This is a genomic window from Kitasatospora sp. NPDC002543, assembly GCF_053594915.1.
Genome location: NZ_JBSFWR010000024.1, coordinates 1 through 57,671 on the forward strand (window position 1 = coordinate 1; position 57,671 = coordinate 57,671).

Sequence of the window (57,671 nt, forward strand, 5' to 3'; positions counted from 1 at the left end):
CCGGAGAGGTCGGTGCGCAGGACGAGGGTGTTGACGAAGAAGCCGACCAGGTCGTCGAGGGCTTCGTCGGTGCGTCCGGCGATGGCGGTGCCGAGCGGGATGTCGGTGCCGGCGCCGAGCCGGGACAGCAGAGCGGCGACCGCGGCGTGCAGCACCATGAACAGGGTGGTGCCGCTCTCCCGGGCCAGCGCGGCCAGCCCGGCGTTCAGCTCCGGGTCGACCACCGCCGTCACCACCTCGCCGCGGTGCGAGGCGACGGCGGGCCGCGGCCGGTCCAGCGGGAGGGCCAGCTCCTCGGGGAGGCCGCGCAGCAGCTCCGACCAGTGGGCGAGCTGTCGGGCGGCCGGGCTGTCGGCACCGTCGAGGCCGTCGGCACCCTCGGAGCCGTTGGCGCCCTTGGGGTCGGCCGGGTGGTGTTCGTCGCCGAGCAGGTCGCGCTGCCAGAGGGTGTAGTCGGCGTACTGGACGGGCAGTGGTGCCCAGGTGGGGGCGGTGCCCTGGGCGCGGGCGGCGTAGGCGGTGGAGAGGTCGCGGGCGAGCGGGGCCATGGACCAGCCGTCGCCGGCGATGTGGTGCAGCACCAGGACGAGGACGTGGTCGTCCTCCGTGAGCTCCAGCAGCTCGGCGCGGAACGGGATGTCGGTGGCGAGGTCGAAGGCGTGGGCGGCCGCGCGGGCGACCCGCTCCGCCAGTTCCTCCGCCGATACGACGGCCGTGAGCAGCGGGATCGAGGCGTCCGGCACGATCTCCTGGTACGGCTCGCCGTTCACCGCCGGGTACCGCGTCCGCAGGGCCTCGTGACGGTGAGTCACGTCGTCCAGGGCTGCCTGGAGGGCCTGTCGGTCGATCGGCCCGCGCAGTCGCAGGGCCAGCGGGATGTTGTACGTCGCCCCGCCCTGCTCCCACTCCCGCAGGAACCAGAGGCGCTGCTGGGCGTACGACAACGGCAGCGGCTCGGGCCGGACGGCCGTCGCGGTGAGCGCCGGGCGTCGCTCGCCGCCGTCCCGCAGCACTGCGGCGACGCCGGCCACGGTCGGGTCGCGGAAGAGGACCGCGAACGGGACCTCGGCGCCCAGGGCGGCCCGGATCCGGCTGACCAGCTTCATGCCGAGCAGTGAACTGCCGCCCAGGTCGAAGAAGTTCTGGTCGATGCCGACCTGCTCCCGGCCGAGCAGCTGTGCGAACAGTGCGCACAGCACCTCCTCCTCCGCCGTGCGCGGGCCGCGCAGACCGTCGGTCGGCTCGGCGACCGGGGCGGGCAGGGCGGCGCGGTCGACCTTGCCGTTGGAGTTGAGCGGCAGCTCGTCGAGGACCACGAAGGCGGACGGGACCATGTACTCGGGCAGCAGCGCGGCGGCGTGCGCGCGCAGTGCGGCGGTGTCGAGCTCGGAGCCGTCGCCGGGGACGACGTAGCCGACCAGCCGCTTGTCGCCGGGCCGGTCCTCCCGGACGACCACGGTGTGCAGGCCGACGCCGGGGAACGCGGCCAGTGCGGCGGAGATCTCGCCGAGCTCGATCCGGAAGCCGCGGATCTTCACCTGGTGGTCGGCCCGGCCGACGAAGTCCAGAGTCCCGTCGGGCAGTCGGCGCACCAGGTCACCGGTGCGGTAGAGCCGGGCACCGGGCTCGAAGGGGCTGGCCACGAAGCGCTCGGCGGTCAGGCCGGGCCGCTGGACGTAGCCGCGGGCGAGGCCCTCACCGCCCAGGTACAGCTCGCCGGTGACGGCGACCGGGACGGGGCGCAGCGCGTCGTCCAGGACGTGGGCGTGCACGTTGTCCATCGGCCGGCCGATCGGCACCGTGGCGCCGACCCGGTGCGGGGCGCGCAGCGGGAGGGCGGTGGCGAAGGTGGTGGTCTCGGTCGGGCCGTAGACGTGGACGAACTCGGTGTCCGGGCACAGGTCGAGGACCCGCTGGATGGCCTCGGGCGAGCAGGCCTCGCCGCCGCTCCACACCTGGCGCAGGGTGCGGAAGACGGTCGGGTCCTCCTCGGCGATCAGGTTGAACAGCGCGGTGGTGAGGAAGGTGCTGCTGATGTCGTGCTCCTCGGCCAGCCGGCGCAGCAGCGGGGCGTCCAGCTGCCCGGCCGGGGCGAGCACGGCCTGGCGGCCGGAGAGCAGCGGCACCCAGATCTCGTAGGTCGCGGCGTCGAAGGCGTGTGAGGAGTGCACCAGCACGCGGTCCTGGGCCGTGCCGTCCCAGGAGCGGTCGGCGGTGAGCGCGAGGATGTCGCGGTGGCTGACGGCCACGCCCTTGGGGGCGCCGGTGGAGCCGGAGGTGAACATCACGTAGGCGAGCCGGTCCCCCTGGACGGACGGCGTCCGGGGCGCGCTGTCGGGGCAGTCCGCGAGCTCCGGGTCGGCGTCGACGGTGAGGGTGCGGACCAGGCCGGCGAAGGCCTCGCCCGGGGTGGTGGCGAGGTCGGTGAGCAGCACGGGGGCGCCGGTCTGCTCGATGACCGAGCGCATCCGGGCCTCGGGGTAGGTGGCGTGCAGCGGGACGTACGCGCCGCCGGCCTTGAGCACGGCCAGCAGGGCGACGATCAGCTCGGCGGAGCGTTCCATCAGCACCGCGACGGCGGTCTCGGGGCCGACGCCGAGGCCGGTCAGGCGGTGGGCCAACCGGTTGGCGCGGCGGTCGAGTTCGGCGTAGGAGAGCGGGCCGTCCGCGGTGCGCAGTGCCACCGCGTCGGGTGCGCGGTGCACCTGGGCGGCGAAGGCCGCGACGACGTTCTCCGGGTAGCCGTCGGTCGGGGCGGCGGTGTCGTTCCACCCGGTCAGGGCGGCGTGCCGGGAGCGCTCGTCCAGGAGGTCCAGCTCCTCGGCGGTGCGGTGGTCGCCGCCGGGGCGTCCGGCGGACTCCAGCAGGGCCAGCAACGAGCCGTGCAGCACGGCGAGTTCGGCGGCCCCGACGCGGCCGGGGCCGGACCGCAGGGTGAGCAGGCCGGTGGCCGGGTCCAGGGCGATCACCAGGCCCTCGTGGCCGCCGTGGCCGGCTGGCGCGCCGAGCAGCACCAGCGGGCCGGCCGCCCCGTAGCCGTCGCGGCGGGCGGCCGGCAGTGCGGCGGCCAACTCCTCGGCGGGGACGCCGCGGTGGGCGACGGCCTCGGCCGTGGCGGCCGCCGCCCGGCGGGCCAGCTCCGGCAGGGTGGCGCCCGGGGCCGGGTCGAGCCGGACGGGCAGCGCGCGGTGGCCGGGCGCCGGGACGGCGACGAGCGGGTCGGCTCCGGGGCGGATCCGGCCCAGGAAGGCGGCGGTGAGCGCGACCAGCACGGCCTCCGGGCCGGTGCCGGCCAGCTCGGCCAGCTCGTGCAGGCCGGCCACCGCGGTGTCCGTCAACTGCCCGGACACCGGGGCGGGTTCGCCGTCCTCCGGGGTGACGGGCAGCAGCGGCCCGGTCTGTCCGGTGAGTCCGGCGAGCCGCTCCTGCCACCACTGCTGCTCGTCACGATCGGCCGACATCTCGCTCACTCCGCCTTCTCTGCTGCTGTCTCTCGGTACGGTGATGTGTTCGCCCGGCCCCGGGCGTTTTCCCGGACCGGTGTTCCGGGGCCGGTGTTCCCGTTCGGTGTTCCGCGTTCGGTGTTCGGTGTTCCGTGGACGAATCGTTGGACCGAAACACCGGGCCGAAACACCGGCTCGAACCTCGGCCCGGGAATTCCGGGATCAGGCCGAGTGGACGCCGGGGACCTTCGGGTAGGCACTGGCCTGCCAGACGTATTCGACGCCGGTGATGTACCGGGTCAGCCGCTCGAATCCGATGCCGAAGCCGGCGCTGCCCGGAATTCCCTCCCGGACCATGTCCAGGTACCAGCCGTACTTCGCCGGGTTCTCGCCGGTCTCCCGCATGCGGGTCACGATGCGGGCGTACTCGAACTCGCGCTCGCTGCCGCTGGCCAGCTCGCCGTAGCCCTCGGGGGCGAGCAGGTCGAAGTTGCGCAGCAGGCCGGGCTGTTCGCGGTTCTCGCGGTCGTAGAAGCCGCGGGAGCCCTTGGGGTAGTCGACGACGAAAAACGGGCGGGAGGCCTCGCGGGAGATCTCGGCCTCGGCGGCCCAGTCGATCTCGGCGTGCGGGTCGCCGCCGGTCCGGTCGATCGCCGCGGTGTGGGTGATCACGTCGAAGGGGTTCTCCAGCAGGTCGGCGAAGGCCGCCGGGTCGCGGTCGAGCTTCTTCAGCTCGTCCGGCATGGTGGTGACGATCTCGCGGACCGCGGCCACCACGATGTCCCGGGCGACGCCCATGATCTGCTCGCGGGTGTAGCCCGCCACCTCGACGTCGATCTGGTGGAACTCCGCGAGGTGCCGGCTGGTGTTGGCCGTCTCCGGCGGCTCCAGGCGGACGTTGGGGGCGATGCAGAAGATCTTGTCGAACGCGTTCAGCGCGGCCTGCTTGTAGAGGATGGCGCTGGTCATCAGCTTGTAGGGGCGGCCGTAGTAGTCGATGTCCACCTGCTTGGCGCCCCGGCAGCCCGGGTCGGTCACCGGGCCGATCACGGGGGCGTGCAGCTCGGTGAATCCGTTCTCGTCGAGATGACGGCGGATCGCCATCAGCATGCGGTGCTGAATTCGCAGGACGGTGCGGGTGGTATCGGAGGAGAGGTGTTCGCGGGGGGTCCCGGGAAGCGGGCGCTCCACCGTCGCGATCGGTGATTCCTGCTGCTCGTGCTCGGACATGCCGGGGCCCTCGCTTCTTTGTGGGCGTCTTCGTGGAATTCCTGCAGGGGTGAATCTAGGCGGTGGAATTCCGGCCGGGCGGCAGTTCCGGGCGGCAGCTTCCCGTCACCCTTCAGCGGCAGATTTCCGGCCGGTGGGGGAGGGTTCACCCCTGGTCGAGCCGGCGCTCCAGGAACGCGACACCGCGGTCGACGGTGACCAGTCGCCAGTTCTGCTTGGCCATGTCGTTGAGCGCCTCGGCCCAGTCGCCGTCGCCGGAGTCGACGGACAGCGATTCGAGCAGCATCGTGGCGTACTCGAACTCGATCTCCCTGGGCGAGAGCCGGAGCTCCACGTAGTCGGACCGGTCGATGTCGGGGCACGGAATCGCGGCGCGCTCGAAGGCGTCGCGCCGGTCGGCCTCGAGCCGCAGGGCGTCGGCGAGCATCCGGACGGTGTCGCGGCGGGGCCGTTCGGCCCGGCCGCGCTCCAGATCGCGGATGGCGCGGACGCTCATCGCGGAGAAGTCGGCGAGCTGTTGCTGGGTCATGCCCTCCTCGGCGCGGAAGAGCTGGAGAAGGGATCCGAAGCGATTCACCTTGTGAGACGTCTGCACTGCTTCTCCACTGGGGTGGCTGGTACGAGGTGAGGGTGGTGTCGGGTGGTCGGCCCGTGCGGCCCGTGCGGGCATGGGGGCGGGGCGGCGCGGGCCGCGGCGGCGTTCGGTCGACGGGCGCGTGCGGGCAGGCGAGTGCTGCCCTCCGGGGCCGGGGTGTGCTCGGCGGCCCGTCCCGGCTGTCCCGAGGCAGGGGTCAGGCCGGGGCGCCGTCGGTCGTCGGTGGGGGCCCTCGACCCTGGCCGGTTGCGGCCTCGGCGGTCCGAGCGGTCCGGGCGGCTCGGCGTGACGAGCAGCGCGACGGCGCGGGCACGCGGGCACGCGGACGGAGGGCCGGGGTGAGCGGCGTGAACGAGGCGGATGAGGTGATCGAGGTGGATCGAGGTGAACGGACCGGACGGGGACGTCACCGACCGGTGCGCGGCGTGACGGCCCTCCGGTCCGGCGGGCGCGCGGTGCGACGGCGGTCCGGCGCGACGGAGCCGCGCCCCGGGCGGGAGCGATCGCTGTGACTGCTGTGACTGGTGTGACTCATGGGGCCTGTGGGGTGGCTGGGATCACCGTCGCTCGTCGGGGCACGGCGTTCGCGTCGGCGGATGGCCGGTTCACGCCTTCAGTCGCCGACGGTGATGTGGTACGGGACATTCCGGTTCCGGGTGGTGCCGGGACGCTCCGGATTCTGGCCGGAAAGGGCCGGTGGCGGCCGGAAGGGGTCGGCGGGGCCCTTTCCGGCCAGGGGCGCCCGGGCGGCAGGGCCCGGGCGGGGGCCCGCGGTCAGTCCCAGCCGGTGGTCTTGGTGGCGGTGCTGCTGGGGGTGGGTGTGGCGACGGCCGGCGCCGGGGCCTGCCGCTGGGGGGTCGTCGTGTCCGTCTCGGTGGACGAGGCCGAGGTCCGGGCGCCGGTGTGGGAGCCGGTGGCCGCGGACGTGGTGGCGGCGAGGCAGAGGATCGGGGCGGCGACGAGGGTGATCACGGCGGCGGACTTGACGGACGACAGACGGCTGAACACGACGGGCGTCTCCTCGTTTCGTTGGGGGTGCGTGTCGGTGGATCGGGGGCACGTGCGGTGGTGCTCGCGGCGGCCGGGCCCGGTCGGGACCGGGTGGTTCCGGCCCAGCCCGGCCCGGGTTCCGCGGTTCGCGGAGGTCGCTCCCCGGCCGGTGACATCAGGTTCCCGTGCCGGGGCGTTCCACGCTAGCTCTGATCGCTGTCCTGAAGCGGCAGTCGCATAGTCCGTCCATCACGACCGGGGAGTTCGAGCAGGCGGTCGTAGTACTCGGTCACCAGGGCGCCCGAGCAGGTGAGCAGGACGGACCCCCGCAGGATCGCCTCGCGTTCCAGGGCGCGTTCGGTGACGGTGCGCGCGACGCGTTCGGCGGTGATCAATGACCGTGTCGCGACGTAGAAGCTGATGGTCACCTCTCCTGGGTCCAGGAGGTGGACACAGAGGTGTTCGACTTCCGTCTGGGGTGTGGCGTGGCGGAGGAAGGCCTCCGTCAACGGCTCGGGCTCGGCGGGCGCTGTGGCGAGTCGGACTCGCGCCTGGACAAGATGCACCATTCGAGCTTGGGCACGGGGCCCCGGCGGGGGCAAGGCGGGTCGGCGTCCGCTGTATGCAGGGTCATAAACCGGCCAGTGTGGACGGCGGTCGCGTCGATACGCCCCGGTTCAAGAAGGATGGCACCAATCGACTTTATGTTCGGCGTGTTTTGATGCGACCCTCGTGGCAATTGCGTGACTCAAGGGGGGGTGAGTTTCGTGCTGGACGCGCTGGGCCTGGACGGCACCTGCACGAATGTCTATCGGGCACTGCTCGCGAATCCGGATGCCGGGGTGGGGGAGCTCTGCGCCATCCTCGGAATGGCCGAGAGTGACCTGAGGGCGGCTCTCGACAAGCTCGGCACGCTGGCGTTGATCCGCCCGTGTCAGGACGAGCGGCGGGTCTACCGCGCGGTCGACCCGGAGCTGGGTCTCCAGGCGCTGATCGTCCAGCAACAGGAGCGGCTGGCGGCCGAGCAGCAGCGGGTCGAGCAACTCCGGCTGGCCGCCGTGCAGTTGGCGGCCGACCTGGCGGTGCACCGGCCGCGGCACAGCGTGCCGGACATCGAGCGGCTGAACGGCATCGCCGAGATCCGGGACCGGATCCGGGTGCTGGTGCGAGAGGTGCGGAGCGAGGTGATGACGCTCGCTCCCGGTGGCGCCCAGAGCGCGGCCAGCATGGAAGCGGCCAAGCCGCAGGACGAGGAGCTGCTGGGCCGCGGGGTCCGGATGCGGACCCTCTACCTCGACAGCGTGCGCAACAGCCCCGCCACGGTGGCGTACGCGAAGTGGCTGTCGGCGCTGGGCGGTGAGGTCCGTACGGCGCCCTCGCTGCCGATCCGACTGATGATCATGGACCGGAGCGTGGCGATCGTGCCCACCGACGGGGAGAACAGCGCTGCCGGCGCGCTGGTGGTGACCGGCAACGGCACGCTCACCGCGCTCTGCGCGCTGTTCGACTCGGTCTGGGACCAGGGCGTCCCGCTCGGCTCGGCCGCCCGCGACCGCGACGGGCGCGGCCTGACCGCCCAGGAGTCCGAGGCGCTGAGGATGCTGGGCCAGGGCCTGACCGACGAGGCGGTGGCCAAGCGGCTGGGTGTCTCGCCGCGCACCGCCCGTCGGATCGCCGCCGACCTGATGGAGCTGCTCGGTGCCCGCAGCCGCTTCCAGGCCGGCACCCGGGCGGTGACGCGGGGGTGGCTGACGGGCGAGGAGTGAGCCGGCGCGGGGACGGCTGACCGGCGGGGAACACGTCGGCGCGGGGCACGTCGGCAGGAGTGCTTCGGCAGAGGCGCTTCGGCAACGGGGAGCCCCGGCGGAGCCGGCACCGGCAGGGCCCAACTGCCGCCGCCAACTGCCGTCCCCCGGCACCGGACCTTCCTAGAGTGGCGGCCGGCCGAGGACAGGGCGCTACTCCTGTTGCCTGCGCCCGAAGTCCGGTCGTTCGACCCCACTCGACCCGCTCGACTCAGGAGAGGCTCCATGAAGCACACCCGAATCACCGCCACCGGCGCGGCCGCGCTGATCGCCGCCGGTCTCGCCGTCGCCGGCGCCGCCCCGGCGAGCGCCGCCCCCGTCAAGGCCGAGCGCATCACCTCGGCGCAGCAGCTGCACGAGAGCCTGCGGCAGGCGGTCGCGCTCGAGCAGACCCGGATCGGCGAGCCGAGCGCCGGCCCGGTGGCCGGCGGTGCCCCCGTGCTGAGCCAGAACAGCGTCGGGCGGGTCGCCCAGGCGAGCATCGGCGCCGGTTCCGAGATCCCCACCCCCTGCTGACCCGGAGGTGAGCACCGTGGGAACCGACGAGTCCACCCGGTCCTGGTGTCCGAGCGGCGACGCGCACGCCCCGGAGGCGGTCGTCCTCGGGGTGCGCTCCGGCGCGGACGGCCAGGTGACCTACCTGGCCGACCCGGTGCCGGCGGCCGACGTGCTGGGAGCCGTCCCGGAGGGGATCTCCCCGACCCGGGTGCTGCGGTTCGCGTCGCACTGCGTCTCGAACTGCATCAACCGCGAGGGCGACAGCTGCACCCTGGTCGACCGGGTGCTGACCGTGCCGTCCACGGCCGAGGCCCGTGCGGTTCCCCGGTGCCACCTGCGGGCCCAGTGCCAGTGGTGGCGCCAGCGTGGCGTGGACGCCTGCCACCGCTGCCCGGCGGTCTCCACCTCCCACTACCAGGACGACGAACTGTCCGAGCTGGTGGCCGATCCGGCCACCACGCCCGAGCAACTGGCGGCCTGGATCGCGGAGACCGGCTGACCGCCCGAGACCGCCCTGCCACCCGGGGCCCGGCCCACCACGGACCGGGCCCCGGGCCTTCGCGTGCCCGCGGTCAGGCGAATCACGGGCGCGGCCTGACGATCGCGGTGCCCGCGGGACCAAGTCCCCTCCACGTATGCCGCGTAGCCGGCGTAGTGTTCACCGTGTGCAGCGCGGTCGAGGAGGAACTGAGGTGGCTGCTCGAAAAGTAGGCCGTCCCGTCCGAGCATTCCTGCGCCAGCGGGGCTACCGGGAGGCTCGTTCCCGAGTTGCGTCCGGCGCTGAGGAGGGGGCGGCGCTCCTGGGGTGTTTGGCGCAGGTGCACCTGGACTTCCACCTCCCGCCTTCGCTGCACACCGACCCGTGTGAGGCGGTCGGTCTCGACCTGGATCAGTCGTGGCGGCCGTGCTCTACTTCGATCTGTCCTACCTGCTGTCCGGTTACCAGTTCCCGCAGTTTGGCGCGCGTTTCCGGGTCCGTCGAGTACACGACTGTGCCGATCATTCCGCGGGTGAGCAGCACCTTGTAGGTGTTGCGGATCAGGCGGTCGATGTCGGCATCGCTGGTGGACTTGCGGAACACGGGGTCCTTGGACGCCATCCGGTCGGTGACCCACCGGTCGGTCCGCCAGACGAGGTCCGGCCCGAGGATGACACCGCTCCAGTCGTACTCGAAGCCCTGAGCGGTGTACACGCAGCCGACCTGGCCGAAGCCGGCCGGGTCGGTGGCCCACAGTGCGGCCGGCGGGGCGCCGGCGATCGAGCGGTCACCGTACACGTTCCAGGGGCGGGCCCAGTCGCCGATGTGCACGTCGAGGGGGAGCGGGTCCCCGGCGGCGACCTTCGTGGTCCACTTCCAGCAGTACCCGGCCGACATTCGGGCGCCATAGCCCTCCGCGCGACGGGCGTCGAGGAAGGCCTCCAGCTCCTGGGGGCTGTCCACGACTTCCAGGGCGACTTTGCCGTCGGGCTCCCAACCGGCGGGGCCACCGGCCTCGAGGTTCAGCAGTCGCACCACCCAGTTCAGGTAGGCGTCACTGCCGCCGCAGCGGAACTGGCTGTCCAGCTCCACCACCTGGCACTTCAGGCCTTTCACCGCGGCGGCGGCCCGGATCTGGGCCACAGTGCCCATCTCGCCCGGCCGGACGACTTGGTGCTCGTCCAGCAGGAACACGGGCACCCGGGCGGCGTCGATCAGCTCCTCGATCTGGGCCTTCCCCGTGCGCTGGGCAGCCCGTGTGTAGCGGTTGGCCGAGGTTTCCCGGATCCGGTGCGCCTCGTCGCAGATCAGCACGTCCAGACCATTGCGCTCGGCGGTCATGAAGCTGTTGAAGTACTTGAACAAGTCCTGCACGTCACGCTTCCGTGCCCCGGCGATCCGACGCATGGTGGTGGTGAACGAACTCGATCCGGTCGCGTGCAGAGCGGTGACCCCGCGCCGGTACAGATCACCCAGGAGGGACAGGGCGATGACGCTCTTCCCGGTACCCGGGCCGCCCGTGACGACGACGACCTCCTTGTGATCGGACTGCTGCGCCTGGCGGACCGCGCGCAGCACCAGCTCGTAGGCGACCCGTTGCTCGTCGAGAAGGACGAACTGCTCCCGCTCGCGGACCTCGTCGGCGGCGACCGCCATCAGCTGCTTGGACGGGGCCACCTTGCCCGCGAGCAACTCGTCCGCTGCCTCGGCGCCGGAGACCGGCTTCAGCTTCGATCGGAGGTACCGGACGAACTCCCCGCGGCGCTCGGCGGTGAAGAGCCGGCCGCGCTCGTCCTGCGGTACCTCGTAGAGGCCCTGGACGCCGAACTCCGTCGCGTTGTGGAGGAAGGCCACGCCGGAGAGCCGCTCGGGGTGGGCGGCGAGCGCCCCGTTGAAGGAGATGAGGTAGTCGCAGTAGCTGCGGACCTGCTCGATCGGGTTCAGCACCGGGCGGGTGTATGCGTCGACCCGGCAGAGCAGGGGCTCGCCGTCCTCCGGGAGCGCGCTGCTCCACTGCTTGAGCTCGACCACCACGTACGACGGTTCGCCCGTGCTCGGGTGGACGCCGGCGAGTACGACGTCGGCGCGCTTGCTGTTGAGGGGCAGCGAGTACTCGAGGAGGACCTCGACCATGCCGAGTCCGGCGTCCAGGAGCGCGTTGGTCAGGACGGGGATGCTGCGTTCCCAGGAGCGCACCTCGGACGGGCTGGGCTGGTGGCCGTGCTTGTGGATGAACTGGTCGATGAGGCGCACGAACAGTGATCCGGCCAGGCTCTCGGCGGCGACCGCGGACGCGGAGTCGCGGAACAGCAAGACATGCTCCCAGGCAGCACGAAGTGACTCGTGCGGGTGGGGGCATGTCCCGGAAGGGAAGCCCGGCGGGCCGCGCTGATGACTGGGCCAACCTATAACGGAGTGCCTGAGCGGGGGTCCGAGTACTTGTGCATCCAGTGTCGCGTGACGGATCCCGGTGTCTTGTCCGTCCAGTGACTGGATCTACTCCCGCGGGGTGAGGCCGCCACGTAGGCGGGCAGCGGGAAGACGACGGACCAGTCGGAGTTAGCGGGCGATGAATTCCCGTGACCGCTTGGTCAGGTGGAGACGGACGTTGTCGCGGACCAGCACGATCGGGCTGGCGAGCGCTGGAACCGGGTGCAAACGAGCAGGTCACGGGGGATCCGGGCGGGCCCTGGGCGCCCAGGCGGCCCCTTCTGCCGGACTCCGGTCTCTTCGAGCCGGCGGCGCCACCGCTGGATGACAAGCAGACCGCCTGCCCGGGAGGTCTTGCACGGCTGGATCTTCGCCCGGGTCGATCTCTTGACTGGAGTGCCGTGGATGTTCATTGTGTACTGACGGCCGCTTCTGCAACTAGGATCTGCAGTACTGTTTGCGGCCCGACAGGCTTCCCGCCAGGACATGCCCCCACCCGCACGAATCACACGTCTGGTCTGGGGGAGTCCCTTCGTGCCCATGCTCCTGCTGAAGTTGTCGGCGCAGGATCTGCTCACTCTGAACTCGCGTCGCCGGATGGTGCCGCATCTCGCCGAACGGTGGCGAAAGTTCCGGGAGCACGAGGCTTCGGAGACGGAGCGGCTCGCGTGGGCAGAGAGTCTGATCTGTCTGGCGAACGATTTGGTCGCCGCTGATCGCGGCAATGTGCAGATGGTCGTCGAGTGCGCCGCGACTGCCGACGAGGACATCAAGGGGAGCAGCCCCAGGCTCGTGGACGTCGTCCTGGTGGGCCGCCATCCACGAGAGGGTCGGCCGTCCGTCCAGTTGGTGGAGCTGAAACGCTGGTCGACGGTGACCAGGGTCGAGCGGGCCTTTGCGGATCGGGTCTACGTGGCAGGCATGGCGAAGCCCAAGAAGCACCCTGCGCTGCAACTGCGCGAGTACTACTTCGCGTTCACCGGCAGTCGGGGCCCCTTCGGCACGGCCGACATCGAGTGCGGTGGCTTCGCCTACCTGCACAACGCCACCGAGGTCTCGGTCCGTCCGCTGCTCGACGTTGACGCACCGACGGGTGCCTATGCGCAGGTGTACACCGGTGATCGTCGTCGCCAGTTTCTGACCGACTTGCGGGAACACTTTGCCGCCGACGGCGGCGGCGCCGAGGCCGAGCTGCTACTGCGGGGCCTCGGTGTGCGCAACGCACCGCTGCTCGACGCGATGATGTGCTCCCGGGGCACGGACACGGTCTTCACCTTGCGCGGGCGGCAGAAGTACGTGGCTGATCAGATCCTGGAGAGAGCTGCCAAGGTACTTCCCTCCTCGAAGCAGCCCGCGCTGGTTCCGGACGAGCGACGAGTGGTCTTCCTGGTGACCGGCGGCGCAGGCACCGGTAAGAGCGCTATCGGCCTGCAGATCAAGGCGGCGCTGGAGGCCGATAGCCGGAACGTCAACTACGCCAGCGGCAGCAGGGCCTTCAACGCGGCGATGAAGGAGCACGTCGGTGTCGGTGACCGGGAGTTCAAGGAGACCTTCACCTACTTCTTCGATTACGTCACGACGCCCGACCCGCCGCTCGATGTTCTGATCTGCGATGAGGCACACCGACTCCGTGACCGCTCCGAGAACCGGTTCTGGCCGCCGGAGAAGCAGGGATCTCGGCCGCAGGTGGACGAACTCCTCGATGCGTCCCGGCTGACGGTCTTCTTCCTCGACGAAGGCCAGGTCGTTCGTCCGAAGGAGGTCGGTACGGTCGACCTGATCCAGCAGGCGGCTGATCGGCGCGGAGCCGAGGTGGTGCGGTATGACCTCCGCGAGCAGTTCCGATGCGGTGGCAGTGACGCGTACGTCCGCTGGGTGCACGCGCTGCTCGGTCTGTCGGATGACGAACCTGAGCACTGGACGCCGGACGGCTTGATGCATGTCGAGGTGGTGGACACACCGGACGCGCTCAAGGACATCATCCTCGGCGAGGAGAGCGCCGGGGCATCCGCGCGTATGGTTGCCGGCTACTGCTGGCCTTGGACCGAGCCTCTGGGTCGGGAAAAACGGCTGGAGCGGGATGTCAGGATCGGTGACTGGCATGAGCCGTGGAACGCGAAGAGCGACAGCTTCTGCGCGGACGGCGCCCCGCCCGGTGTCAGGTGGGCGATGCACGAGAACGGCATCGGCCAGATCGGCTGCGTGTACACCGCACAGGGCCTCGAGTGGGACTGGTGCGGAGTGATCATGGGCGATGACATGGTGCGCCGGGATGGCCGGTGGGTGTTCCGCCGAGGCAAGGAGACGGAAAAGTCGGCGCAAGGCGTGAGACGGGTGAGAGTCCCGGGATCGCTTGATCCGAAGGTCAGTGCGAGCAGCGTCGGTGACGAGGAGTTCGCCCGCCTGATTCGGCACGCCTACCACGTGCTGATGACTCGGGCGAGCCGGGCGACGCTGCTCTATTCCACGGACGAGGAAACCCGGGCCTACCTCAAGGGCCTTGTCGGGGAGACCGAGATCCACGGATTGCGGCCGACTCGGGAGAGCTTGCCATGGCATTACGCGCGTCCGAAGCGGGGACGGAAGAAGCCCAAGAACGACCTTCGGCTGTTCTGACAAAAGGTGTGGAAAGGTGGAAGTGGCGGGCTCGCCGGGCCCGCCACTGACCTGCGTCAGAAGAGCAGGTGCGCCATCGAGGTCAGCGCCGCCACCAGTATGTTGGAGGCGACTCCGACGACGATGTCGGTGAGGATCTTGCGGATCCATCCACGACGCGCAGGCTTGTACTCGATCGAGGTCATGCGGCCATCCCCAGGTAGTGATATCGGAAATGGCAGGGGGCACCCTACCGGGTAACCACGCTCACGTCAGATGTTGACCACCTGACGGGCACAACCATTCGTCAATCTCCGCCTGTTGAGGGCGCACGGAACCTAGGCCTCGTACCCTCCGGGAAGGTGCGCAGCGCAGTGATTCTACCGCCTGGGCAGATCGGTGGCGGGGGTCGGGGAGCGGAGCTTCTCCCGGGTCGCGCGAAGCCATGGCTTGATCCGGCTCTGGGGACGCCATCGGCCCCAGAGCCCGTCCCACTCGAAGGCACCGTCACAGCACGCTTCCAGTAGATCGAACGCCCCCGATTCGTGCTGTGGCCGACCTCGGGGGCTGACGGTCCGCTGGTCGGCACGGTGGGTCAAGGCGCGTAGGGGGATCGCTCGCGCCCGAGTTGCGTGCGGCGCTGAGGAAGGAGCCGGCGCTCCTGGGGCGTCTGGTGCGGGTGCTTGTGGACTTCCACTTCCCGTCGTCGCTGCAGACCGACCTGTGCGAGGCGGTTGGTCTCGACCTGGATCCGGTCGAGACCGAGGGGGTGGCGGGGAGCCCGGGTCGGCCGGCCGGTTGGTCGTCGGTCCGCAGGCGGGGGTTCCGTCGGTCGCGGGACGGCACCGGCGGTGGCATGCCGAGCAGGTCTTCCGGGGTGAGCCCCGGGAACCCCTGACCGCGGCGCGTGCCGGCTGACGGAGGCTGCCCGGGCGCCGCATGCGGAAGTGCCTTCCGGGCCGGGACGGTGTGGCTCGTCCGTACCGGCGGGAAGGCACTTTCCGCGTGGGTGCTACCCGGTCGCGTTCTACGGGTGGTGGCTCGGTCGGGCCCAGGTGTGGTCCGTGCCGTGGTCCTCCTGCGGCGCGTACGGCTGGGGGTAGGGGTAGGGGGAGGGGTAGCCGTCCTGGTGGGGCGGCGTGGGCCACTGGGGCGCGGGCGGTGTGTCCGTGTGCTGCTGGGGGGTGGGCCGGGGGGTGGTGCGTCCGGGGCGCAGGGGCCACCACAGGCTGCGGCCGAGGACCGCGGCCAGGGCGGGCACCAGCACGATGGACAGCAGGAACGCGGAGAGCAGGATGCCGAGTGCGGTGGCGAAGCCGATCTGCTGGGTGGAGGGTTGCGGGGTGACCGCGAGGCTGGCGAAGGAGCCGGCCAGGACGAGGCCCGCCGTCGCGATGGCCGGGGCGGTGTGCCGCAGGGCGCGAGCGACCGCTGCCCGGGGCGGTCCGGGGTGTTCCATCTCCTCCCGGATCCGGTCGCTGATCAGGATGTTGTAGTCGGTGCCGAGCGCGACCACGAACAGGAACAGGACCAGGGGCAGCATGAAGTTGACGCCCGGCTTGTCCATCGCGTGCTGGAACGTCAGGGCGGCCGCGCCGAGGGTGGCCGCGAAGCCGAGGCCGACGGAGAGCATCAGGACGACCGGCGCCAGCAGGCTGCGCAGCAGCAGGAGGAGGATCACCGCGATCAGTGCCGCCGCGACCGGGAAGACCAGCCGGAGGTCGCGCCCGGCGGCGGTGGAGACGTCGGCGAAGATGGCCGGGGTGCCGCCGACGTGCGCGTTCAGTTCGGCGGGCGTGTTCTGGGCGACGGCGGCGCGGATCGGGCCGGAGACCAGGTCGCGGGCCTTCTGGGACTGCGAGTCCTCGGTGAGGAAGAGGTCGATCCGCGCGGCCTGTCGGCTGTCGTTCAGGACCGGCGCGGCCACCTGGCCGACGCCGGCGACCCGGGTGAGGTGCTGGGTCAGGCCGTCGAGTGCGCCCGGGGAGAGGGGGGCGGCGTTCTTGGTCTCGACGTAGACGCTGGTCGGGTCCGCCACACCGGCGGGCAGCGCGCGGGCGATTTCGAGGGCGGTGGTCTGGGACGCGGTGCGCGGGCCGCCGCCGCCGACGCCGTAGTCCATCTTGATCCCGGCCAGCCCGCCGGCCAGGGCGCCCAGGAGGGCGAGCGAGGCGACGACCATGGTCAGCGGCCGGCGGGTCACCAGGTCGGCGAACCGGGCCGCGGCGCCGGCGCGGGGTTCGGCGTCGAGGGAGCGGGAGGGCCAGAAGAGCTTGCGTCCGCAGGCGGCGAGCAGGGCGGGCATCAGGGTGAGGCTGGCCAGCAGCATGACCAGGACCGAGATCGCGACGGCCGGGCCGAGTATCCGGAACTGACCGAAGCCGGCGACGCCGAGGGTGGCGAAGGCGGCGACGATGGTCAGCGCGGCCGAGGTGATCGCGGTGCCGACCTTCTGGCTGACCTCGGCGGCGGTGGCGCGGTGGTGGCGGTCGGGCCGGGCCCGCAACTGCTCGCGGAAGCGGAACATCAGGAACAGGAAGTAGTCGACGCCGATGCCGAGGAGCACCACGCTGATGAGGCTCGGGACGGAGGCGTCGAGCTTGATGCCGGTGAGCAGCGCGGCGCCCACGACCGCGCCGGCGGCCACGCCGCCGATGAGGGTCACCGCGATCAGCGGCAGCAGGGCGGCCAGGACGCTGCGGAACACGAGGACGTGGAGCAGCACGATCAGCGCGAAGGAGCCGACGGAGGCGATGATCTTGAGGGTCTTCCCGTCGTCGGCGGCGTCGATCTGGTCGGGGAGCATGCCGGTGAATCCGGTGCGCAGGCCCTGGGCGGCGAACTCCGCCCTGGCGTTGTCCCGGAACGCCCGGAAGGTGTTCTCCAGGCCCGGGTCGGCGGGGTTGCCGGTGAGGTTGACGGAGAGCAGCTGGAAGGTTCCGTCGGGTGCCGCCATGGCCGGACCGACCTCGGGGACCTGCGAGTAGTCCCGCTGGAGGGGAGCCGCGTCCTTGGTCTTGGGCATGGTGACCTTGAGGCGGCTCAGCCGCTTCGCCCCGGCGTCGATCTGCTCGCGGTCCGCGGGGGTCAGGGCCCGGCCGTCGGTCCGCGCGACCAGGACGGTCACCGGGTTGGCGTCGGGCTTCGTCCCGAAGCGGTCGTGGGCGATCTGCATGGCGGCGGCCGAGTCGTAGCTCTTCGGCAGGAAGTCGGCCGTCTGCGTTGCGGTCACCCGGTAGATCAAGGTTTGGCTCAGGACGGTCAGGAGCATTCCCAGGACCGCCCATACGGCGATCACCTTCCACGGATTCCTGGTGGAGAATCCGGTCAGGGCGCGGATCACGATGTCCTCCGGCTTCGGTGCTTCAGCCGGGGAGTTCCGGCACGTCTCCAGACCATCACGGCGTACCGGGCGTTCTCGTCCGAGCGGGGGAGGAGAAGGCGGTCGGGACCGGGGCCCGGTACGCGGCCCCGACCAGGACCAGGGGCCTGGTCGGGGATCGGTCCGGGGTACGGGCCCGGGTCCGGGCGCCGCTGCGAGAATGGGCCGCGAAGGCTTTCCCCCGGGGGGCCTCGGACCGTCGCGGGACCGGCACCCGGCACCCGGCACCCGGGATCCGGCTCACCTCACGGCTCAGGGCTCAGCGCTCAGGGCTCAGTGCTCACGGCACACGGCTCAGCGCACACGGCTCAGGGCACAGGGAACGCCGCACAGGGAACGCGGCTCACGCAGGACGGACGACGGTCACGGTGAACGGGCGGAGGCCGGCGCCGACCGGCCACAGAAAGGACCAGCACCAGCATGTCGACGCACCACGAGCCCCCGCCGCCGGCGCCGAGAACCGACGGCCTGCCCTGGACGGCCGGTGACGCGCTGCTGGCCGTCGGCGCGGCCGTCCTGGACCTCCTCGGCTACACGGTCGGCGGTCCGGACGGAAGCCGGCCGGTCGCCCTGACCGCGCTGGTCCTGCTCGTACTGGCGGCCATGCCGCTGCTCACCAGGCGCCGCTACCCGCTGGCGTCACTGGCGGTCGTGCTGGTGCTCGGTCTGGCACTGAACCTGAGCGGGCCGGTGCCGCACCACTTCAACTGCACGCTGTGCGTCGCGCTGTTCGCGGTGGCCCGCTCCCGCGGCCTCGCGGTGGCGGCGCCGGCCGGCCTGGCGGCGGTCGCCGTGCCCCTGGTGGGCCCGGGGCACCCGCTGCCCCCTCCGGTGGGGGACGTGGCGGCCAACGTGCTCGCCGCGGCGCTGGTCATCCTCGCCGCCGAGGTGCTGAAGCGCTGGCAGCAGGAGGTGGAGGTCAGGCGCAGGCTGCTGGCCGACCGCGCGGTGGCGCAGGAACGGCGCCGCATCGCACGGGAGCTGCACGACATCGTGGCCCACCACATCACCACCATGCAGCTGATGGCCGGCGGTGCCCGGGCGAACCTCGGGCGTGACACCGAGGTGGTGCGCGACGCTCTGGTCACGCTGGAGGGCTCCGGGCGGATGGCGCTGCGCGAGATGCGCCAGCTGCTCGACGTGCTCCGGGCCGGCGACGCGCTGGAGGAGGCGGACGGTGTTCCGGCCGCGCCGCAGCCAGGTGTCGGGCACCTCGAAGGGCTCGTCGAGGAGTCCCGCAGGGCCGGTCTGCCCACGGAGTTCGCCGTCCGGGGGGAGGAGCGTCCGCTGCCGCCGAGCACCGGCCTGGCGGTGTTCCGGATCGTCCAGGAGTCCCTCACCAACACCCGCAAGCACGCCGGCCCGGCCCAGGCACGGGTCCTGCTGACGTACCACCCGGACCGGGTCACCGTCGAGGTGTCCGACAACGGCGCCGCCGTGCCGGCCGACGCCCTGGTGGGAGCCCTGGCGGGGGCGGGTGGTGCGGCCGCACCGGGGGCGGGCCGCTCCGGGTACGGTCTGATCGGCATGCGTGAACGCGTCGCGCTGCAGGGCGGCAGCTTGGTGGCCGGCGGGGTCGACGGAGGTGGCTTCCGGGTGGTGGCCAGCCTGCCGGTGGCGCCGGCCGGCGGAGAGGAACGACTCGGATGACGGGAACCCCGGAGCGGATCAGGGTGCTGATCGCGGACGACCAGCCGCTGGTGCGGCGGGGCCTGGCCCTGATCCTGGGGCCGGACCCGGCGTTCGAGGTGGTGGCCGAGGCGGACGACGGGCAGCGAGCGGTCGACCTCGCGCACCTGCACCGGCCGCACGTTGTGGTGATGGACATCCGGATGCCGGTTCTCGACGGCGTCCAGGCGACCGAGCGGATCGCGCGGGAGCTGCCCGAGTGCCGGGTCCTGGCGCTGAGCACCTTCGACATGGACGAGTACGTGGTGGCCGCGCTGCGGGCCGGCGCCTCCGGGTTCCTGCCCAAGGACGTCTCGCCGGAGGAGCTCTCGGCGGCCGTGCGCACCGTGCACACCGGGGAGGCGGCGGTGGCGCCGCGCCTGCTCACCCGGCTGATCTCCACCTACGTCACCACGCCCCGCCTGCCGCGGACGCCGTCGCCGGTGCCGGTGTCCCACTTCGGTGAGCTGACGCCGCGTGAGGTCGAGGTGTGGCACCTGCTGGCCACCGGGCTCGACAACGCCGAGATCGCGTCGGCGATGGGCATCAGCGTCTCCACGGTCAAGAACTACATCACCAGCATCTTCGCCAAGCTGAATGTCCGCGACCGCGCCCAGGCGGTGATCGCGGCCTACGAGTCGGGCCTGGTGGAGGCCCGGGGCGCGAACCCGGCGGGCTGAAGCGGGCCGGACGGGGTTCGGGCCGGACGGGGTTCGGACCTGACCGGACCGGGTCGGGTCGGGTCGGGTCGGACCGGGTCGGGTCGGCGCTCGGCCGGCAGGTCGCGCAGAGGGCGGGGGGAGAGCGGGCAAAGGCCCCGGCGGTCACGGAGTCGTCCGACGTTCCGTGACTGCCGGGGCATGGCCGTGCGCCCCACCCGAGGGGTGGGTCAGGCGACCCGAGGGGCGGGTCAGTGGCAGAGGGCCGCGTCCAGGGCGTCCGCCATGTGCTGCGCGGCGACCTCGCCCGGGACGGTGGTGACCGTGATGGCGGCGGCGCGGCCGTCGTCGGTGACCCCGTTGCGGGAGCGGTAGCTCGCGGTGGTCCCGCCGTGGCCCCAGAGGACGCCGCCGCAGGAGAGCGGCTTGCTCTGCAGGCCCAGCCCGTAGCGGACCCCCGGGCCCAGGAGCTCGGCGGGGACGGTGGTGCGCATCTCGGCGAGCTGGGCCGCGGGCAGGAGCCGGCCGCCGAGGAGCGCGGTGTAGAACGAGATGAGGTCGGTGTTGGTGGAGACGATCGCCCCCGTCGCCCAGGCCGCCGAGGAGTCCGCCTCGGTGTAGTCGACCAGAGCCGCGTCCGGCGAGCTGCGGTAGTAGCCGTGCGGGTGGGCCTCGTGGATGCTCATGTCCCCGGGCGTGGGGAAGTAGGTGTGGCGCAGGCCGATGCGGTCGATGACGCGCTTGGTGATCTCCTCGCCGACGGGCCGGCCGGTGACCTTCTGGACGAGGAGTCCGGCGACGATGTAGTTGGTGTTGCTGTACTCGAACTTGGCGCCCGCGGGGAAGCGGGCCTTCAGGGCGAGGGCGCCGTCGAGGAGGTCGCGGGGCTCGAAGTAGCGGTACTGGATCGTGGCGAAGTCCGAGACCGACGGGTCCTCCATGTAGTCGGGCAGGCCGCTGGTGTGCTGGAGCAGCTGGCGGACGGTGATGGCGCGTCCGTCGATGCCGTCGCCGCGCAGCAGGCCGGGGAGGTAGGTGTCGACGGGGGAGTCCAGGCTCACCTTTCCTTCGGCGACGAGCTGGAGGACGACGACGGCGGTGAAGGTCTTGGTGTTGCTTCCGGCGCGGATCTGTCCGTCCATGGGGACCTTGGCTCCGGTGGCGAGGTCGCCGACGCCGGCGGTGTAGGTGCGGGTGCGGGCGTCGCGGCCCTTGACGGAGGCCAGCGCGGCGGGCATGCCGTCGTCCTTCACCAGCGCGTTCAGGCTCGCCTGGACGGTGTCCGGCCTGCCGCCGGCGACCGCCGCGGTGGGTGTCACCGCCGAGGCCGCCACGACGCCGACGGCCAGGGAGGCCACGGCCGCCGCCAACCCGCGCCGGCCGCGCCCGTCGTGGCGGCGCCGGTCGGCGCGGTCGTGCTGTACGTGCTCGTTCACGGAGGAACTCCTGTGCTGCGAAGGGGAATCGGTGGGGAGGGCGGGTTCTGCGCGCAGGTGCGCGCAGAACCCGCTGCTCGTTCCGGCGCGGATGCTCAGGCCGGATCGGGGGAGGGTCAGCGGCACAGGGCGGAGTCCACGGTGGCCCCCACGTGCTTCTTGACCGTCTCGCCCGGGATCATGGTCACTGTGAGGCTGATGGCGCGGCCGTCGTCGGTGGCGCCCCCCGCGCTCTCGTAGCCCGGAATGGTCCCGCCGTGGCCCCAGTACACACCGCCGCAGGACAGTGGCATGCTCATCAGGCCCAGTCCGTAGCCGATGCCCGGAGCCATTCCCTCGGCGGGGACGGTGGTGCGCATCTCGGCGAGTTGCGCCGCGGGCAGGAGCCGGCCGCCGAGGAGCGCGCCGAAGAACGCGTTGAGATCGCTGTTGGTGGAGATGGCGGCGCCCGCCGCCCAGCCCCAGGACGGGTCCAGTTCGGTGTACTCGCGGAACGAGCCGTCGGCCTCCTGGTGGTAGCCCTTGGGGTGGGCCTCGCGGATGCTCATGTCGCCAGGGGTGGGGAAGTAGGTGTGGCGCAGGCCGATGCGGTCGACGATGCGCCGGTTGATCTCCTCGCCGAGCGGCCGCCCGGTGACCTTCTGGATGATCAGGCCCGCCATCAGGTAGTTGGTGTTGCTGTACTCCCAGCGCGCGCCCGGGGCGAAGTGGGCCTTCTGGGCGAGGGCCAGGTCGAGCAGCTCACGCGGCTCGTAGTACCGCGTCGGCCCGGAGAGGATCATGTCCTTGTTCACGTACTCGGGCAGGCCGCTGGTGTGCTGGAGCAGCTGGCGGACGGTGATGGCGCGGCCGTCGATGCCGTCGCCGCGCAGCAGGCCGGGGAGGTAGGTGTCGACGGGGGAGTCCAGGCCGACCTTTCCTTCGGCGACGAGCTGGAGGACGACGACGGCGGTGAAGGGCTTGGTGTTGCTGCCGATCCGTATCTGCCCGTCCATGGGGACCTTGGTCCGGGTGGTGAGGTCGCCGACGCCGGCGGTGTAGGTGCGGGTGCGGCCGTCGCGGCCCTTGACGGAGGCCAGCGCGGCGGGCACGCCGTCGTCCTTCACCAGCGTGTTCAGGCCGGCCTGGACGGTGTCCGGCTTTCCGCCCGCGAACGCCGCGGTCGGCGCCAGCGCCCCGGCCGTCACGACCCCGGCGGCGATGGCGGTCACGACCGCCATCGCCCGGTGCCGGCCGCTCCGGCGGGAGAGCGGGAAGCGGCTGTGCTGTGCGTGCTCGTTCACGAATGGACCCCTCCGATGAATGGCGCGGGTGATTCCCGGCCTTCATCAAGAGGACCATTCGGGGGCGGGGGAGTTCGTCCGCACGCGGAACGAGACCGCGCCCGGGAGCAGACTCCGGGAGGCGCCCCGGGCCGGGACCGTGGTCCTGGTCATCGGTGCCGACGCCGGAGGCCGTCGGGTACGTCGAGGTGCGCGGGGCCTGCGGTGGAAGGCGCGGTCGTGCCCGGCTCTCCCCGCCGTTGCCGGACTGGCCGTGGTGGAGCGGTTCCTGACGGCCTGTCGGAAGATCGGGGCCGGCCCTCCGGGGCTGATGCGTCGGCGTGAGCCACCGGCGGGCCCGGAGCGGAGGAAGGGGCTTCCGGCCGGTGGCCTGTCGGCCCTGGGTGGCTGTGCCGCGATGGCGGCGGGTCCGGGGCGGTTCAGCGATCGGGGTCGAAGTCGAGGCCGAGGTCGAGGCCGAACAGGGCGGCCGGGGCCGGGAGTCGGCCCGGCGTCAGGACTCGGTCCGGGGGTCGATCGCCCCGGCCAGGCTGCGGGGGCGCAGGTCGGTCCAGTGCTGCTCGACGTAGTCGAGACAGGACTGGCGGTCGTCCTCGGGGTGGGCGGTTCGCCAGCCCGCGGGAGCCGGCAGGGCGGCGGGCCACAGCGAGTGCCGGCCCTCGTCGTCGACCAGCACCAGGAAGCGGCCGTCGGGGTCCTCGAAGGGGTTCGACACGGTGGAGGTGTTCCTTTCGTTCCGGGGTGCGGCGGGTCCGGGCATGCCGCTGCCAACGCTCGGAGAGGAGGACCTCTGCCAGCCTGCCTCCGCACCGCTGCGGGCCGCCACGTTTTTTAGGTGGGGTGAAACAACACAGGTCAGGGGCGGTCGATAGAGCCGGGGCGCGGACGGCTCCGGGTGTCCAGGGGCAGTTTTCTGCACCCCAAGACGGCAGCCCACCCCCCTGCCCCGTCCGTCGGGCCGGGCTAGGGTTCGCTGAGCGAAAACCCGGAACCCGGCAATCCCTTTGTGGCCGAATCTGTTCATGCTTCTCCACCTGTCCGCCATGGTCAACTGGCGTGCACAGTGGGGTTGTTGACCTACCGTGAGAGGCCGTGGAAGCATGCACAGATCAACTTGTGGACGAATCACGTCACCTGGTAGGAACGTTCACATTGTGAAGATTCCCAGTGGATCGTCGATGGTCGCCGGTTCAGTCGGCCGACTCGACCCGTTCAACCCCTCCGCCGTCCGGCAGAGGGGTTGCTTCGCGGTGGAGTGGTGGCTGCAGAAAGGTTAACTCACAGCAGATCGGAAGAAGCGCAGAGCTGTCGTTTGCCATATACGGGGGTGGGAGAGTGACACGCCTTATACTGTCGTCTGCGAGTCTCGCGAAGACGCGAATCCTGGATGAGCCGGAAGAGCTCGTGGAGACGCTTCTCGCACTGGAATTGTTGGGTTCCGGAAGAGGTAGCCAGGAATTCGCGCCATGGCGGGCGCACGCCCTGGCCTCACCTGGTCTCCGGGCCCTTTTCAAGCTGACACCGACCCTGCGCCCGCTCCCGGACATCCATGACATCGTCAGACGCGCGATCGGCCGGGAAAGCGCTCCCGAGGGGCAGTCGGGTGAATCCGGCGCCCGGATCCTCCGGGAGGTCAGGGAGTTCTACCGGCACGCGATCGCGCCCTACTGGCAGCGCATCGGCGGCCGGCTCGCCATCGACCGCGCGGCCCGCGGCCAGGTCATGCTCAGCGGCGGCATGGAGAAGGTGCTCAGCACCCTGCACCCCGCCGTGCACTGGGACTCACCCGTCCTCGAAGTCCCCGGCACGGACGGAGAGCTGAGGATCGGTGACGACGGGCTGCTGCTGGCGCCCTCGCTCTTCCTGCACTCGCGGGCGCCCGTCCTCCTGAACGCCTCGTCGGGGGCCGGCACGCCGGTGCTGGTCTACCCGATCCCGGTGAAGCAGAAGTGGATGGCCGCCATGTGGGCGGACGACCCGGCCCAGGACAACGCGCTCGGCGCCCTGCTGGGCCGCACCCGGGCCGCCGTCCTGCGGGCCCTCGCCGACAGCTGCAGCACCACCGAGCTCGGCAACCGGGTGGGCATCTCCGTGGCGGCGGCCAGCCAGCACGCGTCCATCCTGCGGGGTGCCGGGCTGGTGACGACCCTGAGGTCCTTCAACACGGTGACGCACACGCTCACCCCGCTGGGCAACGCCCTCCTGCGCGAGCAGCTCATCGCCTGAGCGGGGGCGGCGGCGGACGGGACGCGATCGGCGTCCCGTCCGCCGGCGTGCGCACTCACGGGAAACCGCGGCACGCCGCGGAGGCCGACGGCCGGGGGAGAGCCGTCGCCTCGTTCGCGGCATGCCGACGGGACGGCGCGCGGGGGCGGCTGGGGAGTCGGCCGGCCCCGGCCGTCGTACGGACTGCGCGGGGTGCTACGCCAGGCTGAGCGTCACGTTGATGCAGACGCCCACCACCACGATGGCGAGCAACACCCAGGGCCACAGCGGACGTTCTTTTTGGGGTCGCCATCCAGACATCGCATTTCCTGTTCGCCTGAGGGGTGGAAGGTGAAGGTCAGCGGCTGGTCGCCCGCTGCTCTTCGAGGCTAACCCGGCGGAGCGGCCCTGACAGTCGGGTTCCCTGCCGTCCCGAGGTGCAGTTCTCTGCACCCCGCGGCCGGGCCGGCGCCCCTCCGCGGCCGCCGCCGAACGCCCGTGCGACGGCCTCGCCGGAACTCCTCGAACACGATTCGACCAGGGCTATTCGGTCACTGCGAAAAGACGTAGCGACGTCCGGCGGGGTGATCTTAAATCAAGGGTGTGCTCAGGGTGACGGGGAGTTCCCCCGAGCATTCCGACAAGTCGGCATGCCGGTTTCCGCGCCGCGGTTCCGGCACCCATTTCCACAGATCACCGTTGTCGCCGAGGCGAATACTGGACGACCGCGCCGGCGGTAATGGGGGAAGGCCTTACAGGTGGTCACGAAAACTGGAGAGACCCGCCGCATTTCCGTGTTCGACACCACGCTCCGCGACGGCGAGCAGGCGCCCGGAAACGCCATGACGGCAGAGCAGAAACTCGACGTGGCGCTCGCGATCGAGAGCCTGGGCGTCGACGTCATCGAGACCGGCTTCCCGGCGGCCTCGCCGACGGACTTCAAGGCGACCCGGATGATGTCCGACCAGCTCCGCAAGGAGACCAGGCTCGCCTCGTTCTGCCGGTCGGTGCCCAAGGACGTGGAGATCGCCGTCGAGGCCGGCGGCACCGAGCGGCACCAGATCCAGCTCCTGGTCACCGGCAGCGACCTGCACCTGGAGCACAAGCGCGGCATCACCCGCGAGCAGGCGTACTCCGAGGTCCGCGGGGCCATCAAGGCCGCGAAGGAACTCGGCGTCACCGACATCTCGGTCGGCGTCGAGGACGCCAGCCGCGGTGAGCACGACCTGCTGCGCGGCTACTGCGAGATCGTGATGGAGTCGGGCGCCACGACGATCGCCCTGGGCGAGACCTCCGGCTGCATGGTTCCGGCCGAGTTCGCCGACCTCACCCACACGGTGCGCCAGTGGATCCCGGACGAGACCGTGCTCTCCGTCCACTGCCACGACGACTTCGGCCTCGCCGTCGCCAACACCCTGGCCGGCCTCGAAGCCGGTGCCGACGAGATGCAGGTGACGCTCGGCGGCATCGGCGAGCGCGCGGGCAACGCCGCCCTCGAGGAGCTCGCCGCCGTCCTGCTGTACAAGGCCGGCCACTACGGCTTCAGCACCACCATCAGAACCGAGCGCCTCTTCGAGGCCTACCAGGTGCTCGCCCGGGCGATCTCGATGGAGACCCCGCGCAACAAGTCCATCTTCGGCCAGTACTCCTTCGCCACCCAGGCCGGCATCCACCAGGCCGGCATGCTGGCGCGCCCGGAGACCTACGAGTACCTGGAGCCCACCCGGGTGGGCCGGGAGCGCTCGATGCTCGTCGGCCGCCACTCCGGCCGCGTCATCCTGGCGCACCTGCTGGAGCAGCTCGCCGTGCCCGCCACCCCGGAGCTCCTGGACGAGCTCTACCAGGAGTACATCGCCAGCCGCACCGGCGGTGAATGCGACGAACTGCACGTCGTGCGCGCTAGCCTGGCCGAGCGGTTCGCCGTCCAGTCGATCGGGACCCCCGCGTGATGACCAAGGCCCCCCTCACCCTCGCCGAGAAGCTGTGGGACGCGCACGTCGTGCACCGGTCCGACGGCGAGCCCGACCTGCTGTACATCGACCTGCACCTGACCCACGAGGCGACCTCCCCGCAGGCGTTCGACGGCCTGCGGCTGACCGGCCGCACCGTACGGCGCCCGGAGCTGACGGTCGCGCTGGAGGACCACAACGTCCCGACCGACTCGACCGTCATCGAGGACCCGGTCAGCCGCCTCCAGATCGACACCCTGCGGCGCAACTGCGAGACCTACGGCGTCGAGCTCTACCAGCTCGGCCACCGCCGCCAGGGCATCGTGCACGTGGTCGGCCCGCAGCTGGGGCTCGTGCAGCCCGGCATGGCGATCGTCTGCGGCGACAGCCACACCTCGACCCACGGCGCCTTCGGGGCGCTGGCCTTCGGCATCGGCACCAGCGACGTCGAGCACGTGCTGGCCACCCAGTGCCTGGCCATCGGCCGGCCCAGGACGATGGCGGTGGAGTTCACCGGCGACGTCCCGCCGGGCGTGGGCGCCAAGGACCTGATCCTCGCCCTGATCGCGCGGATCGGGGCCAACGGGGCGCAGGGCCACGTCATCGAGTACCGCGGCGCGGCCGTCCGGGCGCTGTCCATGGAAGCCCGCATGACGCTGTGCAACATGAGCATCGAGGCGGGCGCCCGGGCCGGTCTCGTCGCCCCCGACGAGACCACCTTCGACTACCTCCGGGGCCGTCCGCACGCGCCGAGCGGCGCGGACTGGGACGCCGCCGTGGCCCACTGGCGGACGCTGCGCACCGACGAGGGCGCCGCGTTCGACAAGACCGTCGAACTGGACGTGTCCGGGCTGTCCCCGCTGGTGACCTGGGGCACCAACCCCAGCCAGGCGGTGCCGCTGAGCGAGCGGGTGCCGGCCCCGGAGACCTTCGCCGACCAGGCCGAACGGGCCGCGGCCGAGCGGGCGCTGGAGTACATGGCCCTGGAGCCGGGCACCGCGCTGCGCGACGTCCCGATCGACGTGGTCTTCCTCGGCTCCTGCACCAACGGCCGGATCGAGGACCTGCGGGCCGCCGCCGGGGTGCTGCGCGGCCGCACCGTCGCGGACTCCACGCGGCTGCTCGTCGTGCCCGGGTCCGTGCAGGTGCGCGAACAGGCCGAAGAGGAGGGCCTGGACAAGGTGTTCCTCGACGCGGGCGCCGAGTGGCGGCTGCCCGGCTGCTCGATGTGCCTGGGCATGAACACCGACCGGCTCACCGGGCCCCAGCGATCCGCTTCCACCTCCAACCGCAACTACGAGGGCCGGCAGGGAGCCACCGCCCGCACCCATCTGGTGTCGCCGGTGGTCGCCGCGGCGACCGCGGTGGTCGGGCGGCTGTCGGCTCCCGCCGACCTGGAATGAGAGAGGCCATGCAACCCCTGATCACGCATACCGGGCGGGCGGTGGCGCTGCGTCGCGACGACGTCGACACCGACCAGATCGTCCCCGCCGAGTTCTGCAAGCGCGTCGTCAAGAGCGGCTACGAGGACGCCCTGTTCGCCCGCTGGCGCCAGGAGCCCGAGTTCGTCCTCAACCGCCCGGAGCACACCGGGGCGACCGTCCTGCTGGCCGGCCGCAACTTCGGCATCGGCAGCTCGCGGGAGCACGCGGTGTGGGCGCTGAAGGACGGCGGCTTCGTCGCGGTCGTCGCCACCGGCTTCGGCGACATCTTCCGGCGCAACGCCATGAACAACGGCCTGATCCCGGTCGACCAGCCGGTGGAGGTGGTCGAGGAGCTGATGGCCGAGGCCGAGCGCGACCCGGCCTTCGCCGTCACCGTCGACCTCCGGGAGCTGAAGCTCCGGGCGGGCGACCGCAGCTGGGACTTCGAAGCCGAGCAGCGGGCCCGGGAACTGCTGCTGCAGGGCCTGGACACCATCGAACTGACCGTACGGCGCGGCGAGCTGATCGAGGCGTACGAGCGCAACCGCCCGTCCTGGCTCCCCACCGTCCCCCGGGGATCGGGGGCCGAGTTCGCAGAGTTCGCCGCGGGGGGAGCACGGTGACCCCGTCCCACCCCCGCACCACCCCGACCAGCCGTCCGCTGGGGGCCGAGCGCGTGCGCCGGCTCCCCGGCGGCGGCCTGGTCGGGCTGCTCAAGGCGGCCGGCGGCGACGTGGTGAACCTCGCCGCCGGCACCCCCGGGTGGCCCGCCACCCCGCCCGAGCTGATCAAGCACGCCGTGCACGCGCTCCACGAGGGCGTGAACCAGTACGAGAACCCGGACGGGAACGCGCTGCTGCGCGAGTGGATCGCGTGCTCCCTGCCGGGCCGACCCGACCCGGCCACCGAGCTGACGGTCACCGCCGGCGCCAGCGAGGCGCTCGCGGTGGCCCTGCTGGCCGCCGTCGACCCCGGCGACGAGGTCATCCTCCTGGAACCCTTCTACGAGAACTTCCTCAGCGCCGTCGCGCTGGCCGGCGGGGTGCCGCGGTTCGTGCCCGCCCAGGGCCCGGACTGGGCCCCCGACCCGGCCGCGCTCACCGCCGCCTTCGGCCCGCGCACCAGGGCGATCGTGCTCAACAGCCCGGCCAACCCGACCGGCCGGCTGCTGACCGACGAGGAACTGGACCTGATCGCCGAGCAGTGCGCCACGTGGGACGTGGTCGCCGTCTCCGACGAGGTGTACGCCCCGTACGTCTACGACGGCGCCCGGCACCGCTCGGCCGCCGAGGTGCCCGGGCTCGCCGAGCGGAGCATCGTGCTCGGCAGCTTCTCCAAGAGCCACTCCGTCAGCGGCTGGCGCCTGGGGTACCTGCGCGCCGCCGAGCCGTGGACCCGGCTGCTGCGCCAGGTGCACATCGCCACCACCGGCGGCGCCGCGGCGCCCCTGCAGCACGCCATGGCGCACGCCGGGCCGGCCCTGCACGACGGCTGGGACCCGGCCGAGTCGATGCGCACCATGCGTGACCACGCCGTCCGGGCGCTCACCGAAGCGGGCTTCAGCTGCTCCGCGCCCCGGGGCGGCATCTACGTGATGGCCGGGATCGCCGGCCTCACCGACGAGCCCAGCCCGCGGTTCGCCCGCGAGCTGGCCGAGCGGACCGGGGTGCTGGTGGCCCCGGCCACCCCGTTCTTCGCCGACCCGCGGCACGGCGACCCGTACGTGCGGGTGGCCTTCAACCGACCCGAGGCGACCCTCCTCGAAGCCCACCGCCGCCTGACCGGCCGACCCTAGGACGATCCCGTGCAGAAGATCATCGTGATACCCGGTGACGGCATAGGCCCCGAAGTGACCGAGGAGGCCCTCAAGACGCTCCAGGCCCTCGGCGCGGACCTGGAGTTCACCGTCCTCGACCGGATCAACGCCGACCGCTGGCTGCGGGAGGGCGTGGCCCTGACCGACGACGAGCTGGAGCTCATCCGCGGCACCGGGACGGTGCTGTTCGGCGCCGTCGGCGACCCGCGGGTGACCAGCACCGACTACGCCCGCGGGGTGCTGCTCAGGCTCCGCACGGAGCTGGACCTGTTCGTCAACTACCGCCCGGCGGTCCTGCTGGACGACCGGCTGAGCCCGCTGCGCGACGAGTCCCGCCGCGGCATCGACTGCGTCGTGGTGCGCGAGAACACCGAGGGCCTCTACAGCGGCGTCGGTGGCATCCTGCGGGGCGGCACGCCCGACGAGGTCGCCGTCGACCAGGAGATGAGCACCTACCTGGGGGTGTCGCGGGTCGTCGAGTACGCCTACGGCATCGCCCGCCGGTCGGTGTGCGTGGTGGACAAGTCCAACGCGGTGCCGTTCGGCGGCCGGCTGTGGCAGCGGGTGCGGCGGGAGGCCGTCGCGCGCCACCCCGAGCTGGAGTCGACCCACCTGTACGTGGACGCCGCGGCGATGAAGCTCGTCAACGACCCCACGTCCTTCGACGTGATCGTCGCCAACAACTCCTACGGCGACATCCTCAGCGACCTGACCGCCGAGCTCGCCGGCGGGCTCGGCACCGCCGCCTCGGCGAACATCAACCCGCTGACCGGCGTCGGCCTGTACGAGCCGGTGCACGGCAGCGCGCCCGACATCGTCGGCAAGGGGCTCGCCAACCCCGCGGGCGCCGTGCTGAGCGCCGCGTTGATGCTGCGCGACCGGGGGCTGAAGAGCGAGGCCCAGGCGCTGGAGCAGGCGGTGCGCCGGACCATCGCCGAGCGCCGCTGCACGCCGGACCTCGGCGGAACCCTGACGACGCGTCAGGCCGGCGAGGCGATCCGGGCGGCACTGGACTGACCCCGGCACCACGCCGCCGGGCGGCGGGCCGAACGGGCGGCCGTCGCCCCTCCCCAACGGACCGAAGGATCCGGCAGGAGCCGGACAACAGGAGGAGCACGTTCCCATGACCTCAGCGATCACCCTGGAAACGGAGCGCCGGCTCGGCGGGCTGGTCTGCGGGGTGTCCAGCCCGGGCCGCCACGCACTGACCGAACTCGGCGTCCAGCACGGCCCGTTCATCCGCGAACGGGTCGTCGAGCACGGCGCCGCACTGCTGAGTGGATACGACTGGGCCGACTGGAACGACCTGGACGCCTTCGTCAAGCACGTCGTCGGCTCGCCGCTGGACTACACCGAGCGCTCCTCGCCGCGCACCGAACTGCACCCCGGCGTGTTCACGGCGACGGACCACCCGCCGACCGAGGAGATCTTCCTCCACACCGAGCAGTCCTACAACCTCACCGTGCCGCGCTACCTGTTCTTCTTCTGCCGGCAGGGCGCCCCCGTCGGCGGGGCGAACCGGCTCGCCGACTGCCGGGCCATCCACGACGCGCTGCCGCGCGAGGTCGTCGAGCGGTTCGACCGGGAGGGCTACCTCCTGGTGCGCAATTTCCTGCCCGGGCTGGGCCTGACCTGGCAGCAGGCGTTCGGCACCGAGGACCCGGACCAGGTGCGGCGCTACTGCGCGGACAACGGCATCGAGGTGGAGTGGCTGGCCGAGGACCACGTCCAGACCCGGCAGGTGCGCTGGGCGGTGGGAACCCACCCGGAGACCGGCAGGAAGACGTGGTTCAACCACATGACGTTCTTCCACTCCAGCTCGCTGGACCAGGACCTGGCCGAGCTGCTGCTGGAGGAGTACGGGCCCCGCAGCATCCCGACCAACACCTTCCACGCCGACGGCACGGAGATCGCCCCGGACGTCATCGAGGCGCTGCACGCCGGCTACCGCGACCACCAGCTCGACGTGACCTGCCGCACCGGTGACGTGCTGATCGTGGACAACCTGAGCGTGGCCCACGGCCGGGCGCCGTTCGTGCCGCCCCGCGAGCTGTTCGTGAGCATGGCGGACGCGCTGTCCTGGGCCGAGCTGCGCCCGGTGGAGCGGACCGCGCTGCCCGGCGGCCCCGCGGGACACTCGGGGTGAGGGAGCGGACCGAGCCGGCGGCGGCGCGGTCCGACGGGCGGGCGGAGGAGACGACGCCCGCCCGTCCGCTGGGCCGCAACCGCGAGTACAACCTGCTGTGGACCAGCAACGTGATCTCCCAACTGGGCTCCCAGGCGACGCTGTTCGCCTACCCGCTGCTGGTGATCGCGATGACCGGCTCGGTCTTCCAGGCCTCGCTGGTGGAGTTCGCGGTCGCCGCCTCCCGGATGCTGGCGGGGTTGCCGGCCGGCGCGGTGGCGGACCGGTTGCCGCGCAAGCGGGTGCTGCTGGCGTCCGAGGCCGCGCGGGCCCTGGCCCTGGGGGTGCTGGCCGTCGCCATCGCCGTCGGGCGGGCGCCGCTCTCCCTGATCCTGGCGGTGGCCGTGGTCGAGGGCGTGGCCACCGCGCTGTTCAGCGCCGCCGACCAGGCCCTGCTGCCGATGGTCGTGCCGCGGGAGCAGCTGTCCTCGGCGGTGTCCCGCAACACCGCGCGCTACTACGTCGCCACGATCACCGGACCGGGCCTCGGCGGGGTGCTGTACAACGCGATGCGGGTGCTGCCGTTCGCGGCCCAGGCGGTGGCCTCGCTGGGCGCGTTCCTCACCCTGCTGTTCCTGCGGGCGCCCGAGCCGCGGCGGCAGATCGCCGCCGCCGGCTCCGGGGGCCTGCTGCACGACACCCTGGCGGGTCTGCGCTGGCTGTGGGCCCACCGCCTGGTGCGGGTCACGGTGGGGCTCACCATGGGCTTCAACGCGGTCTTCAGCGGGCTGCTGCTGGTGGCCATCGGCATGGCGCAGCAGGCCGGGGCCGGGGGACAGGTCGGGGCGATCGGGATGCTGATGGGCGCGGGCGGCGTCCTGGGCGCGCTCGCCGCGCCCCGGCTGCGGCTGCGGCTGACGCCGTACACCGCGCTGACGCTGCTGAGCTGGGGGGCGAGCGTCCTGGTGCCGCTGTTGGCGGTGCTGCCCGCCGGCTACGCGTACGGGGCGGTGCTCGGCTGCGTGGCCTTCCTCGCGCCGACCGCGACGGCGATCATCGTCACCCACCAGATGACGACCACGCCGGACGAGATGCGCGGCCGGCTGGCCGGGGCGATCGGGGTGAGCCTGGGGGCGGCCTCCGCCCTGGGCGCGGTCGCGGGCGGGGCGCTGCTGGAGTTCTCCGGGGCGGTCGCCACGGTGCTCTCCGCCACGGCGGTCCTGGTGCTGCTGGCGCTGGCGGCCACGTTCAGCGGCGCGATCCGCGCGCTGCCCGGGCCCGGTGCCCCGGCGCAGGCGCCGGAAGCGCCGGAGACGGCGGAAGCGGCGCAGTGAACGGCCGGGCCCGTGCCACGGGCCCGGCCGTTCCCGTTCCCGCCGGCACCCGGCTCAATCGCCCTGTGCCGCTATCGAGTTCAGGTAGGTGAGCACGGCGCGGACCCGGCGGTGGCCGCCGTCCGCGGCCGGCAGCCCGAGCTTCACGAAGATGTTCCCGATGTGCTTGTTCACGGACGTCTCGGCGATGAACAGCAGCTTGGCGATGGCGCCGTTGCCGTGCCCCTCGGCCATCAGCGAGAGCACCTCGCGCTCGCGCGAACTGAGCGCGTCCAGCGGGTCGTTGCGCACCCGGCGCACCATCAGCTGGGAGATCACCTCCGGGTCCATGGCGACCCCGCCGCCCGCGACCCGGTCCAGTGCCTGGAGGAACTCCTCCACCCGCCCGACCCGGTCCTTGAGCAGGTACCCCACGCCGGAGGCGCCGTGGACCAGCAGCTGGGCGGCGTAGGCGTGTTCGACGTACTGGGACAGCACCAGCACCGGCAGATCGGGGAGCTTCTCCCGGGCGGTCACCGCGCCGCGCAGGCCCTCGTCCCGGTAGGTCGGCGGCAGCCGGACGTCCAGCACGGCGATGTCCGGGCGGTGCTCGAGGAGCGTGGGCAGCAGGCTGTCCCCGTCCTCCACCGTCGCGCAGACCTCGTGGCCCACGCTGGTCAGCAGGAGCGACAGACCCTCCCGCAGCAGGGCGTTGTCCTCGGCGATCACGATCCGCACGGAAGCTCCACTCGAAGTACTGTCGGTCCACCGGGCGGGCTGTGCAGCTCGGTGACGCCGTCGAACGCGGCGACGCGGCGCTTGATGCCGCTGATCCCGCTGCCGGGGCCGGTCCTCGCCCCGCCCTTGCCGTTGTCCCACACGGCGATGTGAATCCTGCTCTCGGTGGTGCGCAGCTGCACCTCGCTGGCCTCGGCCCCGCTGTGCTTGGCGACGTTCGTCAGCGCCTCGGAGATGACGAAGTAGGCCGCGGCCTCCACGGCGGCGGGCGCCCTGGACCCCTTGCTGCCGTACTCGAGGTCCAGCTTGGTGGGGATCTGGCAGGACGCCACCAGGGAGCGGGCCGCCTCGGCCAGGCCGTGGTCGACCAGTACCGGCGGATAGATGGACCGGACGGCGGTGCGCAGCGACTGCACCGCCTGGTCGGTCAAGTCCCGGGCCTGGTCGATCATTTCGGGCAGCTTCTCGGGATTGTCCTTGAGCACCTGCTTCATCACGGCCAGCCGCAGCGAGACCGACACCAGCCCGGCCTGCGCCCCGTCGTGCAGGTCCCGCTCGATGCGGCGCAGTTCGGCGGCGTGCGCCTCCAGCGCCTCGGCCCGGGTGATGGTCAGCTCCTCGACGCGCTTGGCCAGCGAGGTCCGGCGCTTGCGGGGCTTGAGCAGGGCCCGGGTCATCAGGGCGTGCAACCGGGCGTACCAGGGCAGCAGATAGGCGGCGAGCACGCCGTAGGCCAGGCCGGCGAAGGAGGCCCCCAGCGCGGCGCCCCACGAGTCGATGTTCCAGACGATCAGCTCCGCCGGCCTGGGCACGATCTGCCACCACAGCGGGATGGTCAGCCAGCTGGCCGTCCCCGCGCACAGCCCTATGGCCAGCGCGGCACCGATCGTGCCCAGCACGGCGTGGGCGAACAGCCACAGCAGGTCGGTGTAGGTGGCCTTGTCGGTGAGCATCACCTGGGCGCGGACCAGGACCTTCCCGCCGGACTCGCGGTAGGAGGACGGGATCTCGCAGCCCAGCAGCTCCCCGGCGCGCCGGCGGTGGGCGTCGGCCACCCGGCGGAGCCGGGCCAGGCAGAGCGGTAACAGCACCAGCCCGGGGCCCACCAGGCTCAGCACGAACACGGCGAGGAGGGCGTAGAAGCCGAGGAAGGCCACCAGCGCGGTGCCGCCGGCGGTCACGAGGTACCTCAGGGAGAGGCCGAAGCGCTCGACGAACTCCTGCCGCACGACCGGCGGGTCCGCGTCACGGCGGACCGGCCGCTGAGGATCGTCACCCATCGTCGCCAAAGCCCCCAACCGCCCGTTTCCGCCCACGCTATCACTGCGGGGTGCTGACCGTGCGTCATCACCCGAACAGGGGGGCAGACAGCTGCACCTTTTGAACTCCAGTAAACGTCATGGTTCTGACGGGTCCCGACGCCCTAGCGTGAGTGCGGTACGTCGTGAGTGGTGCGGGAAGGGAGACGTGCGGTGGCGCACGGCGAGGTCACTAGGCAGCAGTTCGGCGGCACGCATCCTGGTGCTGAGCCCGGGGCCGGGGAGCCCCAGAGCCGCTGGGCGGTGGAGCTGCGATCGGTCAGCAAGAGGTACGGCCGGGACGCCGGGGAGGTCTACGCGCTGCGCGACCTCACCATCAACTTCGAACGCGGGTCGTTCACCGCGGTGATGGGCCCCTCGGGCGCCGGCAAGAGCACCTTCCTGCACTGTGCGGCCGGCCTGGACCGGCCGACCGAGGGCTCGGTGTGGCTGGGCGGGACGGATCTGGCGACGCTGGACGAGGCGCAGCTGACGATGCTGCGCCGGGAGCGGGTCGGATTCATCTTCCAGGCGTACAACCTGCTGGGGTCGTTGACGGTGGCGGAGAACATCACGCTGCCGCTGATGCTGGCCGGGCGGATGGCGGAGCGGGACTGGCTGGAGGAGGTGGCCCGGCGGGTCGGGCTGTCCGACCGCCTGCAGCACCGGCCGGCGCAGCTGTCCGGCGGGCAGCAGCAGCGGGTGGCGGTCGCCCGGGCGCTGATCACCAGGCCCGAGGTGATCTTCGCCGACGAGCCGACCGGCGCCCTCGACAGCCGTACCGGCCGCCAGGTGCTCGCCCTGCTGCGGGAGATCGTGGACCGGGACGGCAACACCGTCGTCATGGTGACCCACGACCCGGTGGCCGCCTCCTTCGCGCAGCGGGTGGTGTTCCTGCGGGACGGCGCCTTCGCGGAGGTGATGGAAGCTCCGACTCCCGACCGGGTGGCCGCGCGCATGACCCGCCTCGAGGAGTGGTAGCAGGTGGAGTTCAAGCTCGTCCTGATGACCTTGCGGGAGCGCAAGGCAGGACTCGTCGGGGCGTTCATCGCCCTGGTCGGGGCGTCGATGCTGATCACGGCGTTCGGCGTCCTGCTGCAGTCGGGCCTCGGCTCGGGGGTGGCGACCCAGCGCTACGCCGGGGCCCCGGTGGTGGTCGGCGGCAAGCAGTCGTTCAAGGTCACCGACGGCAAGACCAAGTCGAAGTCGCTGCTCCAGCCCGCGCCGCTGAACAGCGACGCGGTCGACAAGGTGGCCTCCGTCGAGGGCGTCCAGCGGGCGGTGCCGGACGTCAGCTTCCCCGCCGAGGTGGTGGACGGGCACGGCGGGCTGGACGACGGCGGCGGTGAGCAGGCGTCGGCCGGCCACAGCTGGTCCAGCTCCGTGCTGGGCCCCTTCGTGCTGGACAAGGGGCAGGCGCCGCAGCGCGCGGGCGAGGTGGTGCTGGACTCGCGGCTCGCCGAGCGGGTGAAGGTCTCGCCCGGGCAGAAGGTGCGGCTGGCGACCACCCAGGAGGCGCGGGAGTACACCGTCACCGGCGTGGCCTCGCTGAAGGACCAGGGCGGGCCGCTGCGCTCGGCGGCGCTGTTCTTCAGCGACGGCGAGGCGACCACGCTCTACGGCCACCCCGGCAAGATCGACGCCGTCGGGGTGCTGGTCGCGCCGGGCACCGACCCGGGCAAGGTGGCGGACCGGATCGACAAGAAGCTGGCCGGGACCGGCGCCGACACCTACCTGGGCGAGGACCGCAGCCAGGTGGAGTTCCACGACGTGGCCTCCGCCCAGTCCAACCTGGTCGAGCTGGCGGGCTCGCTGGGCGCGACGGTCGTGCTGATCGCGATGATCGTCGTGGCCAGCACCCTCGCCCTCAACGTGCACCAGCGCCGCCGGGAGCTGGCCCTGCTGCGGGCCGTCGCGGCCACTCCGCGCCAGATCTACAAGATGATGGCGGCCGAGGTCCTGATCATCTCCCTGGTGGCGTCGGTGATCGGGTGCCTGCCGGGCATCCTGGTGGCCAAGGTGCTGATGGGCGCGCTGAGCGTGATCGGCATGGTGCCCGGCGACTTCGCGTTCTCCGCCGGCCCGATCCCCTGTTTCGTCGCCGTCGTCGCGTCGGTGATCGCCGCCGAGGCGGCCGCCGTCGGGGTGGCCCGCAAGGCGGTGGCGATCAAGCCGGTGGAGGCGATGGGCGAGGCCCAGATCGAACCGGCGAAGCTGGGCCGGGGCCGCGCCTTCTTCGGTGTGCTGCTGTTCCTGCTCGGCGTCGGGGCGTCGCTGCTGCCGCTGTTCTTCGGCAGCGTCTTCGCGGTGGCCGGCGCGGGCACCGGCGGGCTCGTCATGATCATCGCGGTGCTGATGCTGGCGCCGCCGGTGGTGAGCATGGCCAGCCGGCTGATGTCCGGGCCGGTCCGCCGGCGCACCGGCCCGCACGGCTACCTGGCGGTCGCCAACACCCGGGCCAACGCCCGCCGGCTGGCGGCCGGCATCGGGCCGCTCACCCTGGCGATCGGCTTCGCCCTGGTGCAGCTGTGCATCCCGACGACGACCTCGGCGGCGGCCTCGGACCAGGCCGAGGCGGGCATCGTCGCCGAGTACACCCTGCAGGGCGGGCCCGGCGGGCCGCCGATCGGGGTGGTCAAGGAGGCCGCGGCCGTCCCCGGGGTCGCGGCGGCCACGGGGGTGATCCGGGTCCAGGTGCACGGCTCCCGGAAGGTCATCGACTCCCCGGAGATCTTCAAGTACCAGGCGCAGGGCGTCACTCCCGACGGGGTGGCGAAGACCATGGACCTGGGCGTCACCGAGGGCAGCCTGGACAACCTGCGCGGCGACGTGGCGGCCATCAGCGGCGGCGCGGCCGCCACGCTCGGCGCGCACGTGGGCGACCGGGTGCGGCTGAACCTCCCGGACGGGGCCGAGATCAAGCCCACGGTGGTCGCGGTGTACGACCGGGGCCTCGGCTTCGGCGACGTGACGCTCCCGCAGGAGACGGTGCTGGCGCACAGCACCCGCCAGCTGGAGGACGCGGTGTTCGTCAAGACCGCGCCGGGCGCCGACAAGGGGCAGGTCACCAAGGCGCTGCGCGGCCTGTCCGGCCGGTACCCGGGCCTCAAGGTCCTGGACCAGGGCGGGCTCTCGGCCGCGCAGCAGGACCAGGCCACGTCGTCGGTGCTGACCAGCGCGCTGCCGCTGGCGCTGGTCTTCGGCTACCTGGCGATCTCGGTCGCCAACACGCTCGTCCTGGCGACCCTGGGCCGGGTGCGGGAGTTCTCGCTGCTGCGCCTGGTGGGCGCGCCGCGGGACCAGGTGGTGCGGATGATGCGGGTGGAGGCCGGGATGGTGGTGGCCATCGCGGTGGTGGTCGGCACCGTGGTGCCGCTGCTGCCGCTGGTCACGGTGAGCCTGGGGCTGACCGGCTCGCCGGTGCCGCACTTCCCCGTGCTGCTGTACCTGGGGATCGTCGCGGTGACCGCGCTCATCGGGCTCGGCGCGATCCTGGTGCCGACCAAGCTCGCGCTGCGGACCCGCCCGGTGGAGGGCATCGGTTTGCGCGAATAGCCGTCCGCCGGCCCGGTCACGGCCCGTGGCGCGTCCGTCCGGACGCGCCACGGGCTTTTCTCGTGTGATCGGCCCCACACGAATCTCCTCTTCCGGACACTCTTCCGGTGTGTAGCCCCCGGCAACCGCAGAATGCCAACCAGCGTTTTTCACAGTTGACTTAAGGACGCTGACCGGCGGAAAACCCCCGTGCTAGCCTTCAGGGAAACAAGTCGATCTTCCCGAGTCGCGGACCATGGCATCCCGTGGAATTCGCGGCTTTCCAGGCTGTCTGCTGCCCGTCGCGAAAAGCAGAGTAGAGGGGGTTCCTGGTGTCACCGGGACTTGTCGCCGAATTCCATCGAATGGCCGCCGATTTCGGCGTGCCGCACGCCCAGCTCGCGCTGCTCGACGACACGGGAGTGCGGACGGCCCACGTCGGCGGGCCGGAGGCGGCCGCGCTGCGCTTTCCCTTCGCCTCCGTCACCAAGCTGTTCACCGCAACCCTGGCGATGCAGCTGGTGGCCGACGGCGACCTCGACCTGGACGCCGAACTCGCCCGGTACGGCGAGGAGTTCGCGGCCGCGCCGAACGGTCTGGGGGCGGCGACCCTGCGCCACCTGCTGAGCCACACCAGCGGCCTGGTCGGCGACCTGGACGGCGAGGAGTGGACGCCGCGCGGCTTCACGGCCGCCGCCGGAAAGCCCGACCTGCTCTTCCCGCCGGGCAGCGCCTTCTCCTACTCCAACGCGGGCTTCGCGCTCGTCGGCCGGCTGATCGAGTCCGTGACCGGACTGACCTGGCGCGAGGCCGTGGACACCTTCCTGCTCCGCCCGCTCGGCATCACCCCCGCCCACCTGCCCGGGCTGGGGCAGACCGCCGCCGGCCCGCCCATGGCCGTCGGCCACGCCGTCACCGCGACGGGCGCCGTGCCGGTGGAGGTCCTCGTCCCCGCGGCCCTGGCGCCGGCGGCGGCACTGGCCGGCACCGTCGAGGACCTGGTCGCCTTCGCCCGGTTGCACCTCGCGGTGCGCGACGCCGCGCACGACGCGCTGCTCGACGAGGAGGGCGTCGCGGCGATGCGGGGCCCCGCGCCGGGCGCCGAACCGTACGGGCTCGCCGACGGCTTCGGCCTGGGCTGGGCCCGGTACGGCGACCCGGACCGGCCGTGGCTCGGCCTGGACGCGATGGGCGGCGGCACCACCTGCAACCTGCGGATCCAGCCGGCCGACGGCACCGTGCTGGCCCTGGTCACCGACTCCACGGCCGGGCTCGCCCTGTGGCGCGAGCTCACCGACGGGCTGCGCGCCCGGGGCCGGGACGTCGGCTCGCCCCCGTCCGGACAGCCCGGGCCGGGCCCGGCCGCCGCCCCCGGCGGACCGGACCTGACCGGCACCTGGGCCAACGGCACCCTGGTCTACCGCGTCACCGGCGCCGCCGGCGGACCGCTCCACCTCGACGACGACACCGGGGCGCGCTACCGGCTCGACCTCGACGACCGGGGCCGCTTCTCGGCCCACCGGACCGATCTCCCGGAAGCCCCGTACGCCGGCCGGTTCCTGCCGCACCCGGCCCCCGGGAACGGCCCGCTCCTGCAGTTCGCCGGACGCGTGCTGCGCCGTGACGTGCCGTACGCGGAATGAATCGGGAACTCCTCCGTGAACAGCCCCTGAAATTCTCTGATCAATGCTGCCTCCCTTCTCGCGCGACTTATTCGGTGGAGTATGGAAGTGACAGGAACGAACAGCACCCGGCGCGTTTATCCGGAATCCGACGCCACGCCCGGCGGATTGTCCCCCGTCCAGCTGCGGCTGTGGTTCTTGAACCGGCTCCAGGAATCCGGTGCCGGAGAGACGCTCGCCCGCGCCACGAGGCTCGTCGGCGCCCTCGACCAGGCCGCGCTCAGAGCCGCGCTGGCCGACCTGCTGGCCCGTCACGACCTGCTGCGCACCGTCCACACCGAGCAGGACGGCCGCTGCCGGCCGGAGCCGCGCCCCGCGCGGGAGCCGTTCGCCGACCTGGCGGTGCGCCCCGCCGACCCGGACGGGCTGGACCGCGAGCTGGCGGAGGCGGCGGCCCGCCCCTTCGACCTGACCAGGGACGTTCCGCTGCGCGCCGAGGTGTTCCGGCTCGCCCCCGACGAGCACGTCCTGCTGCTGGTGCTGCACCGCATCGCCGGGGACGAGGCGTCCTGGCGGCCCCTGCTGGACGACCTGGCCGACGCCTACGCCGCCCGCGCCCGCGGCGGGAGCCCCGCACCGGACCGGCCCGTGCAGTACGCCGGGCCGGCGGCCCGGCAGGCCGAGGCGCTCGGCACCGTCGAACGGCCGACCCCGGTCACCACGACCGAACTGGAGTTCTGGCGCGGGGCCCTGGCCGGCGCGCCCGAACAGCTCCAGCTGCCGGCCGACCGCCCGCGCCCGGCCGTCGCCGGCTACCGCAGCGCCCGGCTGCGCCTGCGCCTGGACGCCGACGGCCACCGGGCCGTCGAGGACCTGGCCGCCCGCACCGGCACCGACTCCTTCGCCGTCCTGCACGCCGCGTTCGCCGCCGTGCTGCGCCGCTTCGGCGCGGGCGACGACCTGCCGCTGGGCACCACGCTCAGCGGCCGCGGCCAGGACGAGGCGGCCGTGGTCGGCCCGCTGGAGAACACCGTGGTGCTGCGCACCGCCGTGCCGGACGGCGGGAGCTTCGCCGACCTGGTGCGCGCCTGCGCGGCCACGGCCGCCGCCGCCCGCGCCCACGGCGCGCTGCCCTTCCCGTGGCTGGTCGACGCGCTGCGCCCGGACCGGGCGCTCAACCGGCACCCGCTGTGCCAGGTCGTCCTCGACCTCGCCCGGCCGGTGCCCGCCCCCGACGCCTTCGGCGACCTCGCCGCGCGGCCCCAGGACGTGCCCGCCACCAGCTCGCCGTACGACCTCCACGTGCGGGTGGTGCCGGAGCACCGGGACGGCGCCCCGCAGGGCCTGGACGTCCTCGTCGAGTACAGCCGCGAGCTGTTCGACGAGCCGACCGCGCGCCGCCTCGCCGAGGCCTTCCCCCGGCTGCTCGCCGAGGCCGTCGACGCCCCCGAGCGGGCGCTCGACAGCTTCGACGTGCTGGACGACGCCGAGCGCGAGCGGGTGCTGACCGAGTGGAACGCCACCGCCCGGCCGGTGCCGGACCGCACCGTCGCCGACCTCTTCGAGGAACGGGCGCGCGCCTGCCCGCAGGCACCGGCCGTGGTGCACGCCGGTCGCACCACCAGCTACGCCGAACTGGACGCCCGCGCCAACCGGCTCGCCCGGGCCCTGGCCGACCGGGGCGCCGCCCCCGGCGCCTTCGTCGCCCTCGCGCTGCCCCGCGGCACCGATCTGGTGGCGTCCCTGATCGCGGTCTCCAAGACCGGCGCGGCGTACGTGCCCATCGACCCGGAGTACCCGGCCGAGCGCATCGCCCACGTGCTGTCCGACACCGCGCCCGTCGCCGTCGTCACCGAGCGCGGCGCCGCGGGACGGCTCGCCGGCGACCCGGCCCGGCTGCTCCTGCTGGACGAGCCGGACACCGCGCGCGCACTCGCCGCGCTGCCGGACACCCCGCCGGTCGAGCCGGCGCGCCGCACCCTGGCGGGCGTCGACCAGGCCGCGTACGTCATCCACACCTCCGGCTCCACCGGCCGGCCCAAGGGCGTCGTCGTCGGCCGCCGGGCCCTGGCCAACTTCCTGTCCACCATGGCCGACCTGCTGCCGCTCGGCCCCGCCGACGTGTGGACGGCCGTCACCACCATCGCCTTCGACATCGCCGCCCTGGAGCTGTACCTGCCGCTGGCCCACGGGGCCACCCTGGTGCTCGCCGACCGCGAGACCGCCCGCGACCCGCGGGCCCTGGCCGAGCTGATCACCGGCACCGGCACCACCGTCGTGCAGGCCACCCCCAGCCTGTGGCAGGCGCTGTGCGAGCAGCAGCCCGAGGCCGCGCGCGGACTGCGGATGGCCGTCGGCGGCGAGGCGCTGCCCGCCGCCCTCGCGCGGACGATGCGGGAGCTGGGCACCGAGGTCGTCAACCTCTACGGCCCGACGGAGACCACCATCTGGTCCACCGCCGCCCGGCTCGACGACCGCCCCGGCGCCCCGACCATCGGCCGGCCCGTCGCCAACACCCGGGTCCACGTCCTGGACGCGGCGCTGCGGCCGGTGCCGGTCGGGGTGGCCGGCGACCTGTACATCGGCGGGGCCGGCGTCGCCCACGGCTACCTGGGCCGCCCCGGCCTCACCGCGGAGCGCTTCGTCGCGGACCCCTTCGCCGGCGAGCCCGGCGCGCGCCTCTACCGCACCGGCGACGTGGCCCGCTGGGGCGCCGACGGCAACCTGGAGTTCCTCGGCCGCGGCGACCACCAGGTCAAGGTCCGCGGCTTCCGGATCGAACTCGGCGAGATCGAGGCCGTCCTGGAACGGCACGCCGACGTGGCCCAGGCCGTCGTGGTGGCCAAGGAGCTCCGCCCGGGCGACGTACGGCTGGTGGCCTACGCCGTCGCGGCCGCCGGCCGGCAGCCCGACCCGGCCCGGCTGCGCGAGCACCTGGCGACCGCGCTGCCCGACTACATGGTCCCGGCCGCCGTCGTCCCGCTGACGGAGCTGCCGCTGACCCCCAACGGCAAGGCCGACCGGGCCGCGCTGCCGGTGCCCGCGCTCGGTCCGACCACGGCCCGGCGCGCACCCCGCGTCGCCCGGGAGGAGCAGCTGCACGCGCTGTTCTGCGAGGTGCTGGGAGTCGACGGGATCGGCATCGACGACAGCTTCTTCGACCTCGGCGGGCACTCCCTGCTCGCCACCCGGCTGGTCAGCCGGATCCGGGCCGCGCTGGACGACGAGGTGTCCGTCCGCACCCTCTTCGAGGCCCCGACCGTGGCCGCCCTCGCCCAGCGCCTCGGCGGCTCCGGCACCGGCGGCGGCCCGGTGCGCACGGCCGACCTCGACGGGCCGCTGCCGCTGTCGTACGGACAGCAGCGGCTCTGGTTCCTGCACGAGTTCGAACCGGGCGGCATCGAGTACAACTCGCCGCTGGCCCTGCGGCTGACCGGCGAGCTGGACGCCGCGGGCGCCGAGGAGGCGCTGCGCGGGCTGGTGGCCCGCCACGAGGCGCTGCGCACCACCTTCGACGTCGTCGACGGCCGGGCGAGCCAGCGGGTGCACGACACCGCGCAGGTGCCGGTGCGGCACCTGGACCTGTCCGCGCGCCCGGCCGCCGAGCGCGACCGGGAGCTCGACGCCCTGCTGCGCGAGCACGCCGCCCGCCCCTTCGACCTGCGCCGCGGGCCGCTGCTGCGGGTGGTGCTGGTGCGGCTGTCCGAGCGGGAGCACCTGCTGCTGCTGGACATGCACCACATCGTCACCGACGGCTGGTCCAAGGACGTGCTGGCGCGGGAGTTCTGCGCCCTGTACGAGCAGGCCGCGACCGGCGAGCCGGCGGCCCTGGCACCGCTGCCCGTGCGGTACGCGGACTACGCCGTGTGGCAGCGGGCCGAGGAGGAGCGGCGCAGCGGCGCCGGACCGCGCGAGGACCTGGCCTACTGGCGGCGCCAGTTGGCCGGCGTCGGCCCGCTGGAGCTGCCGACCGACCGGCCCCGCCCGCAGGTCCGTACCACGGCCGGCGACCAGCACGTGTTCACCGTCCCCGCCGAACTCTCCGAGCGGCTCGCCGAGTTGTGCCGGGAGCAGCCCACCACGCTGTTCGGCACGCTGGTGGCGGCCGTCCAGCTGCTGCTGTCCCGCTACGCCCGCCAGCGGGACGTGGCGGTCGGCACGATCGTCTCCGGCCGCGACCGGGTCGAACTGGAGAACGTGCTGGGCTACTTCGTCAACACCCTCGTCCTGCGCGGCGAGGTCCGCCCGGAGGCGACGGTCGGGGAGTTCCTGGCCGGGACCCGGCGCACCGTGCTGGAGGCCCTGACCCACCAGGAACTGCCGTTCGACCGGCTGGTCGAGGAGCTGCAGCCGGAGCGGGACCCGGGCCGCACCCCGCTGTTCCAGGCGGGGGTGACGCTCAAGCGGGTGCAGGCCGTCGAGTCGCGCGGGCTGCGGGCCGAGGAGGTCCGGCTGCCCAGGATCAACGCCATGTTCGACCTGGGCTTCGAGTTCGAGGAGCGGGACGGCGAGCTGTCCTGCCGGCTGGAGTACAACACCGACCTGTTCGACCGCACCACCGCCGAGCGGATGGCCGAGCACGTGCTGGTGCTGCTGGCGGGGCTCTCCTCCGGCGCGCACCGCACGCTGGGCGAGCTGCCGCTGATGACGGAGGAGGAGCGGCGGCTGGTCACCGAGCGGTGGAGCGGCCCCGCGGCCCCGCCCGCCGGGCGCGACCACCCGAGCGTGCCCGCGATGCTGGCCGAGCAGGTCCGGCTGCGCCCGGGGGCGACCGCCCTGGTGAACGGCGACCGCACCCTCACCTTCGAGGAACTGCACGCGTGGGCCGACTCGCTCGCCCACCGTCTGGTGCGGTGGGGGGTCCGCCCGGGCAGCGTCGTCGCCGTGCGCACCCGCCGCGGCCCGGAGATGACCGTCGGCCAGCTGGCCGTCCTCAAGGCGGGCGCCGCCGCCCTGCCGCTGGACCCGGCCGTCCCGGCGGACCGGGCCGACTACATCCTGCGCGACGCCGCCGTGCGCGTCGTCGTCACCCAGCGGGAGCTCGCCGACGGCCCGGTGCCCGAGGACGGCCTGGTGCTGTACGTCGAGGACGACGACGGCCAGGACGCGGGCGGACCGCCCGAGGTCCGCACCGGCCACGGCGACCTCGCGTACGTGTTCTACACCTCGGGCTCCACGGGCCGGCCCAAGGGCGTGCAGATCGAGCACGGCAACGTGCTGAACCTGATGCGGTGGTACCACGAGCACTACCGGGTGGGACCGGAGGACCGGGCCTCGCAGCTGGTCGCGCCGGGCTTCGACCCGACCGTGCTGGAGCAGTGGGCCAACCTCTCCGCCGGGGCCGGCCTGTGGTTCGTCCCCGACGAGGCGCTCGACGACCCCTACCTGCTCACCGAGTGGATCGTGGCCAACCGGATCACGCTCGCCGTCGTCCCGGCGCCGCGGCTGGAGTCCGTGCTGGACCAGCCCGGCGTCTACCGGGGAGCGCTGCGCTACATGCTCACCGGCGCGGACGTGGTCCGCCGCCGGCTGCCCGCGGACGCCCCGTTCACGCTGGTCAACCACTACGGCCCGACCGAGACCACGGTGCTGACCACGGCGGCCGTGCTGCGCGAGCGCGGGGACGCCAGTGACGAACGGCTGCCGTCCATCGGCTCGGCCATCGCCGGGACCCGCACCTACGTGCTCGACGAGCACCAGCGCCCGGTGCCGGTCGGCGTGCCCGGCGAACTGTACGTCGGCGGCCTCGGCGTGGCCCGCGGCTACCTCAACCGGCCGGAGCTGACCGCCGAACGCTTCGTCCGCACCGCGTTCGCGCCGGGAGAACGGCTGTACCGCACGGGCGACCTCGTGCGCTGGCTGCCCGACGGCGAACTGGACTTCATGGGACGCCTGGACAACCAGGTCAAGGTCCGCGGCTACCGCATCGAACTGGGCGAGGTGGAGACCGCCCTGCTGCGGCTGCCCGGCGTGGCCAAGGCCGCGGTGGTGGCCGAGACCGGCGGCTCCGGGTCCGCGGTGCTGACCGGGTACGTCGTGCCGGACGGCGCCGGCGAACCCGACCCCGAGCAGCTGCGGGAGAAGCTCGCCGCCGACCTGCCCGAGTACATGGTCCCGGCGCACCTGCTCGTCCTGGCGGCCTTCCCGGAGACCACCAGCGGCAAGATCGACCGCAACGCCCTGCCCAAGCCGTCCGCCAGGCCCGGCCACCGGCGCACCTACACCGCGCCCCGCAACGCGGTGGAACGGGCGCTGACCGCCGTCTGGGAGGAGGTCCTGGACACCGAGCGGATCGGCGTCCTGGACGACCTGGCCGCCCTGGGCGCCAGCTCCGTCCTCACCCTGCTGACCGTCTCCCGCATCCGCGAGGTCTTCGGCGTCACCGTCTCGGTGCGCGAGGTCTTCACCGCACGGAACGTCGCCGACCTGGCCGGCGTGGTCCGCACCAAGGCCCGCGCCCAGCTGCGCCGGCCCGAGCCGGACGCCGCCACCCGCACCAGCGCCCGAGGGGAATGACATGTACGACCAGACCGCCGGTGCACCCGAACCGGACGACTTCGACCTCATGGACGACGCCGCCCTCGACGCGCTGCTGGAGCAGCGGCTGAACGACCGGGCGGGCGCGGCGCAGGAGCGGACCGACACCCTCCGGCCCGTCGACGACGACCTGCCCGCCCCGCTCTCCTTCGGGCAGGAGCGGCTGTGGTTCCTCGACCGCTACGAGTCCGGCGGCATCGAGTACAACTCGGCCGTCGGGCTGCACCTGCGCGGCGAGCTGGACACCGCGGCCCTCACCGCCGCGCTCGGCCGGCTCGTCGAGCGCCACGAGCCGCTGCGCACCACCTTCGCCGTCGTCGACGGCCGGCCGCGGCAGGTGGTGCGCCCGGCCGCCCCGGTCGACCTCGACGTGCGGGACCTGACGGACCTGCCCGAGCGGGACCGGCCGGCGCGGGCGGACGACCTGCTGCGGGCCGAACTGGGCCGCCCCTTCGACCTCGTCGAGGGGCCGCTGCTGCGGGCCGTGCTGCTGCGCCTGGGCGCCACCGAGCACACCCTGCTGGTCAACATGCACCACATCGCCGCCGACGGCTGGTCCAAGGGCGTGTTCGCCCGCGAGCTGGGCGTGTTCTACGCGGACGCGGACGCGGACGCGGCGCAGGGCCGGGACGGCGGGCTGCCGCCGCTGCCGGCGCGCTACCGCGACTACGCCGCCTGGCAGCGCGAGCAGCTGACCGACGACCGGCTGGAGTCCGAACTCGCCTACTGGAAGGGCACCCTGGCGGACGTCGAGCCGCTGGAGCTGCCCACCGACCGGCCCCGGCCCGCCGTCCGCACCACCAACGGGGCGCTGGCGCCGTTCCGCGTCCCGGCCGAGGTCGGCCGGGCCCTGGCCGACCTCGGGAAGCGGCACGACGGCACCCTGTTCTCGGTGCTGGTGGCCGCCACCCAGGTGCTGCTGGCGCGCTACTCCCGGCAGCGGGACATCGCCGTCGGCACCGTCTCCATGGGGCGGGAGCGCAGCGAACTGGAGCCGCTGGTCGGCTTCTTCGTCAACACCCTGGTGCTGCGCTCGGAGGTGGACGCCGACCTGCCCTTCACCGAGTTCCTGGGCCGGGTCACCGACACCGTGTGGGACGCCCTCGCCCACCAGGACCTGCCCTTCGACCGGCTGGTGGACGCGCTGCGCATCGAGCGGGACCCGAGCCGCACCCCGCTGGTGCAGGCCGCGGTCGTCCTGCAGAACACCCCCGCGGGGGAGGTCGAGCTGCCCGGCCTGGACGTGACGGAGTTCCGGCCGCCGTCGGTGTCCTCGATCTTCGACCTGACGCTGGAGTTCGCCGAGACCGCCTCAGGGGAGCTGACCGGCACCGTCGAGTACAACACCGACCTGTTCGACGCCGGGACGATGGCCCGCTTCACCGGGCACCTCGGCGAACTCCTCGCGGGCATCGCCGCCGACCCGGCCCGCCCGGTCGGGGACCTCCCGCTGCTGACCGCCGAGGAGGACCACCTCCTCGCCCGCGAGTGGGGCGACAACCGGATCCCGTACCCGGCCGACGCCACCGTGCACGGCCTGGTCGCCGACCGGGCCCGGAGCGGCCCCGACGCCGTCGCCGTCGACGGCCCGGCCGGCCGGCTGTCCTACCGCGAGCTGGAGGAGCGCGCCAACCGGCTCGCCCGCCACCTCGTGGCCCGCGGCGCCGAGCCCGGCGGCCACGTCGCGGTCTGCCTGCCGCGCGGCGCCGACTTCTACGTGGCGCTGCTGGCCGTCCTCAAGGCGGGCTGCGCCTACGTGCCGCTGGACCCGGACCACCCGGCCGAGCGGCTGGCGCACATCCTGGACGACACCCGGGCACCGCTGTGCCTCACCGACCGGGACCTCGCCGGCCGGCTGCCCGCCGGCCGCACCGGCACCGTCCTGCTGGACGAGGAGGCCGAGGCGATCGCCGCCCTCCCGCAGGACGACCCCGGGGTGGCCGTCGGCCCCGGCGACGCGGCGTACGTGCTGTACACCTCCGGCTCCACCGGCACGCCGAAGGGCGTCGTCGTCGAGCACCGCTCGATCGTCCGGCTGGTCAGCGGCAACGACTACGCGCCGCTGCACCCGGACGACGTGGTGGCCCAGGCCGCCGACGTCACCTTCGACGCCGCCACCTTCGAGATCTGGGGCGCCCTGACCGCCGGCGCCCGGATCGTCCCGGTGGACCGGGAGACCCTGCTGGACGCCCGGGCGCTGACCGCGGCGATCGACCGGCTGGGCGTCACCACCATGTGGCTGACCGCCGGGCTGTTCGACCAGGTGGCGGCCGTCGACCCGGCCGCCTTCGGCAAGCTGCGCAACCTGCTGTTCGGCGGGGACGCCGTCAACCCGCGCCGGGTGGCCCAGGTCCTCGCGGCCGCGCCGCCGCAGCGCCTGGTCAACGGCTACGGCCCCACCGAGACCACCACCTTCGCGACCTGGCACCACGTCGTCGAGGGCGACGGGACCACCCCCGTCCCGATCGGCCGGCCCATCGCCAACACGTCGGTGCACGTCCTGGACGAGCGCCGCTCGCGGGTGCCGGTCGGCGTCCCCGGGGAGCTGTACATCGGCGGTCCGGGCGTGGCCCGCGGCTACCTCAACCTGCCCGAGCTGACCGAGGAACGGTTCTGCGCCGACCCGTACTCCGACACCCCGCAGGCCCGCCTCTACCGCACCGGTGACCTGGTGCGCTGGCGCTCCGACGGCACCCTGGAGTTCCTGGGCCGCACCGACCACCAGGTCAAGGTGCGCGGCTACCGCATCGAACCGGGCGAGATCGAGTCCGTCCTCGAACAGCATCCGGCGGTCTCCGCCGCCGTGGTGACGGTCCGTCAGGACGGCGGCCGCAAGCAACTCGTCGGCTACGTGCGGCAGTCCGACGGCGGGCAGGTCGACCCGGCCGGGCTGCGCGCCTTCGCCGAGTCCCGGCTGCCCGGCTACCTGGTGCCCTCCGCCCTCGTCGTCCTCGCCGAGTTCCCGCTCACCGCCAGCGGCAAGCTGGACCGGCGGGCCCTGCCCGCGCCCACCGAACAGCACACCCCCGGGGCCGACTTCACCGCCCCGGCCGGCGAGGCCGAGCAGGCCCTGGCCCGGGTGTGGACCGAGGTGCTCGGCATCGAGCGGGTCGGCACCCGCGACAACTTCTTCGACCTCGGCGGGGACTCCATCCTCAGCATCCAGGTCGTCGCCAAGGCCCGGCAGGCCGGGTGGGAACTCACCTCCAAGGACGTCTTCGCCCGGCAGACGGTCGCGGAGCTGGCGCGGGCCGCCGTCCCGGTCACCGCCGCGGTCGACACCGCGCCGGTCACCGGGGAGGCGCCGCTCACCCCCGTGCAGCGCTGGTTCTTCGCCCACCACACCCGCGCCCCGCACCACTTCAACCAGTCGGTGCTGCTCACCCTCGCCCCGGGCACCGACGAGCGGGCGCTGGCCGAGGCACTGCGCGCGGTGGTCACGCACCACGACGCGCTGCGGATGCGCTTCCCCGGCCGGGGCGCCGCCCTGCGCCAGGTCAACCTGCCGGTGGGGGAGGACATCGCCCTGGAGCGGGTCGACCTCGGCCACCTGGCGGCCGGGGAGCGGCGCGACGCCGAGGCCGCGCTGGCCGAACAGGCCCAGGCCGGCCTGGACGTCGAGGACGGGCCGCTGCTGCGCGCCGTGCTGTTCGCCGGCGCGCCGGACGAGCCGTCCCGGCTGTTCCTGACCGTCCACCACCTGGTCGTCGACGGGGTGTCCTGGCGGATCCTGCTGGACGACCTGGAGCGGGCGGTCTCCCAGGCGGCGGCCGGCCGGCCGGTGGACCTGGGAGCCAAGACCACCTCCTTCCTCGACTGGGCCCGCCGACTGGCCGGGCACGTCGCGGACGGCGGGTTCGACGCCGAAGCGGACCACTGGCGGGAGGTGGCCGCCCTGCCGGCCGCCGCCCTGCCGGTCGACCGCGACGGCGAGAACACCATGGCGGCGGTGCGCGAGGTGCGCGCCGGGCTGGACGCCGAGGCCACCGACGCCCTGCTGCGGCAGGTCCCGGCGGTCTACCGCACCCAGGTCAACGACATCCTGCTCGCCGCGCTCGGCCGGACCCTGTGCCGGTGGACCGGCGAGGAGCAGGTGGTCGTCGACCTGGAGGGGCACGGCCGCGAGGAGATCCTCGACGGGGTCGACGTCTCGCGGACCGCGGGCTGGTTCACCTCGATCTTCCCCGTCCTGCTGAGCGCCCCGCACGGGGCCGGCGCGGGCGACCTGATCAAGTCGGTGAAGGAGGGCCTGCGGGCCGTCCCGCAGCGCGGCATCGGCTACGGCGGGCTGCGCTACCCGGCCGACGGCCCGTCCGCGCTGCCCGAGTGCGCCCCCGCCGTCAGCTTCAACTACCTGGGGCAGTGGCAGGACGTCGCCGACGACGGCCTGTACGCGGCCGTCGAGTTCGACTTCGGCCGGGACCACAGCCCGCTCGAGCTGCGCCCGCACCTGCTCGACATCGTCGGCGAAGTGCGCGGCGGCCGACTGGAGTTCACCCTCCACTACGCGAGCGACGTGCACGACGAGGCGACCGTGCGGGCCCTGGCCGACGGACTGGTCGACGCGGTGCGCGCCCTGATCGGCCACTGCCTGCGGCCGGGAGTCGGCGGCGCCACCCCCTCCGACTTCCCGCTGGCCGGCCTCGACCAGGCCGCCGTGGACCGCCTGGTCGGATCCGGCGACCGGGTCGAGGACGTCTACCCGCTCACGCCCATGCAGAGCGGCATGCTCTTCCACGCCCTCACCGAACCCGACGGCGCCTACCTCGATCACGTCTCCTTCCTGCTGGAGGGCGCCGGCGACACCGACGCGCTGGGCACGGCCTGGCAGCGGGTCGTCGAGGCGACCCCGGCCCTGCGCACCCACCTGGTGTGGGAGGGCGTCGACCGCCCCCTGCAGGTCGTCCGCTCCGACGTCCGTCCGGACGTCCGGACGCTCGACTGGCGCGGCCTCGACGAGAAGGAACGGGCGCGTCTGCTCACCGAGTTGACGGCGCAGGAGCGGCGCGCCGGGCTGGACCTGGCGGCCGGCCCGCTGAGCCGCGTGGTGCTGGCCCGGGAGGCCGACGACGCCACCCGGGTGGTGTGGACCTTCCACCACGTCGTCCTCGACGGCTGGAGCATCTCCCGGATCCTCGGCGACCTCTTCGCCCACTACCGGGCACTCGCCGACGGCACGGCGGTGCCCGAGGACACCCTCCGGGCCCGGCCCCCGTTCCGCGACTACGTCCAGTGGCTCGCCCGCCAGGACGCCGCCGCGGCCGAGGGGCACTGGCGCCGGGTGCTGGCCGGGCTGACCTCGCCCACCCCGCTGCCCTACGACCGCCGCCCCGCCCCGGGCCACCAGTCCGAGGCCGCCGACCGGATCCGGGTGGAGCTCGCGCCGGAGGACTGCGCCGCGCTCTCCGAGCGCGCCCGCGGCCACCGGCTCACCCTCAACACCATGGTGCAGGGTGCCTGGGCGCTGCTGCTGTCCCGCTACAGCGGTGAGGAGGACGTCTGCTTCGGCTCCACCGTCGCGGGGCGCCCGGCCGACCTGCCCGGCGTGTCGGAGATGGTCGGCAACTTCCTCAACACCATTCCGGTGCGCACCCGGGCGGCCAAGGACCAGGACGTGCTGGCCTGGCTGCGGCAGCTCCAGGACGAGCAGGTCGAGGCCCGCGGCTACGAGTACTCACCGCTGACCCAGGTGCAGGCCGCCTCCGAACTCCCGCGCGGCACCCGGCTCTTCGACAGCATCGTGGTCTTCGAGAACTACCCGGGCAACGGCCAGGCCGCGGCCGAGCACGGACTGGCCGTCACCGGCGTCACCGCGGTGGACACCACCAGCTACCCGCTGGACCTGACCGCCTACCTCGACGGCGACCGCCTCGCCCTCCAACTCGCCTACGACGCCGCCCTGTTCGACGGCGAGCGGGTATCGCGGATGGCCGATCACCTGGCCGAGCTGCTGCGCGGCATGGCCCACGGACCGGACCGGACCGTGGCGGAGCTGCCGATGCTCCCCGAGCGGGAACGGGAGCTGCTGCTCGGCGGGCTGAGCGGCTCGACGCTGCCCTTCGACCGCGACACCTGCCTGCACCAGCTGATCGCCCGGCAGGCCCGGCGCGTCCCGGACAACGACGCGGTGGTCTTCGGCGGAGCCACGCTGAGCTACGCCGAACTGGACGAGATGGCGGACCGGCTGGCCCAGGAGCTCGCCGCGCGCGGCGTGGGCGCCGGCTCGGTCGTCGCGATCTGCGTGGAGCGCGGGCTGCACATGGTCGTCGCCCTGCTCGGCGTGCTCAAGGCCGGCGGCGCCTACCTGCCGCTGGACCCGGCCCACCCCGCCGACCGGCTGGAGTACGTCCTGGCCGACAGCGCCGCCGCCCTGGTGATCACCCAGTCCGCGGTGGCCGGCCGGATCCCCGGCGAGGTGCCGCTGCTGCGCCTGGACGAGGAGTGGCCGCGGATCGCCCGGCTCCCCGCCCGGACCCCGGACTCCGGCGTCACCCCCGGCCACCCCGCCTACCTGATCTACACCTCCGGCTCCACCGGGCGGCCCAAGGGCGTCCTGGTCGAGCACCGCAGCGTGGCGTTCGCCGCCGAGTCCTGGAAGCTGGTGTACCGGACCGGGGAGGAACCGCCCGCCCGCCAGCTCAACGTCGCCAGCATGTCCTTCGACGTGTTCGTCTCCGACCTGGCGCACGTGCTCTGCCACGGCGGCGCGCTGGTCATCGCGCCCGCCGAGGCCACCACCGAGCCCGGGCAGCTGCTGGACCTGATGCACAGCGCCCGGGTCACCCACCTGGAGACCGTCCCCTCCCTGGCCAACGCGCTGGTCGAGGAGGCCGAGCGGCGCGGCACCGGACTGCCGCCGCTGCGCTTCCTCGCCGTCGGCTCCGACAACTGGCGCACCCAGGACTGCCGCCGACTGCTCGCGCAGACGGCCGAGGGCACCGTCGTCCTCAACTCCTACGGCGTCACCGAGGCCACCGTCGAGTCCTGCGCGTACGTCGTGCACGCGGACCGGCTGCCGGACGGCCCCGGCGTACCGGTCGGGCAGGCGATCCCCGGCGTGCGCACCTACGTCCTCGACGAGGCGGGCCGGCCGGTGCCGGCCGGCGTGGTCGGCGAGCTGTACCTGGGCGGCCCCGGCGTGGCCCGGGGCTACCTGAACCGGCCCGAGCTGACCGAGGAGCGGTTCCTGCCCGACCCCTTCTCGGCCGAGCCCGGAGCCCGGCTGTACCGCACCGGCGACATGGTCCGGCGCCGGGCCGATGGCGACATCGAGTTCGCCGGCCGGGCCGACGACCAGGTCAAGATCAGGGGCTTCCGGATCGAACTGGCCGAGGTCGAGGCCGCCCTGCGGCGCCACCCCGCGGTGGCCGACGCGGTGGTCGCCGCGCGCACCGACGGCGGCACCCCGGCCCGGCTGGTCGGCTACGCCGTGACCGCGGCGGGACACCCGTTCGCCGCTGCCGAGCTGCGCGCCCACCTGGAGGACGTGCTGCCGCGCTACATGGTGCCCGCGGTGCTCGTCGAACTGGCCGCACTGCCGCTGAACAGCAACGGCAAGGTCGACCGCCGTGCCCTGCCCGCCCCGGCCCCGGAGGCGGCGCGCGGCAGCGGGCACCTGGCACCGCGCAACCCCGTGGAGGAGGCCCTCGCCGAGGTCTGGGCCCAAGTCCTCCGGGTCGACCGGGTCGGGGTCGAGGACAACTTCTTCGACCTCGGCGGCGACTCCATCCTGAGCATCCAAGTCGTGACCCGAGCACGGCAGAAGGGGATCACATTGTCGTCCAAGGACTTGTTCGCCCATCAGACGGTCGCCGAGCTGGCGTTCGCGACGACCGCCGCCGACCCGGCCGGGAAGACCGTCGAGACCCGGCGCTCCGAGCCGGCGGTGGGCCGGGTACCGCTGACCCCGATCCAGCGCACCTTCTTCGACCGCCACCGGGTCGCGCCCCACCACTCCACCATGTCGGTGCTCGTCACCCTCTCCGGGGCGCCGGACACCGCCGCGCTGCGCCGCGCCCTCGACGCCCTGCTCGACCACCACGACCAGCTGCGCGCCCGCTACACCAGCGCGTACGGGCGGTGGCAGCAGGAGGTGACCGCCCCGGGCGCCGGCTGGCCGCTGGAGGAGGTCGACCTGGCCGGGCACGACGCGCCCGAGGAGGAGATGCACCGGGCCGCGACCGCCGCCCAGGCCGGCTTCGACCTCGCCGCCGGCCGCCCGGTCGCCGCGGTGCTCTTCCACCCCGGCGAGGGCCGCGACCACCAGCTCTTCCTGACCGCCCACCACCTCGTGGTCGACGCGGTGTCCTGGCAGCTGCTGCTCACCGACCTGGAGACCGCCTACGCGCAGGCCGCGGCGGGCCGGACGGTCGACCTGGGCGAGCGCACCACCTCCTTCCGCGACTGGGCGCTGCGGCTGTCCGAGCACACCGCGGCGGGCGGCTTCGACGGCGAGCTCGACCACTGGGTGGCCACCGGCCGCCGGGCCGAGGCGGCCCTGCCGGTCGACCGCCCCGGCGAGGCGACGATCGCCTCGGCGGGCGAGGTGCGGGTGACCGTCGGCGAGGAGGACACCCGGGCGCTGCTGCACGACGTCCCGGCGACCTACCGCACCCAGGTCAACGACGTCCTGCTCACCGCGCTCGGCACCGCGCTGGCCGACTGGACCGGCCGCGGGAGCGTGCTGTTCGACCTGGAGGGCCACGGCCGCGAGGACCTCTTCGACGACGTCGACACCAGTCGCACGGCCGGCTGGTTCACCAGCGCCTTCCCGGTGGCCCTCACCCCGTCCGGCGCGGACTGGGGCGAGCGGCTGAAGCAGGTCAAGGAGCAGCTGCGCGCCGTACCGGGGCGCGGCATCGGCTACGGCGCGCTGCGCCACCTGAGCCCGGCCGGCTCACCGGCCGAGATCCTCGCCGAGGCCCCGTCGGCGCAGGTGTGCTTCAACTACCTGGGCCAGGAGGACGAGCCGGCCGCCGACGGCGGACTCGTCCGCGGCGCCCGGCTGGGCTTCGGCACCGAGCAGGCGCCCGAGGAGACCCTGGAGTACCTCCTGGACGTCGTCGCCCAGGTCAGGGCCGGCCGGCTGGAGATCAGCCTGTACCACTCCTCGGCCGTGCACGACACCGCGACCGTCGAGCGGTTCGGCGAGCGGCTGGTCGCCGCGCTGCGCGGCATCGTCGCGCACTGCGCCGAGGCCGGGACGGGCGGCGCCACGCCCTCGGACTTCCCGCTGGCCAAGGTGGACCAGACGACCCTGGACCAGCTCACCGCGCACGGCGGCCGCATCGACGACCTCTACCCGCTGACGCCCATGCAGGGCGGGCTGCTGTTCCACAGCCTCAGCGAGCCCGGCGAGAGCATCTACCTGGGCCACCTGTCGTTCGTCCTGGACGGCGTCGACGACCTGAACGCGCTGGCCGAGGCCTGGCAGCTGCTCACCGACCGCAACGCGATCCTGCGCACCGCCGCCGTCTGGGAGAACGTGGACGACCCGCTGCAGGTGGTGTACCACGACGTCCGGATGCCGGTGCAGCTCCTGGACTGGACGGGCCTCACCGAGGCCGAGCGGGCCGAGAGCTTCGAGCGGCTCCTCGACGAGGAGCGGGCGCGCTCCATGGACCTCACGGTCGCGCCGCTGTCCCGGGTCGTCCTGATCGCCGAGACCGAGCGCAGCGTGCGCACCGTGTGGACCTCGCACCACGTGCTGCTGGACGGCTGGAGCAGCGCGGACCTGCTGGCCGAGCTGCTGGAGCACTACCTGCGGGTGCGCGGCCTCAAGGACGGCCCGCTGCCGGCCCGCCGGCCCTTCCGGGACTACGTGGCCTGGCTGGACCGGCAGGACCCGAGGGCCGCCGAGCGGCACTGGCGCGGCGTCCTGGAGGGCCACACCGAACCGACCCCGCTGCCGGTCGACCACGACCTGCCGGGCACCGAGTGGACCGGGTCGCGGGCACGGATCTCCTTCCAGTTCGAACAGGAGACCTCCGACCTCCTCGCCGAGCTGATCAAGCGCCACCGGCTGACCGTCAACACGCTCGCGCAGGGCGCCTGGGCGCTGCTGCTGTCCCGCTACTCGGGGCGCACCGACGTGTGCTTCGGCTCGGCGGTGTCCGGACGGCCCGCCGACCTGCCCGGCGTCGAGACGATCGCCGGCATCTTCATCAACAACATCCCGGTGCGCACCCGGGTCACCCCCGAGAGCCGGCTGCTGGACTGGCTGGCCGAACTGCAGCGGGAGCAGACCGAGGCGCGCAGCCACGAGTTCGTGTCGCTGTCGCAGATCCGCGGCTGGGCCCAGGTCCAGGCCGGCACCAGCCTGTACGACAGCTACATCGTCGTCGAGAACTACCCGTACGAGGGCGAGATGGGCGCCGAGTACGGGGTGAGCCTGCGGGACCCGCAGGCCATGGAGTTCACCAACTTCCCGATGGTGCTGGCGGTGTTCCCGGCCGGGCGGCTGGCCTTCCGGCTCGCCTACGACCCGGTGCTGTTCGAGCCGGAGACCGCCGAGCGCGTCCTGAACGACCTGCGGGCCGTGCTGGAGGAGATCGCCCGGGAGCCGGAGCGCACCCTCGGCCGGCTCGGCGAGCTCAGCGCCGAGCACCGGCAGGAGGCC

General features: G+C 73.1%; 32 protein-coding genes and 2 pseudogenes (1 of these 34 running past the window's edge). 21 read left to right on the top strand and 13 right to left on the bottom strand.

What is annotated here, in order from left to right; genetic code table 11:
• The 5 genes from ACWD4P_RS13455 to ACWD4P_RS13475 all read right to left on the bottom strand — a co-directional run.
• Positions 1 to 3,461 (bottom strand): amino acid adenylation domain-containing protein (locus tag ACWD4P_RS13455; RefSeq protein ID WP_449779721.1); only part of this gene is annotated, 3,461 nt, incomplete at its 3' end.
• 204 nt (positions 3,462 to 3,665) lie between these two features.
• Positions 3,666 to 4,673 (bottom strand): asparagine synthetase A, encoded by a 1,008-nt coding sequence (locus ACWD4P_RS13460; protein ID WP_449779692.1) that lies wholly within the window; start codon positions 4,671 to 4,673, stop codon positions 3,666 to 3,668.
• A gap of 145 nt (positions 4,674 to 4,818) precedes the next feature.
• Positions 4,819 to 5,343: a helix-turn-helix domain-containing protein gene (locus ACWD4P_RS13465; RefSeq protein WP_449779693.1), complete on the bottom strand. Its 525-nt coding sequence runs from the start codon at positions 5,341 to 5,343 to the stop codon at positions 4,819 to 4,821.
• Positions 5,344 to 6,042: 699 nt separating this feature from the next.
• The gene (locus tag ACWD4P_RS13470) at positions 6,043 to 6,276 is read right to left on the bottom strand and encodes a hypothetical protein (protein ID WP_359816888.1); all 234 of its coding nucleotides are present in this window, start codon (positions 6,274 to 6,276) and stop codon (positions 6,043 to 6,045) included.
• 185 nt (positions 6,277 to 6,461) lie between these two features.
• The gene (locus ACWD4P_RS13475) at positions 6,462 to 6,686 is read right to left on the bottom strand and encodes a hypothetical protein (RefSeq protein WP_449779694.1); all 225 of its coding nucleotides are present in this window, start codon (positions 6,684 to 6,686) and stop codon (positions 6,462 to 6,464) included.
• Between the two features lie 330 nt (positions 6,687 to 7,016).
• Between ACWD4P_RS13475 and ACWD4P_RS13480 the strand changes: the two genes are divergently transcribed.
• From ACWD4P_RS13480 to ACWD4P_RS13495, 4 genes and pseudogenes are all read left to right on the top strand, one after another.
• Complete coding sequence (locus ACWD4P_RS13480; protein ID WP_359816892.1) at positions 7,017 to 8,024, top strand: LuxR C-terminal-related transcriptional regulator; 1,008 nt, start codon at positions 7,017 to 7,019, stop codon at positions 8,022 to 8,024.
• Positions 8,025 to 8,288: 264 nt separating this feature from the next.
• Positions 8,289 to 8,579 carry a hypothetical protein gene (locus ACWD4P_RS13485; RefSeq protein ID WP_449779695.1) on the top strand — a complete coding sequence of 97 codons (291 nt, stop codon included), beginning with the start codon at positions 8,289 to 8,291 and terminating at the stop codon, positions 8,577 to 8,579.
• A gap of 16 nt (positions 8,580 to 8,595) precedes the next feature.
• Positions 8,596 to 9,060, top strand: coding sequence for a hypothetical protein (locus ACWD4P_RS13490; RefSeq protein ID WP_359816896.1), 465 nt, complete (start codon positions 8,596 to 8,598; stop codon positions 9,058 to 9,060).
• A gap of 236 nt (positions 9,061 to 9,296) precedes the next feature.
• A pseudogene (locus ACWD4P_RS13495) lies at positions 9,297 to 9,451 on the top strand (phosphorothioated DNA-binding restriction endonuclease); the annotation flags it as partial.
• Here the strand turns inward: ACWD4P_RS13495 and ACWD4P_RS13500 are convergent.
• Positions 9,451 to 11,352 carry a DNA/RNA helicase domain-containing protein gene (locus ACWD4P_RS13500; RefSeq protein ID WP_449779696.1) on the bottom strand — a complete coding sequence of 634 codons (1,902 nt, stop codon included), beginning with the start codon at positions 11,350 to 11,352 and terminating at the stop codon, positions 9,451 to 9,453. The pseudogene ACWD4P_RS13495 and the gene ACWD4P_RS13500 overlap by 1 nt on opposite strands.
• Before the next feature lie 657 nt (positions 11,353 to 12,009).
• Between ACWD4P_RS13500 and ACWD4P_RS13505 the strand changes: the two genes are divergently transcribed.
• The gene (locus ACWD4P_RS13505; protein ID WP_449779697.1) at positions 12,010 to 14,085 is read left to right on the top strand and encodes a DUF2075 domain-containing protein; all 2,076 of its coding nucleotides are present in this window, start codon (positions 12,010 to 12,012) and stop codon (positions 14,083 to 14,085) included.
• 56 nt (positions 14,086 to 14,141) lie between these two features.
• Here the strand turns inward: ACWD4P_RS13505 and ACWD4P_RS13510 are convergent, their stop codons facing one another.
• A complete protein-coding gene (locus ACWD4P_RS13510) occupies positions 14,142 to 14,270 on the bottom strand; it encodes a DUF6408 family protein (RefSeq protein ID WP_449779698.1) in 129 nt (42 codons plus the stop codon).
• 404 nt (positions 14,271 to 14,674) lie between these two features.
• On the opposite strand from ACWD4P_RS13510, the pseudogene ACWD4P_RS13515 reads away from it, so the two are divergent.
• Positions 14,675 to 14,905: pseudogene (locus ACWD4P_RS13515) on the top strand (phosphorothioated DNA-binding restriction endonuclease); the annotation flags it as partial.
• Between the two features lie 186 nt (positions 14,906 to 15,091).
• Here ACWD4P_RS13515 and ACWD4P_RS13520 read toward each other — a convergent pair.
• Entirely contained in the window at positions 15,092 to 17,296 is a 2,205-nt protein-coding gene (locus ACWD4P_RS13520; protein ID WP_449779699.1) for an MMPL family transporter, read from the bottom strand.
• Between the two features lie 570 nt (positions 17,297 to 17,866).
• Here ACWD4P_RS13520 and ACWD4P_RS13525 point away from each other — a divergent pair.
• Positions 17,867 to 19,096, top strand: a complete 1,230-nt coding sequence (locus ACWD4P_RS13525) for a sensor histidine kinase (RefSeq protein WP_449779700.1) — start codon at positions 17,867 to 17,869, stop codon at positions 19,094 to 19,096.
• The gene (locus ACWD4P_RS13530) at positions 19,093 to 19,794 is read left to right on the top strand and encodes a response regulator (protein WP_449779701.1); all 702 of its coding nucleotides are present in this window, start codon (positions 19,093 to 19,095) and stop codon (positions 19,792 to 19,794) included. The genes ACWD4P_RS13525 and ACWD4P_RS13530 overlap by 4 nt, the downstream gene beginning before the upstream one ends.
• Positions 19,795 to 20,024: 230 nt before the next feature.
• On the opposite strand, the gene ACWD4P_RS13535 is transcribed toward ACWD4P_RS13530, so the two are convergent.
• From ACWD4P_RS13535 to ACWD4P_RS13545, 3 genes are all read right to left on the bottom strand, one after another.
• On the bottom strand, positions 20,025 to 21,209 hold the full coding sequence (locus ACWD4P_RS13535; RefSeq protein ID WP_449779702.1) for a serine hydrolase domain-containing protein: 1,185 nt from the start codon (positions 21,207 to 21,209) through the stop codon (positions 20,025 to 20,027).
• Between the two features lie 116 nt (positions 21,210 to 21,325).
• Positions 21,326 to 22,429 carry a serine hydrolase domain-containing protein gene (locus ACWD4P_RS13540; protein WP_449779722.1) on the bottom strand — a complete coding sequence of 368 codons (1,104 nt, stop codon included), beginning with the start codon at positions 22,427 to 22,429 and terminating at the stop codon, positions 21,326 to 21,328.
• 556 nt (positions 22,430 to 22,985) lie between these two features.
• Positions 22,986 to 23,207, bottom strand: coding sequence for an MbtH family protein (locus ACWD4P_RS13545; protein WP_359816903.1), 222 nt, complete (start codon positions 23,205 to 23,207; stop codon positions 22,986 to 22,988).
• Positions 23,208 to 23,896: 689 nt separating this feature from the next.
• Here ACWD4P_RS13545 and ACWD4P_RS13550 point away from each other — a divergent pair.
• The 8 genes from ACWD4P_RS13550 to ACWD4P_RS13585 all read left to right on the top strand — a co-directional run bounded on the left by ACWD4P_RS13550 (position 23,897) and on the right by ACWD4P_RS13585 (position 33,345).
• On the top strand, positions 23,897 to 24,718 hold the full coding sequence (locus ACWD4P_RS13550; RefSeq protein ID WP_359816905.1) for an ArsR/SmtB family transcription factor: 822 nt from the start codon (positions 23,897 to 23,899) through the stop codon (positions 24,716 to 24,718).
• 773 nt (positions 24,719 to 25,491) lie between these two features.
• Positions 25,492 to 26,646, top strand: a complete 1,155-nt coding sequence (locus ACWD4P_RS13555; RefSeq protein ID WP_359816906.1) for a LeuA family protein — start codon at positions 25,492 to 25,494, stop codon at positions 26,644 to 26,646.
• Positions 26,646 to 28,049: a 3-isopropylmalate dehydratase large subunit gene (gene leuC, locus ACWD4P_RS13560; protein WP_359816908.1), complete on the top strand. Its 1,404-nt coding sequence runs from the start codon at positions 26,646 to 26,648 to the stop codon at positions 28,047 to 28,049. Before ACWD4P_RS13555 ends, leuC begins: the two co-directional genes overlap by 1 nt.
• A gap of 8 nt (positions 28,050 to 28,057) precedes the next feature.
• Positions 28,058 to 28,693, top strand: coding sequence for a 3-isopropylmalate dehydratase small subunit (gene leuD / locus ACWD4P_RS13565; protein ID WP_449779703.1), 636 nt, complete (start codon positions 28,058 to 28,060; stop codon positions 28,691 to 28,693).
• The gene (locus ACWD4P_RS13570) at positions 28,690 to 29,865 is read left to right on the top strand and encodes a pyridoxal phosphate-dependent aminotransferase (protein WP_449779704.1); all 1,176 of its coding nucleotides are present in this window, start codon (positions 28,690 to 28,692) and stop codon (positions 29,863 to 29,865) included. Before leuD ends, ACWD4P_RS13570 begins: the two co-directional genes overlap by 4 nt.
• Before the next feature lie 9 nt (positions 29,866 to 29,874).
• Positions 29,875 to 30,903 carry an isocitrate/isopropylmalate dehydrogenase family protein gene (locus tag ACWD4P_RS13575; RefSeq protein WP_359816914.1) on the top strand — a complete coding sequence of 343 codons (1,029 nt, stop codon included), beginning with the start codon at positions 29,875 to 29,877 and terminating at the stop codon, positions 30,901 to 30,903.
• Between the two features lie 106 nt (positions 30,904 to 31,009).
• Positions 31,010 to 32,032 carry a TauD/TfdA family dioxygenase gene (locus tag ACWD4P_RS13580; RefSeq protein WP_359816916.1) on the top strand — a complete coding sequence of 341 codons (1,023 nt, stop codon included), beginning with the start codon at positions 31,010 to 31,012 and terminating at the stop codon, positions 32,030 to 32,032.
• Positions 32,029 to 33,345, top strand: coding sequence for an MFS transporter (locus ACWD4P_RS13585; protein ID WP_449779705.1), 1,317 nt, complete (start codon positions 32,029 to 32,031; stop codon positions 33,343 to 33,345). The genes ACWD4P_RS13580 and ACWD4P_RS13585 overlap by 4 nt, the downstream gene beginning before the upstream one ends.
• Before the next feature lie 54 nt (positions 33,346 to 33,399).
• Here ACWD4P_RS13585 and ACWD4P_RS13590 read toward each other — a convergent pair whose 3' ends face one another.
• Positions 33,400 to 34,062, bottom strand: a complete 663-nt coding sequence (locus tag ACWD4P_RS13590) for a response regulator transcription factor (protein WP_359816920.1) — start codon at positions 34,060 to 34,062, stop codon at positions 33,400 to 33,402.
• A complete protein-coding gene (locus ACWD4P_RS13595; protein ID WP_359816922.1) occupies positions 34,050 to 35,342 on the bottom strand; it encodes a sensor histidine kinase in 1,293 nt (430 codons plus the stop codon). Before ACWD4P_RS13595 ends, ACWD4P_RS13590 begins: the two co-directional genes overlap by 13 nt.
• A gap of 192 nt (positions 35,343 to 35,534) precedes the next feature.
• On the opposite strand from ACWD4P_RS13595, the gene ACWD4P_RS13600 reads away from it, so the two are divergent.
• The 5 genes from ACWD4P_RS13600 to ACWD4P_RS13620 form a co-directional block, all read left to right on the top strand.
• The gene (locus tag ACWD4P_RS13600; RefSeq protein ID WP_449779706.1) at positions 35,535 to 36,341 is read left to right on the top strand and encodes an ABC transporter ATP-binding protein; all 807 of its coding nucleotides are present in this window, start codon (positions 35,535 to 35,537) and stop codon (positions 36,339 to 36,341) included.
• A gap of 3 nt (positions 36,342 to 36,344) precedes the next feature.
• Positions 36,345 to 38,915 (top strand): FtsX-like permease family protein, encoded by a 2,571-nt coding sequence (locus tag ACWD4P_RS13605; protein WP_449779707.1) that lies wholly within the window; start codon positions 36,345 to 36,347, stop codon positions 38,913 to 38,915.
• A gap of 344 nt (positions 38,916 to 39,259) precedes the next feature.
• On the top strand, positions 39,260 to 40,537 hold the full coding sequence (locus ACWD4P_RS13610) for a serine hydrolase domain-containing protein (RefSeq protein WP_449779708.1): 1,278 nt from the start codon (positions 39,260 to 39,262) through the stop codon (positions 40,535 to 40,537).
• 147 nt (positions 40,538 to 40,684) lie between these two features.
• Complete coding sequence (locus tag ACWD4P_RS13615) at positions 40,685 to 47,032, top strand: amino acid adenylation domain-containing protein (protein ID WP_449779709.1); 6,348 nt, start codon at positions 40,685 to 40,687, stop codon at positions 47,030 to 47,032.
• Position 47,033: 1 nt separating this feature from the next.
• Positions 47,034 to 57,671 carry the 5' portion of an amino acid adenylation domain-containing protein gene (locus ACWD4P_RS13620; RefSeq protein ID WP_449779710.1) on the top strand. Its footprint extends 1,866 nt past the window's final position, so 10,638 of the gene's 12,504 nt are visible here — the first part of the coding sequence; the start codon lies at positions 47,034 to 47,036; its stop codon lies beyond the right edge, outside the window.

Bases quoted from the DNA above. Each gene is read 5' to 3' on its own strand.
- ACWD4P_RS13485 (WP_449779695.1), top strand. From the start codon at position 8,289: ATGAAGCACACCCGAATCACCGCCACCGGCGCGGCCGCGCTGATCGCC.
- ACWD4P_RS13510 (WP_449779698.1), bottom strand. From the start codon at position 14,270: ATGACCTCGATCGAGTACAAGCCTGCGCGTCGTGGATGGATCCGCAAG.
- ACWD4P_RS13610 (WP_449779708.1), top strand. From the start codon at position 39,260: ATGGCCGCCGATTTCGGCGTGCCGCACGCCCAGCTCGCGCTGCTCGAC.
- ACWD4P_RS13595 (WP_359816922.1), bottom strand. From the start codon at position 35,342: ATGGGTGACGATCCTCAGCGGCCGGTCCGCCGTGACGCGGACCCGCCG.
- leuC (WP_359816908.1), top strand. From the start codon at position 26,646: ATGACCAAGGCCCCCCTCACCCTCGCCGAGAAGCTGTGGGACGCGCAC.
- ACWD4P_RS13465 (WP_449779693.1), bottom strand. From the start codon at position 5,343: ATGCCCGCACGGGCCGCACGGGCCGACCACCCGACACCACCCTCACCT.
- ACWD4P_RS13460 (WP_449779692.1), bottom strand. From the start codon at position 4,673: ATGTCCGAGCACGAGCAGCAGGAATCACCGATCGCGACGGTGGAGCGC.
- leuD (WP_449779703.1), top strand. From the start codon at position 28,058: ATGCAACCCCTGATCACGCATACCGGGCGGGCGGTGGCGCTGCGTCGC.
- ACWD4P_RS13580 (WP_359816916.1), top strand. From the start codon at position 31,010: ATGACCTCAGCGATCACCCTGGAAACGGAGCGCCGGCTCGGCGGGCTG.
- ACWD4P_RS13530 (WP_449779701.1), top strand. From the start codon at position 19,093: ATGACGGGAACCCCGGAGCGGATCAGGGTGCTGATCGCGGACGACCAG.
- ACWD4P_RS13540 (WP_449779722.1), bottom strand. From the start codon at position 22,429: ATGGCGGTCGTGACCGCCATCGCCGCCGGGGTCGTGACGGCCGGGGCG.
- ACWD4P_RS13505 (WP_449779697.1), top strand. From the start codon at position 12,010: ATGCTCCTGCTGAAGTTGTCGGCGCAGGATCTGCTCACTCTGAACTCG.
- ACWD4P_RS13525 (WP_449779700.1), top strand. From the start codon at position 17,867: ATGTCGACGCACCACGAGCCCCCGCCGCCGGCGCCGAGAACCGACGGC.